Source organism: Rhizobiales bacterium NRL2, from assembly GCA_001664005.1.
Lineage (GTDB): Bacteria > Pseudomonadota > Alphaproteobacteria > Minwuiales > Minwuiaceae > Minwuia.
Window position 1 is genome coordinate 2,001,315 of record CP016093.1, and the last position, 56,098, is coordinate 2,057,412.

58 protein-coding genes (2 of these 58 only partly in view) are annotated in these 56,098 nt (G+C 67.1%); 23 read left to right on the forward strand and 35 right to left on the reverse strand.

Translation table 11 applies throughout. The features are described from left to right. Positions 1-297, reverse strand: the 5' portion of a protein-coding gene (locus TEF_09255; GenBank protein ANK80960.1) for a hypothetical protein. The gene continues 204 nt to the left of window position 1, outside the view; the window shows 297 of its 501 coding nt (coding positions 1-297); its start codon is at positions 295-297; its stop codon lies beyond the left edge, outside the window. A 532-nt stretch (positions 298-829) separates the two neighbouring features. Here TEF_09255 and TEF_09260 point away from each other — a divergent pair. Genes TEF_09260 through TEF_09285 form a run of 6 tightly spaced genes read left to right on the forward strand, consistent with a single transcriptional unit; the run spans position 830 to position 7,097 of the window. Then, the gene (locus TEF_09260; GenBank protein ANK80961.1) at positions 830-2,140 is read left to right on the forward strand and encodes an O-acetylhomoserine aminocarboxypropyltransferase; all 1,311 of its coding nucleotides are present in this window, start codon (positions 830-832) and stop codon (positions 2,138-2,140) included. Between the two features lie 5 nt (positions 2,141-2,145). Next, complete coding sequence (locus TEF_09265; GenBank protein ID ANK80962.1) at positions 2,146-2,940, forward strand: hypothetical protein; 795 nt, start codon at positions 2,146-2,148, stop codon at positions 2,938-2,940. Next, positions 2,937-4,208, forward strand: coding sequence for a hypothetical protein (locus TEF_09270; protein ID ANK80963.1), 1,272 nt, complete (start codon positions 2,937-2,939; stop codon positions 4,206-4,208). Before TEF_09265 ends, TEF_09270 begins: the two co-directional genes overlap by 4 nt. Before the next feature lie 30 nt (positions 4,209-4,238). Next, the gene (locus TEF_09275; protein ID ANK80964.1) at positions 4,239-5,408 is read left to right on the forward strand and encodes an acyl-CoA dehydrogenase; all 1,170 of its coding nucleotides are present in this window, start codon (positions 4,239-4,241) and stop codon (positions 5,406-5,408) included. Positions 5,409-5,412: 4 nt separating this feature from the next. Continuing rightward, positions 5,413-6,633, forward strand: coding sequence for a hypothetical protein (locus TEF_09280; GenBank protein ID ANK80965.1), 1,221 nt, complete (start codon positions 5,413-5,415; stop codon positions 6,631-6,633). Then, positions 6,633-7,097 (forward strand): acyl dehydratase, encoded by a 465-nt coding sequence (locus TEF_09285; protein ANK80966.1) that lies wholly within the window; start codon positions 6,633-6,635, stop codon positions 7,095-7,097. Before TEF_09280 ends, TEF_09285 begins: the two co-directional genes overlap by 1 nt. Before the next feature lie 287 nt (positions 7,098-7,384). Here the strand turns inward: TEF_09285 and TEF_09290 are convergent, their stop codons facing one another. Next, entirely contained in the window at positions 7,385-8,146 is a 762-nt protein-coding gene (locus TEF_09290; protein ID ANK80967.1) for a hypothetical protein, read from the reverse strand. A 152-nt stretch (positions 8,147-8,298) separates the two neighbouring features. On the opposite strand from TEF_09290, the gene TEF_09295 reads away from it, so the two are divergent. Together TEF_09295 and TEF_09300 are read left to right on the forward strand one after the other, a co-directional pair. Next, positions 8,299-9,192: a 2,4-dienoyl-CoA reductase gene (locus TEF_09295; GenBank protein ANK80968.1), complete on the forward strand. Its 894-nt coding sequence runs from the start codon at positions 8,299-8,301 to the stop codon at positions 9,190-9,192. A gap of 3 nt (positions 9,193-9,195) precedes the next feature. After that, positions 9,196-10,431: a LuxA gene (locus tag TEF_09300; protein ID ANK80969.1), complete on the forward strand. Its 1,236-nt coding sequence runs from the start codon at positions 9,196-9,198 to the stop codon at positions 10,429-10,431. Positions 10,432-10,445: 14 nt separating this feature from the next. Here the strand turns inward: TEF_09300 and TEF_09305 are convergent, their stop codons facing one another. Together TEF_09305 and TEF_09310 are read right to left on the reverse strand one after the other, a co-directional pair. Next, complete coding sequence (locus TEF_09305; GenBank protein ANK80970.1) at positions 10,446-11,600, reverse strand: hypothetical protein; 1,155 nt, start codon at positions 11,598-11,600, stop codon at positions 10,446-10,448. Between the two features lie 67 nt (positions 11,601-11,667). Further along, positions 11,668-12,012, reverse strand: a complete 345-nt coding sequence (locus TEF_09310; protein ID ANK80971.1) for a hypothetical protein — start codon at positions 12,010-12,012, stop codon at positions 11,668-11,670. Positions 12,013-12,062: 50 nt separating this feature from the next. Here TEF_09310 and TEF_09315 point away from each other — a divergent pair, with 50 nt between their 5' ends. After that, a complete protein-coding gene (locus tag TEF_09315) occupies positions 12,063-12,902 on the forward strand; it encodes an enoyl-CoA hydratase (protein ANK80972.1) in 840 nt (279 codons plus the stop codon). Positions 12,903-13,101: 199 nt separating this feature from the next. Beyond that, positions 13,102-17,325 (forward strand): hypothetical protein, encoded by a 4,224-nt coding sequence (locus TEF_09320; protein ANK80973.1) that lies wholly within the window; start codon positions 13,102-13,104, stop codon positions 17,323-17,325. Positions 17,326-17,410: 85 nt separating this feature from the next. Here TEF_09320 and TEF_09325 read toward each other — a convergent pair whose 3' ends face one another. From TEF_09325 to TEF_09365, 9 genes are all read right to left on the reverse strand, one after another. Next, positions 17,411-18,205 (reverse strand): enoyl-CoA hydratase, encoded by a 795-nt coding sequence (locus TEF_09325; GenBank protein ID ANK80974.1) that lies wholly within the window; start codon positions 18,203-18,205, stop codon positions 17,411-17,413. A 28-nt stretch (positions 18,206-18,233) separates the two neighbouring features. After that, entirely contained in the window at positions 18,234-19,028 is a 795-nt protein-coding gene (locus tag TEF_09330) for a hypothetical protein (protein ANK80975.1), read from the reverse strand. Positions 19,029-19,192: 164 nt separating this feature from the next. After that, positions 19,193-20,287: an alkane 1-monooxygenase gene (locus TEF_09335; protein ANK80976.1), complete on the reverse strand. Its 1,095-nt coding sequence runs from the start codon at positions 20,285-20,287 to the stop codon at positions 19,193-19,195. Positions 20,288-20,428: 141 nt separating this feature from the next. Further along, positions 20,429-20,806: a hypothetical protein gene (locus tag TEF_09340; GenBank protein ID ANK80977.1), complete on the reverse strand. Its 378-nt coding sequence runs from the start codon at positions 20,804-20,806 to the stop codon at positions 20,429-20,431. A gap of 125 nt (positions 20,807-20,931) precedes the next feature. Further along, entirely contained in the window at positions 20,932-21,939 is a 1,008-nt protein-coding gene (locus TEF_09345; GenBank protein ID ANK83387.1) for a hypothetical protein, read from the reverse strand. A gap of 8 nt (positions 21,940-21,947) precedes the next feature. Beyond that, positions 21,948-22,859 carry a 4-hydroxybenzoate polyprenyltransferase gene (locus tag TEF_09350; protein ANK80978.1) on the reverse strand — a complete coding sequence of 304 codons (912 nt, stop codon included), beginning with the start codon at positions 22,857-22,859 and terminating at the stop codon, positions 21,948-21,950. Further along, positions 22,856-23,515 carry a nicotinamide N-methyase gene (locus TEF_09355; GenBank protein ID ANK80979.1) on the reverse strand — a complete coding sequence of 220 codons (660 nt, stop codon included), beginning with the start codon at positions 23,513-23,515 and terminating at the stop codon, positions 22,856-22,858. The genes TEF_09350 and TEF_09355 overlap by 4 nt, the downstream gene beginning before the upstream one ends. Before the next feature lie 26 nt (positions 23,516-23,541). Further along, positions 23,542-24,297 (reverse strand): hypothetical protein, encoded by a 756-nt coding sequence (locus TEF_09360; protein ID ANK80980.1) that lies wholly within the window; start codon positions 24,295-24,297, stop codon positions 23,542-23,544. Further along, positions 24,287-25,021 carry a hypothetical protein gene (locus TEF_09365; GenBank protein ID ANK83388.1) on the reverse strand — a complete coding sequence of 245 codons (735 nt, stop codon included), beginning with the start codon at positions 25,019-25,021 and terminating at the stop codon, positions 24,287-24,289. The genes TEF_09360 and TEF_09365 overlap by 11 nt, the downstream gene beginning before the upstream one ends. 197 nt (positions 25,022-25,218) lie before the next feature. Here TEF_09365 and TEF_09370 point away from each other — a divergent pair, with 197 nt between their 5' ends. Next, positions 25,219-25,437: a hypothetical protein gene (locus TEF_09370; protein ID ANK80981.1), complete on the forward strand. Its 219-nt coding sequence runs from the start codon at positions 25,219-25,221 to the stop codon at positions 25,435-25,437. 1 nt (position 25,438) lies between these two features. Here TEF_09370 and TEF_09375 read toward each other — a convergent pair whose 3' ends face one another. The 8 genes from TEF_09375 to TEF_09410 form a co-directional block, all read right to left on the reverse strand. Then, a complete protein-coding gene (locus TEF_09375; protein ANK80982.1) occupies positions 25,439-26,509 on the reverse strand; it encodes a dehydrogenase in 1,071 nt (356 codons plus the stop codon). A gap of 49 nt (positions 26,510-26,558) precedes the next feature. After that, positions 26,559-26,999 carry an ArsC family transcriptional regulator gene (locus TEF_09380; protein ANK80983.1) on the reverse strand — a complete coding sequence of 147 codons (441 nt, stop codon included), beginning with the start codon at positions 26,997-26,999 and terminating at the stop codon, positions 26,559-26,561. A gap of 9 nt (positions 27,000-27,008) precedes the next feature. Beyond that, positions 27,009-27,485 carry a hypothetical protein gene (locus tag TEF_09385; GenBank protein ID ANK80984.1) on the reverse strand — a complete coding sequence of 159 codons (477 nt, stop codon included), beginning with the start codon at positions 27,483-27,485 and terminating at the stop codon, positions 27,009-27,011. Positions 27,486-27,492: 7 nt separating this feature from the next. Continuing rightward, a complete protein-coding gene (locus TEF_09390; protein ID ANK80985.1) occupies positions 27,493-28,785 on the reverse strand; it encodes a histidinol dehydrogenase in 1,293 nt (430 codons plus the stop codon). Then, positions 28,769-29,449 carry an ATP phosphoribosyltransferase gene (locus tag TEF_09395; GenBank protein ANK80986.1) on the reverse strand — a complete coding sequence of 227 codons (681 nt, stop codon included), beginning with the start codon at positions 29,447-29,449 and terminating at the stop codon, positions 28,769-28,771. Before TEF_09395 ends, TEF_09390 begins: the two co-directional genes overlap by 17 nt. A gap of 13 nt (positions 29,450-29,462) precedes the next feature. Beyond that, the gene (locus TEF_09400; protein ANK80987.1) at positions 29,463-29,945 is read right to left on the reverse strand and encodes a hypothetical protein; all 483 of its coding nucleotides are present in this window, start codon (positions 29,943-29,945) and stop codon (positions 29,463-29,465) included. 19 nt (positions 29,946-29,964) lie between these two features. Beyond that, positions 29,965-31,230 carry a UDP-N-acetylglucosamine 1-carboxyvinyltransferase gene (locus TEF_09405; GenBank protein ID ANK80988.1) on the reverse strand — a complete coding sequence of 422 codons (1,266 nt, stop codon included), beginning with the start codon at positions 31,228-31,230 and terminating at the stop codon, positions 29,965-29,967. A 271-nt stretch (positions 31,231-31,501) separates the two neighbouring features. Further along, positions 31,502-32,020, reverse strand: a complete 519-nt coding sequence (locus TEF_09410; GenBank protein ID ANK80989.1) for a hypothetical protein — start codon at positions 32,018-32,020, stop codon at positions 31,502-31,504. A 219-nt stretch (positions 32,021-32,239) separates the two neighbouring features. On the opposite strand from TEF_09410, the gene TEF_09415 reads away from it, so the two are divergent. From TEF_09415 to TEF_09430, 4 genes are all read left to right on the forward strand, one after another. Beyond that, positions 32,240-33,163: a 4-hydroxy-3-methylbut-2-enyl diphosphate reductase gene (locus TEF_09415; protein ANK83389.1), complete on the forward strand. Its 924-nt coding sequence runs from the start codon at positions 32,240-32,242 to the stop codon at positions 33,161-33,163. Between the two features lie 11 nt (positions 33,164-33,174). Beyond that, positions 33,175-34,140 (forward strand): homoserine kinase, encoded by a 966-nt coding sequence (locus TEF_09420; GenBank protein ANK80990.1) that lies wholly within the window; start codon positions 33,175-33,177, stop codon positions 34,138-34,140. Position 34,141: 1 nt separating this feature from the next. After that, positions 34,142-34,570 carry a ribonuclease HI gene (locus TEF_09425; protein ANK80991.1) on the forward strand — a complete coding sequence of 143 codons (429 nt, stop codon included), beginning with the start codon at positions 34,142-34,144 and terminating at the stop codon, positions 34,568-34,570. A gap of 214 nt (positions 34,571-34,784) precedes the next feature. After that, on the forward strand, positions 34,785-35,936 hold the full coding sequence (locus TEF_09430) for a hypothetical protein (protein ID ANK80992.1): 1,152 nt from the start codon (positions 34,785-34,787) through the stop codon (positions 35,934-35,936). A gap of 80 nt (positions 35,937-36,016) precedes the next feature. On the opposite strand, the gene TEF_09435 is transcribed toward TEF_09430, so the two are convergent. Both TEF_09435 and TEF_09440 read right to left on the reverse strand, forming a co-directional pair. Then, entirely contained in the window at positions 36,017-36,502 is a 486-nt protein-coding gene (locus tag TEF_09435) for a hypothetical protein (protein ID ANK80993.1), read from the reverse strand. 101 nt (positions 36,503-36,603) lie between these two features. Then, on the reverse strand, positions 36,604-37,422 hold the full coding sequence (locus tag TEF_09440; GenBank protein ANK80994.1) for a hypothetical protein: 819 nt from the start codon (positions 37,420-37,422) through the stop codon (positions 36,604-36,606). A 129-nt stretch (positions 37,423-37,551) separates the two neighbouring features. Here TEF_09440 and TEF_09445 point away from each other — a divergent pair, with 129 nt between their 5' ends. From TEF_09445 to TEF_09465, 5 genes are read left to right on the forward strand one after another with little or no spacing between them, the layout of a single operon-like run. Beyond that, positions 37,552-38,136 carry a hypothetical protein gene (locus tag TEF_09445; GenBank protein ANK80995.1) on the forward strand — a complete coding sequence of 195 codons (585 nt, stop codon included), beginning with the start codon at positions 37,552-37,554 and terminating at the stop codon, positions 38,134-38,136. Between the two features lie 45 nt (positions 38,137-38,181). After that, positions 38,182-39,348, forward strand: a complete 1,167-nt coding sequence (locus TEF_09450; GenBank protein ID ANK83390.1) for a hypothetical protein — start codon at positions 38,182-38,184, stop codon at positions 39,346-39,348. Further along, the gene (locus TEF_09455; GenBank protein ANK80996.1) at positions 39,345-39,827 is read left to right on the forward strand and encodes a hypothetical protein; all 483 of its coding nucleotides are present in this window, start codon (positions 39,345-39,347) and stop codon (positions 39,825-39,827) included. The genes TEF_09450 and TEF_09455 overlap by 4 nt, the downstream gene beginning before the upstream one ends. Further along, positions 39,824-40,957, forward strand: a complete 1,134-nt coding sequence (locus tag TEF_09460; protein ANK80997.1) for an aminotransferase — start codon at positions 39,824-39,826, stop codon at positions 40,955-40,957. Before TEF_09455 ends, TEF_09460 begins: the two co-directional genes overlap by 4 nt. A 17-nt stretch (positions 40,958-40,974) precedes the next feature. Further along, the gene (locus TEF_09465) at positions 40,975-41,961 is read left to right on the forward strand and encodes a hypothetical protein (protein ANK80998.1); all 987 of its coding nucleotides are present in this window, start codon (positions 40,975-40,977) and stop codon (positions 41,959-41,961) included. A 21-nt stretch (positions 41,962-41,982) separates the two neighbouring features. Here the strand turns inward: TEF_09465 and TEF_09470 are convergent, their stop codons facing one another. The 3 genes from TEF_09470 to TEF_09480 are packed head-to-tail and all read right to left on the reverse strand — an operon-like array spanning position 41,983 to position 44,771. After that, positions 41,983-43,263: a hypothetical protein gene (locus TEF_09470; protein ID ANK80999.1), complete on the reverse strand. Its 1,281-nt coding sequence runs from the start codon at positions 43,261-43,263 to the stop codon at positions 41,983-41,985. Between the two features lie 9 nt (positions 43,264-43,272). Continuing rightward, a complete protein-coding gene (locus tag TEF_09475) occupies positions 43,273-43,572 on the reverse strand; it encodes a hypothetical protein (GenBank protein ANK81000.1) in 300 nt (99 codons plus the stop codon). Then, on the reverse strand, positions 43,569-44,771 hold the full coding sequence (locus TEF_09480; protein ANK81001.1) for a hypothetical protein: 1,203 nt from the start codon (positions 44,769-44,771) through the stop codon (positions 43,569-43,571). The genes TEF_09475 and TEF_09480 overlap by 4 nt, the downstream gene beginning before the upstream one ends. Positions 44,772-44,802: 31 nt before the next feature. On the opposite strand from TEF_09480, the gene TEF_09485 reads away from it, so the two are divergent. Next, positions 44,803-45,738, forward strand: coding sequence for a hypothetical protein (locus tag TEF_09485; GenBank protein ID ANK81002.1), 936 nt, complete (start codon positions 44,803-44,805; stop codon positions 45,736-45,738). 90 nt (positions 45,739-45,828) lie between these two features. Here the strand turns inward: TEF_09485 and TEF_09490 are convergent, their stop codons facing one another. The 6 genes from TEF_09490 to TEF_09515 form a co-directional block, all read right to left on the reverse strand. Beyond that, positions 45,829-46,665 (reverse strand): hypothetical protein, encoded by an 837-nt coding sequence (locus TEF_09490; protein ANK83391.1) that lies wholly within the window; start codon positions 46,663-46,665, stop codon positions 45,829-45,831. A 41-nt stretch (positions 46,666-46,706) separates the two neighbouring features. Continuing rightward, positions 46,707-47,354, reverse strand: coding sequence for a septation protein A (locus TEF_09495; GenBank protein ANK81003.1), 648 nt, complete (start codon positions 47,352-47,354; stop codon positions 46,707-46,709). Positions 47,355-47,357: 3 nt separating this feature from the next. Continuing rightward, complete coding sequence (locus tag TEF_09500; GenBank protein ID ANK81004.1) at positions 47,358-48,296, reverse strand: signal recognition particle-docking protein FtsY; 939 nt, start codon at positions 48,294-48,296, stop codon at positions 47,358-47,360. Further along, positions 48,296-49,540, reverse strand: a complete 1,245-nt coding sequence (locus TEF_09505; GenBank protein ANK81005.1) for a tRNA (N(6)-L-threonylcarbamoyladenosine(37)-C(2))-methylthiotransferase MtaB — start codon at positions 49,538-49,540, stop codon at positions 48,296-48,298. Before TEF_09505 ends, TEF_09500 begins: the two co-directional genes overlap by 1 nt. Further along, positions 49,537-50,391: a diaminopimelate epimerase gene (locus TEF_09510; GenBank protein ANK83392.1), complete on the reverse strand. Its 855-nt coding sequence runs from the start codon at positions 50,389-50,391 to the stop codon at positions 49,537-49,539. The genes TEF_09505 and TEF_09510 overlap by 4 nt, the downstream gene beginning before the upstream one ends. Before the next feature lie 334 nt (positions 50,392-50,725). Continuing rightward, the gene (locus TEF_09515; protein ANK81006.1) at positions 50,726-52,675 is read right to left on the reverse strand and encodes an AMP-dependent synthetase; all 1,950 of its coding nucleotides are present in this window, start codon (positions 52,673-52,675) and stop codon (positions 50,726-50,728) included. Between the two features lie 141 nt (positions 52,676-52,816). Between TEF_09515 and TEF_09520 the strand changes: the two genes are divergently transcribed. After that, positions 52,817-53,197: a hypothetical protein gene (locus TEF_09520; protein ANK81007.1), complete on the forward strand. Its 381-nt coding sequence runs from the start codon at positions 52,817-52,819 to the stop codon at positions 53,195-53,197. A 183-nt stretch (positions 53,198-53,380) separates the two neighbouring features. Here the strand turns inward: TEF_09520 and TEF_09525 are convergent, their stop codons facing one another. Next, the gene (locus TEF_09525; protein ID ANK81008.1) at positions 53,381-54,151 is read right to left on the reverse strand and encodes a hypothetical protein; all 771 of its coding nucleotides are present in this window, start codon (positions 54,149-54,151) and stop codon (positions 53,381-53,383) included. An 86-nt stretch (positions 54,152-54,237) separates the two neighbouring features. On the opposite strand from TEF_09525, the gene TEF_09530 reads away from it, so the two are divergent. Next, complete coding sequence (locus tag TEF_09530) at positions 54,238-55,377, forward strand: oxidoreductase (GenBank protein ANK81009.1); 1,140 nt, start codon at positions 54,238-54,240, stop codon at positions 55,375-55,377. A gap of 137 nt (positions 55,378-55,514) precedes the next feature. Here the strand turns inward: TEF_09530 and TEF_09535 are convergent, their stop codons facing one another. Beyond that, positions 55,515-56,039, reverse strand: a complete 525-nt coding sequence (locus tag TEF_09535) for a hypothetical protein (protein ID ANK81010.1) — start codon at positions 56,037-56,039, stop codon at positions 55,515-55,517. A 10-nt stretch (positions 56,040-56,049) separates the two neighbouring features. Beyond that, positions 56,050-56,098 carry the 3' end of a monooxygenase gene (locus TEF_09540; protein ANK81011.1) on the reverse strand. The gene runs 1,889 nt beyond the window's last position, so 49 of the gene's 1,938 nt are visible here — the last part of the coding sequence; the start codon falls outside the window, past its right edge — the gene reads right to left on this strand; its stop codon occupies positions 56,050-56,052.

Sequence of the window (56,098 nt, forward strand, 5' to 3'; positions counted from 1 at the left end):
GAACCGGAAGCGGCTTTCCCCGCAGACCGGATCGTCCAGATACCTGCCCGTGGCGTCGCCGCCCGACCATTCCGCCACTCGTGTGCCGATCAGGCGGTAGCGGTATCGGCCTGCCTCCGGCGCATCGATCAGGAACAGGTGCCCCAGTATGTCGGTCAGATCTTCGGGCCTGAGATCCTGCCGACCGGGCAGCAGGCCGTCCGTCACGCCCGCCGCCCAGTAGTCATGGACGCGGCGCAGGGGGCCGGCCGGAAGCCGCGCGGTGAGATTCGTCTGCTGGTCGGCGTGATCGTTCATGATCCTGCGTCGCCTCCAATGCCGACGGCTCGTGGCGCGCCGGCGTCCGGGATCCCGATCCTGACCCGTTTCATGCGGTTCAGACAACGGACGCGTCCCGAATAGTGCAACTGGCGGTCGTTTTCGAGGAAAAATGCAAGCGTGATTCAGCTTTGGTTAACTTCCCGCCCTCATGATGGGTATCGAGGACAAGACAGCTTCCTCACCCTCCCTGTCGAACTCGGCCGCTCCCAGCTCCCTCCCCAAAGGGAGCGGCCGAACCCGACTCGCTCCTTACTGACAAGTACTTGATAGTACTGTGGCGTGTTGAAATACGTCGAGCGGTATGCTTGACGGTCCATTTTCGAGCCGCCTTAATTCACCCGCGGAGCCGAGTTTGACAGGGAATGGCTAACCACAAAGGGCGGAAAAGAAGCCCGAGGGAGATCTCCGTGAAAGGCCGCGACCCGGGCACCGGGCGCGGTTTTTCTTTTTCGTCTTCCCCAAGACTGGTATCGATCTTCCCGCCGCCACGACGGCATGGGGAGATGCGATGAAACCGAAATATCCGAAGCTGGCGACGCTGGGCCTGCACGCGGGCCAGCACCCGGACCCGGCCACCGGCGCCCGCGCCGTGCCGATCTACCAGACCACCTCCTACGTCTTCGACGACACCGACCACGCGGCGGCGCTCTTCAATATGGAGACGCCGGGCCATCTCTATTCCCGGATATCCAACCCCACCGTCGCGGTCCTCGAGGAGCGTCTGGCGGCGCTGGAAGGCGGCGTCGGCGCGGTCTGCACGGCGTCGGGACAGGCGGCGCTGTTCCTGGCGGTCTCGACGCTGATGGGCCAGGGCGGGCACATCGTCAGTTCCGCCTCGATCTATGGCGGCAGCCACAACATCTTCCATCACACCCTGCCGCGCTTCGGCATCACCGCCACCTTCGTGGACCCCCGCGACACCGAGGGCTTCGCGAAGGCCATCCGGCCGGAGACGCGTCTGGTGTTCGGCGAGACGCTGGGCAATCTGGGCCTCGAGATCATGGACATTCCGGCGGTGGCGTGCATCGCGCACGACCACGGCCTGCCGCTGATGATCGACAACACATTCGCCACGCCGCATCTCTTCCGGCCTGTCGAGCACGGCGCCGACATCGTCATGCACTCGGTGACGAAGTTCCTGGGCGGACATGGCATCGCCATCGGCGGGGCCATGGTCGACGGCGGAACCTTCGACTGGGCGGCGTCGGGCAAGTTTCCAACGCTCACCGAACCTTATGAGGGCTATCAGGGCCTGAACTTCTGGGAGGAGTACGGGCCGGCGGCGCTGTGCATGCGGGCCCGCGCCGAGGGCCTGCGCGACTTCGGCGCCTGTATGTCGCCGCAGAACGCCTTCTACCTGCTGCAGGGTGTCGAAACCCTTCACGTGCGCATGCCGCGCCATGTCGAGAACGCCCGCCGGCTGGCCGCCTTCCTGGAAGATCACGAAGCGGTCGGCTGGGTCGCCTATCCAGACCTGGAGAGCCATCCCGATCACGAACGCGCGAAAGCGTTGCTGCCCGAAGGTTCGGGCGCGATCTTCAGCTTCGGCGTCAATGGCGGCCGCGAGGCCGGCCGTGCGTTCATCGAGAACCTGAAGGTCTTCTCCCATCTCGCCAATGTCGGCGACGCCAAGTCGCTGGTGATTCACCCGGCATCGACGACCCACCAGCAGATGGACGCCGAGGCGCTGAAGGCGGCCGGCGTCGGCGAGGATCTGGTGCGTCTCTCGGTCGGGCTGGAAGATGCGGACGACCTGATCGACGATCTGAAATCGGCCCTGCGCGCCAGCCAGCGCGTGCTCAAGGCGGCGGCGGAGTAGGGGCGATGGAATTCACGATCGACGGCAACAAGGTCTTCGCCCACACCGGCGGCAGGGACTTCGACCCGAAAGGCGACGTCGTGGTGCTGATCCACGGCGCGGCCATGAACCATCTGGCGTGGGCGCTACAGACGCGCTGGCTCGCCCATCACGGCCATTCGGTGCTGGCCCTGGACCTGCCGGGCTGCGGCCGATCCGAGGGCGAACTGCCCGACAGCGTCGAGGAATGCGGACGCTGGCTGCATCGGGTTCTGGACGAACTCGGCGTGGGGAAGGCCAGGCTGATCGGCCACTCCATGGGGGCGCTGATCGCCATGGAGGCCGCGGGCCAGAGGCCGGAGCGGGTCACCGGGCTGGGTCTGCTCGGCTTCTGCTATCCGCTCGCGGTCAACGAGGCCTTTCTCGACGCAGCGAAGAACGACCTGCCGCTCGCCATCGGCCTGATGAACGACTGGGCGCACGGCCCCCGCGCCCATTTCGGCGGTTTCCAGGTGCCCGGCCTGTGGATGGTGGGCGCCGACACGCGCGTCATCGAACAGGCCCGGCCCGGCGTCCTGCACAAGTGCCTGGCCATCTGCTCCGCCTACAAGGGCGGCGAGAAGGCGGCGGAGGCGGTGGCCTGTCCGGCGACCGTCGTCCTCGGCCGGCAGGATCTGATGACGCCGCTCAAGGCCGGCCGCAAGACGGCGGCGATGATCGGCGGCGCCGCCGTTACCGAACTGGACGACTGCGGTCACATGATGATGTTCGAACAGCCGAAGGCGCTGCTGCGGGCGCTCGCGCCCGTTCTCGCCGCGTGAGCGCGGATTCCCTGCCGAAGGGCGGCGCCGGTTCCCTGAGCGCGCGCGGCGCCCGCTGGAACGCCGCCGGGGTGCTGTTCTTCTGCTTCGTCATCGGCATGACAGGGCGGGGACTGTTCGACAGCTTCGTCGTCATGCTGAGGCCGCTCGACCTCTCCCATTCGTGGAGCCGGGACGAACTCACGGCGATCTACGCCATCGCCATGACCTGCTGGGGACTCGGCGCGCCGCTGGCGGGAATCATCTTCGACCGGGCCGGCGCGCGGCCGGTCTATCTGCTCGGCATCGCCTGTTCCGCCGGGGGCCTGATGCTGGCGAGCACCGACTGGGGCCTCTGGAGCTTCTATCTCGGCCACGGGGTCGCCGTCGGCACGGCGACGGCGCTACTCGGCACGGTCGTCCAAGCGGCGCTGGTCAGCCGCTGGTTCGACCGCAGCCGTTCGACCGCGCTCGGCCTGGTGCATTCCTCCATGGGCATCGGCGTGCTGCTGTTCTCGCCCATCACCCAGCTGCTGATCGACAGCTTCGGCTGGCAGGGCGCCTATCGGGGTCTGACCCTGATAGGCCTCGCCGTCATCGTCCCGATCGCGCTTTTCGCGCCATGGGGACGGTTCCGGGCGGGTCATCCCGAGATTGCCGCAGCCGCGGCCGCGCCGCGCGAGGGGCCGCAGCGTCCGAACTACCGCAGTCTCCGCGAGGCGCTGAGGGGCTGGCCGTTCTGGGCGCTGTCGTGGATCTACGGGATCACCGGCATGGGCATCTACGTGGCCGTCACACAGCTCGTGGACTATTTCCAGGTGCTGGGCGTGCCGGCGCTGGAGGCCGCGTCGATCTATGGCGTCGCCGGCGCGCTGGCGCCTGTCGGCATGGTGGCGTTCGGCGTCATCGCCGACCGGCTGGGCATGCTGCGCGCGGCGACGTTCTCCTACGGCCTCACCCTGGTTTCTTATGCCGGCTTCCTGGCCCTGCCGGAGATGTTCAGCGAATTCGTGCTCTATGGCTCGGCCGTCTGTCTCGGCCTGACGCTGGGCAGTCGCGGGCCCATGGTCTCCTCCATCGTCAGCCGCACCTTCCAGGGTCCGGCCTTCGGCCGCATCTATGGCGCGATCCTGGCTTTCGGCGGCGCCGGCGGCGGTCTCGGCGCCTGGCTGGGCGGCTTCATTCACGACGCGGCGGGCGGTCACGCGGCGCTGTTCTATGTCGGCGCCGTGGTCCTCGTGGCCGCAGGATCGCCCTTCGTCTTTCTCTCTCGCGCCGCGGCGCGCTAGACTCACACTTCGAACCTGGGGAGGCACCGAATGGATTTCCGACTGACCGACGAGCAGGAAGCGATCCGCGACGCCGTCGCGAAGATCTGCGAACGCTTCGACGACGCCTACTGGCTGGACCGCGACGACACCGGCGAGTTCCCGCACGACTTTCACAAGGCCATGGCCGACGGCGGCTGGCTGGGCATCGCCATGCCAGAGGAATATGGCGGCGCGGGCCTGGGCGTCACCGAGGCGGCGATCATGATGCATGCGGTGGCGAAGTCGTCGGGCGCGCAGAGCGCGGCGTCCGCCATCCATATCAACATCTTCGGCCCGCATCCGCTGGTCGTCGCCGGCAACGAGGACCAGAAGCGCGCGCATCTGCCGTCGCTGATCAAGGGCGAGCAGAAGACCTGCTTCGGCGTCACCGAGCCCGACGCCGGCCTCGACACGACCTCGATCAAGACCCGGGCGGAGAAGGACGGCAACGGCAACTACGTGGTCCACGGCCGCAAGATGTGGACCTCGACGGCGCAGGAGGCCGACAAGATCCTGCTGCTGGCCCGGACCACGCCGAAGGAGAACAGCAAGAAGTCGACCGACGGCATCTCGCTGTTCTACACCGACTTCAACCGCGACTACATTGAGGCGCGGGTGATCCCGAAGATGGGCCGGAAATCGGTGGATTCGAACGCGGTCTTCATCGACGGCCTGCCGGTTCCGAAGGAGGATCTGATCGGCGAGGAGGGCAAGGGCTTCTACTACCTGCTCCACGGCCTCAATCCCGAGCGCGTGCTGGTCGGCATCGAGGCCGTCGGCATCGGCCAGAACGCGCTGGCGCGGGCCACCGAATACGCCAAGGACCGCGTCGTCTTCGGCCGGCCGATCGGCATGAACCAGTCGATCCAGCATCCGCTGGCAGTCAACTGGGCCGAGTTGGAAGCCGCCTACATGATGTGCATGCTGGCCGCCGACCGCTACGACCGCGGCGAGGACTGCGGCGGCGAGGCGAACGCGGCCAAGTACCTGGGCGCCGAGGCCGGCTTCAAGGCTGCGACCCAGGCGGTGATGACCCATGGCGGCATGGGCTACGCCAAGGAGTATCACGTCGAACGGCTGATGCGCGAAAGCATGATCGCGCGTATCGCGCCCGTCTCGATGCAGATGATCCTGAACTACATCGCCGAGCGGAAGCTCGGCCTGCCGAGAAGCTACTGACGCCATGGAGACGGAGAACAAGGGTCCGCTGGCGGGCTACCGCGTCGTCGACCTCACCCGCATCGTGCTGGGCCCGCTGGCCGGGCAGATGCTGGGCGACCTCGGCGCGGACGTGATCAAGGTGGAGGAGCCGGCCGGCGACCTGGCCCGCGCCATCGGCACCACGCGGCGCGACGGCATGGCCTCGTGCTTCCTCAACTGCAACCGCAACAAGCGTTCGCTCTGTCTGGACCTCAAGAAGCCCGAGGGGCTGGAAGCCTTCATGCGGCTGATCGAAACGGCGGACGTCTTCATGCACGCGCTCCGGCCCCAGGCGGTGCGCAAGCTGGGCATCGCCTACGAGGATCTGAAGGCGGTCAATCCGAACCTGATCTATGTCGGCGCCTACGGCTTTTCGGAGAAGGGCCCCTACGGCCACAAGACGGCCTTCGACGACATCATCCAGTCGGCCTCGGGCGGCGCGGCGATCCAGGGCTGGCTGCTGGACCAGCCGCGCTATGTCGGCTTCGTCCAGGCCGACAAGACCACCGGCCTGATGGCGGCCAACGCCGTGGTGACGGCGCTGCTGCACCGGGAGCGGACGGGCGAGGCGCAGTTCGTCGAGGTGCCCATGTTCGAGACCATGGTGCACATCAACCTGATCGAACATCTGGACGGCGCCACCTACGCCGACGCCACCGGCCCGACGGGCTACAGCCGCCTGCGCACCCCCTGGCGCAAGCCCTATCCGTCGAAGGACGGCTGGGTGGCGATCCTGCCCTATGACGACCGGCAATGGCGGGTTGTGCTGGAGGCGGCGGGCCGTTCGGACCTGGCCGAGGATCCGATGTTCAACTCCTTCGCCGCGCGCCAGAAGAACGTCGACACCGTCTATTCGACGCTGGCGGAGCTCAGCAAGGCGCTGACCACCGATGAATGGCTGGCCGCCCTGGAGCCGCACGGCGTGCCGTGCTCCCGGGTCAACACGCCGGAAGACCTGCTGACCGACCGGCACCTGACGGATGTCGGATTCTGGGAGACCTACGACCATCCGACCGAAGGGCTGCTGCGGACGATGAAGTACCCGGTCAATTTCGAGAAGAGTCCCGCCAGCGTCCGCCGTCACACCCCGCATCTGGGCGAACAGACGCGCGAGGTGCTGGGCGAACTCGGCTACGACGAGGCGACCGTGGAAGCGATGCTGGCCGCCGGTGCGGCCATCGAGAAGAAGGAAAAGGCGATCTGATGCAACTCCTGGGACATGGATTCTACTATCAGGACTGGTCCGTCGGCTGGAAGTTCAGGACGCTCACGCGCTCCATCACCGAAACCGACATCATGAACTTCGTCGGCGTCTCCGGCCTCACCGAGGAGCTGTTCACCAGCTACTGGTATCTTGAGGAGCATACCGATTTCGCCGGTCGTCTTTCGCCCGGCGCGCTGGTCTTCTCGCTTGCCGAGGGGCTGGTGATCCCGTCGACCATCGCGCGGACCGGTCTGGCCTTTCTCAACTGCGAGATCGACATCAAGGGGCCGTCCTTCGCCGGCGACACGATCCACGTCGAAGGCGAGGTCACCGAGATCAAACCGGCGAAGAAGGGCAACCGCGCCCTGGTTCGTACCGACAACAAGGTGATCAATCAGAAGGGCGACGTGGTGCTGACCTACAATCCGCTCAGGATGATGCGGGGCCGGCCCGAGGAGGACTGATCGTCCCCCGGAGCCTGGCGGCGAAAAGACGCCTTTACCGAAATTCTGAGATTGACAATCATTCTCAATAAGGCGATGTTGATCGGGCCTTGGCATGGCACTGACCGTCGTCCTGCGATCCCCAACACCCCAAGGGGCGGCGGTCCTCCCAAGCGGCCGGCATGAAGGTTCTCGCGAACCGGCGTGCCGGCCGCTCCTTCTTCCGCAGGGGCCGCCACACAACGAAAAAGGGCCCGCCTTTCGGACGGGCCCTTTCGCGTCGGGCCCAGGCCCGATAGCTGTTGGGATCAGTTGTTCTGGGCGCGGGGAAAGCTGACTTCGACGCTCTTCTCCAGCTCCAGATCCCGGTAGAGATCGTCCAGCGGCGGCGGTGCGCCGTTGCGGATCGCGTTCTCGCGGTTCTGGTAGTAGAGCGTGCGCACGGAGGCGTAGAGGTCGATCGCCGTATCCTCCAGCACCTCGAACTCCTCGATCACCTCGGAGCGCTTGTCGACCATGGCGGTGCCGGTGCGCGCGGCCGTGGGCACGAAGCCGAAGACGAGATTGAAGGGATCGGTCACCGAATCGACGACGAATCCCACCGTGTCGCGGCCCGTCGAGGGGCCGAAGACGGGCAGCATGATGTAGGCGCCGCTTTCGTAGCCCCAGACCGCCAGCGTCTGGCCGAAGTCTTCCTTGCGGCGGTGGAAATTGCCGGCCGTGGTGACGTCGAACAGGCCGCCGATGCCGACGGTGGAGTTGATCATGAAACGCATGAAGGTGTTCCACGCCGCTTCGCCGTCACCCTGGAGGATGTTGTTGATCAGCGTGCGCGGTTCCGTGAGGTTTTCCAAGGCGTTGGAGACGCCCAGGCGCAGCGGCTCCGGCGCCACGGTGCGATAGCCGCGGGCGACGGGCCGCATCACGGCACGGTCGAGGCCCATGTTGAAGTCGAAGATTTCGCGGTTGGTCTGCTCGTAGGGATCGGCGGGTGCATCGGCTGCTGCTGCAGCCGACGTCAACATCATCCCGCCCAAGGCCAGGGCGGCCAGGTTCCTGCTGATCCCCATCTCAGAACTCCTTGCCCGAATGCCGATCGAAATTGCCGCGTATTCGCGATCTTTACAACAGAAGCCTTGCCAAAGTGTGATCGCGGCCTGTTCGCGGCTGCGATTGTGACTTATGCATTGTGGCGGGATGGAGAACGCGGGGAGGCATCATCATGTCCTACAGGTCGATATATCGGCCTGGCCTGTTCGAGGGCCGGGCCGTCATCGTGACCGGAGGCGGGTCCGGTATCGGGCGCTGCACCGCCCATGAGCTCGCGTCGCTGGGTGCGGCGGTGGCGCTGGTTGGCCGGCGCCTCGAGCGCCTCGAGGCCGTGGCTCAGGAGATCGAGGAGGATGGCGGCCGGGCCATCTGCCACGCTTGCGATCTGCGCGACGAGGAAGCGGTCCGGGCGATGGTGGCCGACGTCATCGAGCGGCTGGGTCGGGTCGACGGGCTGGTGAACAATGCCGGCGGGCAGTTCACGTCGCCAGCCGAGAACATGAGCCAGAAGGGCTTCGAGACGGTGATTCGCAACAATCTCGTCTCGGGATTCGTGGTCGCTCGGGAGTGCTTCACCCAGTGGATGAAGGCGAACGGCGGTTCCGTCGTGAACATCGTCGCCGATCCGATCGGCGGCATGCCGGCCATGGTGCACTCGGCCGGCGCGCGGGCCGGCATGATGTCGGTGACCGAGACCCTGGCGGTCGAATGGGCCAATCACGGCGTCCGCGTGAACTCGGTCGCGCCGGGCTATATCGCGTCCTCGGGGATGAACGCCTACACGCCCGAGATGCAGGCGAAGTTCACCGAAGGGCTCAAGAAGATGCCCTTCAAGCGCATGGGCACGGAATCCGAGGTCTCCTCGGTGATCACATTCCTGCTGTCGGAGGGGGCGTCCTACGTCTCCGGCGCCTGCTACTACGTGCACGGGGCCAGCCAGTCGATCCGGCAGGACTGGGACATACCCGACCATACCAGGGCGAAACCCTATCAGGGCTTTCATCGCTATAATGGCCCGGTCGCGTTCTGGGGCGACTATGGCGGCAATGGACAGGGGGAGGACTGAGGCATGAAGTTCGGCATCTTCTACGAGCACCAGATCCCGCGGCCCTGGGACCAGCGGAGCGAGCACCGCATCCTCAACGAATCGCTGGAGCAGATCGAACTGGCCGACCGGCTGGGCTTCGATGCCGCCTGGGTGGTCGAGCATCACTTCCTGGAGGAGTACTCGCACTCTTCGGCGCCCGAGGTCTTCCTCGGTGCGGCCAGCCAGCGCACCAAGAACATCCGCCTGGGCCACGGCATCGTCCAGATCACCACCAATCAGCCGCATCGCGTGGCCGAGAAGGTGGGCACGCTGGACCTGCTGTCGAACGGCCGTGTCGAGCTGGGCTTCGGCGAGGGCGCAGGCCCGGCGGAACTGCACCCCTTCGGCGTCAAGGTCCGCACCAAGCGGGAGCGCTGGGAAGAGGCGGTCCAGGCCATCGTGCCCATGTTCACGAAGACGGACTGGGAATTCCACGGCGAGCATTTCGATTTCCCCGCCCGCAACGTGGTGCCGAAGCCGCTGCAGAAACCGCATCCGCCGCTCTGGGTCGCCTGCTCCAACATCAAGACCATCGCCAAGGCCGGCGAGTGGGGCATGGGCGCGCTGGGCTTCAGCTTCATCTCGGCGGAGGCCGCGCGGGCCTGGGTGCATCGCTACTACAACTGTCTGCTGCGCCGCCGCCAGCCGCTGACCGACTATCCGCTCAACCCGAACATCGCCATCGCCAACGGCTTCTTCTGCGCCGAGACCGACGAGGAGGCCATCGAGAAGGCGTCGGGCTGGACCTTCTTCATCTTCGCGCTGTCCTATTACGGCCGGAAGGGCGTCGACGCGCCGGGCAAGAGCGACCTCTGGGCCGCCTACCAGGACTGGCGCCATTCCGAGAAGGCGCAGAAGGCCGTCGAAACGGCGCTGATCGGCAGCCCGGAAACGCTCCGGAAGAAGCTGCGCATGTTCGCCGACGCCCATGTCGACCAGTGCATTCTGGTGGCCCAGGCCGGCCGCACCAGCCACGAGGATATCTGCAAGAGCTACCGCCTGTTCGCGGAGGAAGTCATGCCGGAGTTCCATGGCGAGGAAGCCGCGCATCAGGCCTGGAAGCGGAGCGTCCTCGACGGCGAGACGGTGCTCGAGGAGCTGGATACCGAGGATTTCGACCTCTACAGCCACCAGAACGAGGACATCGTCCGCCTGACGCCTGAAGAGCTCAAGGCGATGATGGCGGAGAAGGAAAAGCAGGCCGCCCCGGGGGACTGACACTCCGCAGGTGACTAGCCGTCCGCCTCCACCAGCCGGCGGAAGGCGCGGATGTCGTCGACGAACAGCGCCGGCTCCTCCATGGCGGCGAAATGGCCGCCGGCCGGCATGTCGGTCCAGTGCACGACGTTGGCGACCCGCTCGACCCACTGGCGCGGCGGGGTGGCGAAGATGTCGCCCGGGAAGTGCGCGACGCCGGTCGGCACCTCGATCCGCCGTCCCTCCGGCGCGATGAAATTGTCGCTTTCGATGATCGAGCGGTACATCCAGGCCGACGTGTTGATCGTCGCCGTGAACCAGTAGAGGGCGATGTTGGCCAGCAGGCGGTCCTTGGAGAATCGGCTCTCGATGTCGCCGCCCGTATCGCCCCAGCGGTGGAACTTCTCGGCGATCCAGGCCGCCAGACCCGCCGGCGAGTCGGTCAGCCCGTAGGCCAGGGTCTGGGACTTCGTCGACTGGATCGCCTGATAGGCGGTTTCGGTCGCCATCAGTTGCTTGCGCCGCCCCGCCCAGGCTTTCTCCTCGGCGTCATAGGGGCGGCTGTCGTCCCGCGCCGGGCGCAGGATCCACATGTTCTGATGGATGGCCTTGCAGACATCGGCGTGGTTCAGGCCGAGCCAGGAGGTCACCAGGCAGCCCCAGTCGCCGCCCTGCGCGATGAAGCCCTGATAGCCCAGGACGTCGACCATCAGCCCGCGCCAGAGCCGCGCCGTCTCGCGGCAGTCGATCGCCTTCGGCGGCGCGCCCGAGAAGCCGTAACCCGGCAGGCTGGGGACGATCACATCGAAGCCGTCCTCCGCATCGCCGCCGAAGCGTTCGGGATGGGCCAGCGGCTCGATCACTTCCAGGAACTCGACGATCGAGCCCGGCCAGCCATGGGTCAGGATCAGCGGCGTCGGACTGGCGCCCGAGCCCTTCTCCAGGATGAAATGGATGTCGAGGCCATCGACATCTGCGGTGAAGTTGTCGAAGCCGTTGATCCGGGTCTCGACCGCGCGCCAGTCGAAGGCGTCGCGCCAGTGGGCGCAGAGCTCCCGGACATAGGCCATGTTCGCGCCGTAATCCCAGCGCGCGTCCGCCGGTTCCTCCCTGGGCCAGCGTGTCGCGTCCAGCCGTGCGTTCAGATCGGCGATCTCCGCATCGCCGACATGGACTTCGAAGGCTTTCATTCTGCTTCTCCCCACAGTCGTACAATGCAGTTCGCTATCCGGGCCCGCCTGCATGCGCCGGTATCCTTCAGTGTCCGGCCCGAAACCGCCTGATGGCCCGAAGCATCACGAAGATCAAGAGCACCGCGAAACAGACGATGGGCCAGACCGTGCCCAGTCCGATCAGGACCTGCTTCCCGTCGCCACAGAGGATCGCGCTCGACCGGACCGCACAGGTTTCCGACAAATCCAGCATCTCCAGGCCCGGCGCCGCGAGGACGGCGGCCAGTGTTACGGTTGCGAAGACGATGAACCTGCCGCCATACAGAAGGGCGACCTGGATCAGGGCCAGCACGTTGTAGCTGATGAAGAAGGCGCCGAGGAGCATGAGGTCGAAGGCCCCGAACTTCAGACTGCTCTGTGCTTCTTCCATCCGCCGGGGCTCTCCGCCATCATGGGCCGAACGACCACAGGGAGGATGATATGGCGTTCGCGGAAATTCTCTACCAAAAGGACGGCCCGGTCCTGACCGTCACGCTCAACCGGCCGGATGCGCTGAACGCCTGGACCCGGCAGATGGAAGCCGAGGTCCGCGAGGCCATGATGGAGGCGTCGAAGGACGACGGCGTGCGCGCCATCGTGCTGACCGGCGCCGGACGCGGTTTCTGCGCCGGGGCGGACATGAACCTGCTGGGCGACATCCAGGACGAGAGTTCGGCAATGCGGGGACGGCTGCAGAGCGTTTCGGCGGTCGACAACGCCATTCCCGGCGGCCTGAACCCGGGGCGCGACTATTCCATGCGCTACGCCTATTTCCCGACCGTGCCGAAGCCGATCCTGGCGGCGGTCAACGGGCCCTGCGCGGGACTGGGCATGATCATGGCCCTCTACTGCGACATGCGCTTCGCCGCCCGGTCGGCCGTCTTCACCACCGCCTTTTCCCGCCGCGGCCTGATTGCCGAGCATGGGATCTCCTGGATGCTGCCGGCGCTTGTCGGCCATGCCAATGCGCTCGACCTGCTGCTGTCGGCGCGCAAGGTGACGTCGGAGGAGGCACGGCAGATGGGGCTGGTGAACCGGGTCATCGACGACGAGCGTTTCGTCGACGAGACCCGCGCCTACGCCGAGGAACTGGCGACCATGGTCTCGCCGCGTTCCATCCGCGTGATGAAACAGCAGGTCTACCAGGCCCTGCATCAGTCGCTGGAGAGCGCGATCCTGACGGCGAATTCCGAAATGCCGGCGAGTTTCGATTCGGCCGACTTCAAGGAAGGCGTCGCGCACTTCGTGGAGAAGCGCGCGCCCAATTTTCCCGGGCGCTAGGGCCGGCTGAAATCGCGCCGGAAACCCGCGAAAATGTGATGCGTGCTGCTGCGTCGGGGTGATGTTATAGTGAAGTTCGCACGTTGGATGAGCCGGCGTGTCATCTATCCTCGGGTGTGCGTATGAGGGGGATGGACTCGGTTGCGGACCTCAGGGGCCGGCCGCCGGGTCATCCGTTGCGCAGAGGCGGAGCGGTGTCATGACGAGACAATTCCACAGGACGACCTTCGGCGAGGAAGCCCCCCAGGGACAGTTCGCCGAGGTGCTCAACGCGGCGGGCCAGAATGCGCTGGTGATCGATCACGGCGCGCTGCTGCTCACCGCCGACTTCGTGCGCGCCGGTTCCGACCTGATCCTTCAGGGCAAGGACGGCACGAAGATCCTGATTGTCGACTTTTTCGGCACAGAGACGCCGCCCGACCTCTACACGCTCAACGGCGCGCAGATCGCCGGCCACCTGGCCGAGCTGCTTGCCGGGCCCAGGGCGGGCGGTCTGGCGCAGCTCGGCGCCGGTCTCGGCAATCCCATCGGCGTGGTGGAAGCGGTCGATGGCGTGGTCGTCGCCACCCGCACCGATGGCAGCCGCGTCGAGCTGTCCGCAGGCGATCCGGTCTATCAGGACGACGTGATCGAGACTGCCGCGGGCGGCGCCTGTGGCCTGCGTTTCAATGACGACACCACCTTCTCGATCGGCCAGGACGCCCGCATGGTCATCGACGACTTCGTCTATGACCCCAGCGCCGGAACCGGCAGCGCGGTGATGAACGTGCTGCAGGGCTCCTTCTCGTTCGTCTCCGGCCAGGTTGCCCAGAGCGGCGACGATGCCCTGCAGGTCAAGACGCCGGTGCTGACCATCGGTATCCGCGGCACCTACGTGACTGGCCAGGGCGCGCAGGAGGGCGAGGAATCGGAAGTCGTCAATCTGCCCGACGACAACGGTCAGACGGGCTCCGTCTTCGTCTCCAACCAGGCCAGCAGCGTGCTGCTCACCCAGGCCTATGAAGGAACCTCGACCAGCAGCCAGTTCCAGTCGCTCAGCGTTCCGCGCATCTACAGTCCGCAGGAAGTCAATCAGAAGTACGGCAACGCGCTCGACTTCCTGCCCCCGACATCGGGTGTGCAGCGCGGCCAGCAGGATGACGACGGCGGCGACGACGACCGCGAAGACGGCGGCGCGCCGGATGGCGGCGGCGGCGGCGACGCCAAGCTCAACGTCAGCGGCGCCGACGAGGCCGCGGGCGACGAGGAGAGCGGCGACGGCGAGGAATTCGAGAACCTGGTCCAGAACGCCAACAAGGCCACGACAGGCAGTGGTAGCGGCACCAAGGCCAGCACGGCGCCTCCGCCGCCGCCTCCGGACGACAATGACGACGAGGAGGTCGTCGCCGGGAACAACAACAATGTTGGCACCGCCGGCAACGACACGCTGACCGGCACCCCGGGCAACGACAACATCGACGCGCTCGACGGCAACGACACGGTCGATTCCCAAGCCGGCAATGACACCGTGCAGGGCGGCAACGGCAATGACAACCTGACGGGCGGCGACGGCAACGATCAGATCGAGGGCAGCGCCGGCAATGACACCATCTTTGGCGGCTCAGGCAATGACGTGATCAACGCCGGCGACGGCGACGACACCTTCGACGGCGGACCCGGCGACGACACCATCGACGGCGGCGCCGGCAGCGATACGGCGTCCTTCACCTATGGTGGCGGCACCGGCGCGGTCGTCAATCTGGCCGACGGGACGGCGACCGACGAGTTCGGCGACAGCGACTCGCTGACCGGTGTGGAGAATGTCGAGGGTTCCGCCTTCAACGATTCCATCACCGGCAGCGCTGTTGGCAACGTCCTCGCCGGCGGCGGCGGCAACGACGTGATCAACGGCGCCGGCGGTGACGACACGCTCCGGGGCGGGGCGGGCGTCGATACACTGAACGGCGGCATTGGCACGGACATCGCCGACTATTCCCAGGCCGCGGGCGCAGCCATTGTCGACCTCGGCGCCGGGACTGCCAGCAATGACGGCGATGGCGGCTCCGACTCGCTGGTCGATGTCGAGAACGTCGTCGGTTCCGGCTTCGACGATGCGATCACCGGTGACGGGGGCGCCAACGTGCTGAACGGCGGCGCGGGCGACGACACGCTTGTCGGCGGCGCGGGCGCGGATTCCATGGATGGCGGCGACGGCACCGACCTCGTGGAATATTCCGGCGAGGCCCAGGGCGTCGCGGTCGACCTGACCGCCGGGACGGCGACCGACGGCGGCGGCGCGACCGACGCGCTGACCGGCATCGAGAATGCCACCGGCACGGCCTTCGGCGACAGCCTGCGCGGCGATGCCGAGGCCAACGTACTCAGCGGCGGGGCCGGCAACGACACCCTCAATGGCGAGGGTGGTGCCGACACGCTGATCGGCGGCGACGGCGACGACCTCTATCAGATCGGCGATGTCAGCGGCGCCGGTGAGCGCGGCGGCGTCGAAGGCGGCGAGAGTCTCGACTTCGGCACGCTCGCGGTGCAGAGCGCAACGGTCGACGACGATATCTTTCTGGAAGGCACCTTCCTTTCGGTGGGTATTTCCGGCGGCGGCTCCTTCGGCACCGCGAGTTCTGCGCCGGCCGGCTTCCATCCGGTCTTCAATGGCAACGGCATCGGCATGAACGTCGACGACGACGGCTTCGACATCGGCAACGATCCGCTGACGGGCGACTTCTTCCTGCCGGGCACGCCGGAGGAAAGCTTCACCATCGGCATCGATATCGGCGGGAACGAGTCAAACTTTTCGAATGCTGAGCGGGTCGGCACGTTCCAGGTCAACCAGAATGTCTCTGTCGCCGACCTGAGTTCCGGCACCACCCTTTCGGCACGCTGGACCGGCACGACCTCGGACGGCCAGGTCGAGGTGCAGCAGGTCGTCTCGTTCACCGAGAACGACAAGTTCTTCCGCAACACGGTGACGCTGACCAATGTCGGCAACACGGTGATCGACAACGTCCGCTACATGCGCAGCTTCGATCCCGATCAGGACGCTGATCTCAACAGCAGCTTCACCACGGTGAACGATATCGTCAATCAGCCGGGCGATGGCGGGAACGACAACCTGGCCATCGTCAGCGCCACCGGTCAGATCAGCGACGTGCCGATCTTTTTCCTGGCCGACGATGCGCGTGCCCGGGTCAGCACCTTCGGCTTCTCCAATCGTGACGCCTTTGCGGATGTGGCGTTCGATATTCCTCAGGCCGAAGGCTTCACCCAGACGGCCGATCAGGCGATTGCGATCACTTTCGAGGGCGGGACGCTGACCATCGGCGGTAGCGTCACCTTCACCTACTTCACCAGCCTCGACTCCGATCTGCAGGGTTCCATCGACGCCATCACGTCCCAGTTCGACGACACCATCGTCGAACAGGCCAATGGCGGCACCGACACGATCCAGAGTTCCATCGGCGTTTCGATGGACGACAATATCGAGGTGCTGGAACTGGTCGGGACCGACAATATCGACGGCGTCGGCAATGCGTCCGACAACACCATGTCGGGCAATACCGGCAACAACGTGCTCCAGGGCGCGGGCGGCAACGACACGATCTTCGGCGACGAGGGCAGCGACAATCTGCAAGGCGGCGATGGCGATGACAGCCTCTCCGGCGGCGGCGGCAACGATACGCTGCAGGGCGGCGCCGGCGGCGATGCCCTCTCCGGCGGCGCCAACATCGACCGCGCCGTCTATACCGGCAGCGAGGACAACTTTGACGTCCTCTTCGCCAATGACGGCAGCAACTCGGTCCTGACCGACACCGTCGGCGGCGAAGGCGCTGATACCCTCTCCAACGACATCGAGGAGATCCAGTTTGTCGATGCGATCTTCGCGATCCAGATCGGCACCTCGGGCAATGACGCCTTGACCGGCGGCGCATCGGCGGACGTGCTGGCAGGTGTGGACGGCGACGACACGCTGACGGGCAATGCCGGCGACGACTTCCTGGTCGGCGGCAACGGCAATGACTCGATCGTCGGTGGCGACGGTGCGGACGACCTGATCGGCGGCGCGGGTGTGGACACCATGACCGGCGGCGCGGGCGGCGACTTCTTCCAGTACGAGGCGGCCGCCGATGGTGTGGCCGTCGGGGCGGACGTCACTGTCGGACAGGCGGAGGTGTCGGTGGACCTGGTGACCGACTTCCAGACGGGCGTCGACCGCTTCGAGTTTTCGGGCGCCGACTTCACGACGAACAACCTGGCCTTCAGCGACGGCGCCTATGACGGCACGAACTCGGGTCTGGAGTCGGGCGAGACCTTCGTCTTCGACGGCACCCACCTGATCCACGACGCGGACGTGAACGTGGCAGGCTACACGGTGATCGCGGAGGTCCAGGGCGATGCCGTGGCCGCCGCCGACATCAATCTCGCGGCCTGACTGCGGCCTCGAGACGAACGGCAAAGGGGAGGGCCCTTGATGGGGCCATCCCCTTGTTTTTTCCGTGGACTCGTGTGGCCGGGACTCAGCGCCCCTTGAAGACCGGCGTCCGCTTTTCGACGAAAGCCTGTGCTGCCGCCTTGTGGTCCTCGGTCTGGCCGGCGAGGGTGTGGTGCAGCGCCTCCATGTCGAAGCAGCGCGCCAGCGGTTCGTTCTCCGCGGCGTTCATGTTGCGCTTCATGTAGGCGAAGGCGACCGAGGGGCCGGAGGCCAGACGCTGCGCCAGCTCCATCGTCGCCTTTTCCAGTTCGCCGTCGGGCACGACCCAGTTGACGATGCCGAGGGCCATCGCCTGTCCGGCGTCCAGCTTCTCGGCAGTGAAATAGAGCTCGCGCGCCCTCGCCGTGCCGACAAGGTGGCTCAGGAAATAGCTGCCGCCGAAGTCGCCCGAATAGCCGACATTGGCGAAGGCCGTGGTGAACTTCAGCGTGTCCGAGGCAATGCGCAGATCGCAGGCGAGCGCGATCGACATGCCGGCGCCGGCAAGGGGGCCGCGCACCATGGCGATGGTCGGCTTGGGCATCTCGTGCAGCAGCCTCGAGATCTCCATCTTCTCGCGCAGCGCATTGGCCTTGCCCTGGATCGAGTCGTCGGCGAACTCCTTGCCCTCGGCCATGGACTTGACGTCACCGCCGGCGCAGAAGCCGCGGCCCGCGCCGGTGATCACCACGCAGCGAACCTCCGGGTCCGCCGCGAAGGCGCGGGCGTTGGCGACCAGCGCGTCCAGCATCTCGCCCGACAGCGCGTTCAGGCGATCCGGCCGGTTCATGGTCATGACGGCGACGCCGCCCTTCCTCTCGATCAGCAGATGATCGGTCATCCCAGATTCCCTCTGTTCCTCGTTGCGTTCAGCCGGCGTGCTTCAGATTGAAGCGTACCTGCATCAGGTCGAACCAGCCGATGCCGTCTCCGGCGGAGCCGCGCGGCAGGCCCCGCGCGCCGGCGCGTTTCAGCGCCTCGCCGCCGTCGGTCATCTCGAAATCGAGCGCGCGAATGCCGGGTTGCTCATTGTCGTCGGTCCGGCGGAAGCGGAGCTGGTCGCCGTCGCCGGTTTCGATGTCGAATCCGCCTTCGTCGACCGCACGGGCCGGCAGCTCCAGCAGCGCCGACCAGGTGGAGGCCTGGCGCGCCGGATCGGGGTGAGCCATCTCCAGACCCGTCATGCGGCGGGTCAGGGACGTGTCGACATGGTCCTTCCATGCCGGCCCGGCCCATTTCCAGTAAGCGTATTCCTCGTTCACGTCCGGCGCGTCGTCGAAGCTGTCGACCGAGACGATGGCGCCGCCCATGTCGACGGGATGGAAGTGCGTGGCGCAGGTGCCCGTCTCGTCATGGCGCCAGACGGCGCGGATACCCAGCTTGTCGGCGCGCGCGCGGGCGCCGGACGCGTCAGGGCACTGGAAGATGGCCATGTAGCCGCAGTCGCCGCCGCGGCGGTCCATGTAACGCCCGGCGGCGGTATCGTCCCTGGTCGGCGCGACGATCTCCAGGAAGTTGCCGCCGACGGGAATGACCGCATTGTGCAGCCCGAACTCGCCGACGCCGGGATCGCGGTAGCCGGTTTCCAGGCCCAGCACATCCAGAAGGGCGTCTTCCGTGGGCGCCAGATCCCGCGCCGCGAAGGCGATCTGTCTCAGTCTCATGTCCGGTCCTCCCCATTGTTCTCGCCGGGCCGGACGCATCTTGCGCCATTTCGCCCGCCGTCAAAAGAGAACGCGGCCGGAGATTGCTCTCCGGCCGCGCGTCCTCCCCGGACAAGGCCTCCTCCCCAGTCGGCCCAGCGGAAGCTGTGTGGGTCCCGGCGCCCTCAGGCGGCGTTCTTGAGCCGCTCTGCGGCGGGACCGATCTTCTTGAGTTCCGGCATGACCTTTTCCGCGAACAGCGTCGCGTTCCGCACCGATTCCTCGTGCGGCATGCCGGCGTAGGAAAAGACGCCGTTGAACCCGTCAGCGCCGATCATGTCGGCGGTCTTGACGATCTTTTCGTAGCACATCTCTGGCGTGCCCCAGACCTGCAGGTTCATGAAGAACTCCGTGGCCCCGTCGGGGCCGGCCTTGAGCAGGTTCTCGCGGAACTTGGCGTAGTACTCGTAGCCCTTCATGTTCTGCATGTGCTCGCCGTCGAACTGGTAATGGTCCATGACCGTCTTCCAGTAGCCGCCGATGTACTGCAGCGCCTGCTCGTAGGCGCGGTCGGGGTTTTCGTCGCAGAACACCCAGCCACCGGCGATGGGGGCGGGGGCGTCCTCGCCGTTCACCTCGCGGAAGATCGTCCGGTACTCGTCCAGTTCGGTCTTCACGTGGGCCCAGGGCTTCTGCGGGATGATCAGGATACCGACGCCGAGCCGGGCCATGATGCGCGCCGATTCCGGGCTGACCGCGGCGGCGTAGGTGCGGCCCTTGAAGCTCTTGAACGGGTTGGGCCGGATCTCGACTTCGGGCTGCTTGTAGTGCTTGCCGTCATAGCTGGCCTTGCCGGTCTCGAGCGCGTCCAGCACCATCTCGGCAGCTTCGACGAAGCGTTCGCGGCTCTCGCCCATGTCCAGGCGGAAGCCGTCGAACTCCACCTTGCCGGCGCCGCGGCCGATCCCGAGGATCATGCGGCCGCCCGACATGTTGTCGAGCATCGAGATCTGTTCGGCGGCGCGCAGCGGATCGTGCCAGGGCAGCACGACGACCATGGAGCCGATGCCGATCGTTTTGGAGTGGCCGGCCATGTAGCTCAGGAACATGGTCGGGTCGGGACACATGGTGTAGTCGGTGAAATGGTGCTCGACCGTCCAGACGGAATCGAAACCCAGGGGCTCCGCCATCTCCGCCAGCGCCATGTCGGCGCGATAGACGTCGTTGTCGCTGCGCTCCTTTCCGGGATTCTGGAAAATCACGCCCATGCCGACCTGCATGCGTCTCTACTCCCTGGTTTTTGATCGTTACTGTTGAGTAGAGCATGCTTGATCATGGGAAGATCGTCAAGCCGCCGGAAGCCGGATGGCGTTGCATGGGTCGGCTGTGGAAAATGCGCTGGCCGCGGCGGGGCCGCTGCGTCAGATGCGGATGGTGCGGGTCTCGGACCAGAGAAAACCGCGCCGGCGCGGCAGGGCGTTGCGGTCCAGAGAGTCCCGGTAGGCGAGGGTGGCGTCGGTCGCCGCATCGGCCCGCGCCGGAACGCCGGCCTCGCCCTGGGCGATGCGCTGAACCTCGAAAAGCAGTGCCGTCTGGTGGATCGAACGGGGGGCGACCGTGACGTTCATCAGCGCCTCGGCGAAGCCGACGGGATCCTCCTGGGCGGCCGGACCGCGCGGCGGGGGCGGCAACTGCCAGCCGCGCGCCTCGAATACGCCATCGACCGCCTGCGGCTCTTCACGGGCCGGTGCGCGCGGGCCCCGGAGGGCGAGGGGATATGAGCCACCTTCGATGCGCATGGTGGTAAGAAGATAAGCCAAATATTATGGTAAATAAAGTGTAAAAGATAAAATTGTCGGCAATTTTGGCCGATTTCTTCTGTTAACCATAAATATTAAACAAGATGAACGCCGCGTCGGCGACGTCATTCACCACGCAGCAGACGTGCGCCGGCGACCAGGACGGACGCCTTCTGGCGTGCGATATAGCGGGGCAGGGCGGAGAATCCGCAGTCGGAGGTCGCGCTGAGGCGTGCCATCGGCACGTGACGCAGCACCGTCTCCAGCCGCCGGGCGACATCCTCCGGCCTCTCCAGGTGGAAATTCTTCACGTCCACGACGCCGGCGGCGATCTCGAAGCGGTCCTGCAGGTCGGCCAGCAATTCGACTTCCGCCATTTCCCGGTTGGCGAACTCGAGCACGAGCTGGTCGGCGTCCAGCGCGGTCATCGCGTCCATCAGCCGCCCGAAGCGCCGGTCCGCGAACGGCCGGCCGGCGTTGTTGCCGAAACAGACATGCACCGCCCTGTAGCCGTCGAAGGCCGCGAGCACGCGGTTGATCGCCTCCGCACCCTCCTGATGCGTGAGCCCGAGCGGCGGATGCGGCAGTGCCGGTTCGTCGAGTTGGAAGATGTCCGCTCCGGCGGCCGACAAAGCTCCGATCTCGGCGGTCAGGATCGCCACGATCTCGTCCAGCACCGCCGCGGCATCGCGGGGCCCCGGATCGATGCGCATGGCGAAGGTCAGCGGGCCGGGCAGGGCCATCTTCACCGGCCGCCCGCCCGCAATGTCCTTCAGGAAGGCGAGTTCGGCGCCGAGGCCGAGCCCGTCGGGCGCGGCGATCCGCTCGCCCGCGACGAACCCCGGCGCCTGATCGTAGCCGGCGATGCCGAGCCGCCGCGTCGCCGGTACGCGGGTCAGGCCCTCCATGTGCTGGAACATCTCGTAGACGAAACGCTGGCGGCGGACTTCACCGTCGGAGATCACGTCGAAGCCGGCCTCGATCTGGTCCTGCACCACCACGCGCACGGCGTCGTTGGTGGCTTCTTCCATGTCGTGGGGCCCGAGCACGCCTTCGCGGGCCTGACGCTGGGCGACGATGAACCAGCCCGGCACGGCGTAGGAGCCGACGCCGATCGCGGGCAGTTCGGGCACACCGGGGATCACGCCGCCAGTCCCCCGACGATCAGCGCGGCCATCATCACCGCACCCAGCAGGATGTTCGACTTGAACTTCCGGAGACAGTCGTCGCGGTCGTCGAGGAGCACCCGGGTCACCTGCCAGGCGAACTGGCCGATCACCAGCGCGAAGGGGAGCAGGAACCAGTGGGAAAAGCCGGCCTCCCGCGCCGCCAGCCCCCAGAACACGACGGCGCCGACATAGAACACGGCCAGCGCCGGCCGCGTCCTGCTGCCGAGCTTCAGGGCCGAGGACTTGACCCCGATCAGGGCATCGTCCTCCTTGTCCTGGTGCGCGTAGATGGTGTCATAGCCGAGCGTCCAGAAGATGCCGCCCACATAGAGGAACACCGGCGCGAGGCCGAGTTCGCCGCTGGCCGCCGCCCAGCCCATCAGCGCGCCCCAGTTGAAGGTGAGGCCCAGCCAGATCTGCGGCCAGTAGGTGACGCGCTTCATGAACGGATAAATTGCGACCAGCCCCAGCGAGCCGACGCCCAGCCAGATCGCCAGGGGGGAGAGCTGCAGCAGGATCGCGAGGCCGACGAGGCAGAGCGCGCCCATCCAGATGGCCGCACCTGTCACGCTGATCTGGCCCGACGGAATGGGACGGTGCCGGGTGCGCTCCACACGTCCGTCGAAGTTCCGGTCGGCGATGTCGTTGATGGTGCAGCCCGCACCGCGCATCACCACGGCGCCGACGCCGAAGAGGACGAACAGCCGGAGCGTTTCCAGGTCGAGCACCGGCCGCGCCAGCCAGATCGACCACCAGCAGGGCCAGAGCAGCAGCCAGGTACCGACCGGCCGGTCGAAGCGCGCCAGTTTCAGATAGGGCTTGGCCCAGTCCGGCGCGTGCCGGTCGACCCAGTTGTCGGCGCGTGCGTCGGCAATGACACTCATTGAACAAACCGCCAGACATCCGTGGAACGGACATCATTGTCTTCCAGTTCGCGCGTCGTTGGAACCGCGTAGTGGGCCAGTTTCTCCAGGCCGGATTTCGGCCGGAAGCTGCGCCCGGGGTCGCCCATCAGGACCGGCATGCCGCCGGCGCTGAGCTGGCGGAACCAAGCCTCGACGCGCCCGCTCGTCGGCTGTTCGTAACAGATGTCGGCGGCGAGCACGAGATCGAAGCCGGCGAGCGGGTCGCCGACGATGTCGGCCTCCATGACGTCGATGGCGACGCCGTTCGCCTCGGCGTTGAGCCGCATGGCGGCATGGCTGAAGGGGTCGATATCGTTGGCGGCGACAGTGGAGGCGCCGGCCATGGCGGCGGCGATGGCGACCAGGCCCGATCCGGCGGCGAAGTCGATCACCCGCCTGCCGGCGACGGCCTCCGGATTGTCCAGAACATAGCGCGCCAGCGCCTGACCCCCGGCCCAGGCGAAGGCCCAGTAGGGCGGCGGCAGTCCGGCTTCGGCCATGGCCTCCTCGGTCATCTGCCAGAGTGGCAGGGCCTCGGTTGCGAGGTGCAGTTCTATTTCCGGCACCAGGGGCGTGGGCAGAAGCGCGGTGTTGGCCCGCACGAAGCGGTCCCGGTCGGCGATATCGAGGCTCATGGCGTCCGCAGCGTCGTCGCCATGTTTCAGACTTCCATCGGTTCGCCGCCAAGCTCGACGATCATCGATTTCAGCGCGTCGGTGGCCCGGTCGAGCAGTGCCGCGTCGGTCGAGCGCAGCACCAGCGAGGAGCCGAAACGACCGTCGCGCTGGAACGGGTAGGAACCCGCCTCGATGCCGGGATGGGCCTTTTCGATCTCCGCTAGGGGGGCGGCGATCACGCCCTCGGGCAGATAGGCGCTGACGGCGCGGCTGAGCAGCGGGTCGCCGCCCACCAGTTCGTGGGCGATGCTTTCGAACATCGCCTGCATGACCACCGGGATACCGGCGAAGACATAGACGTTCTCGACGCGGAAGCCCGGGGCGGTGCTGACCGGGTTTTCGACCAGCACCCCGCCATGGGGCACGCGGGTCATGCGCCGCCGCGCCGCCGTGAAGTCGGCCGGGTTCTTGTAGCGCGCGCTGAGGAGGGCGACCGCATCGGGGTGTTCGGAGATGCCCACGCCGAAGGCTCTCGCGATGGCGTCGGCGGTGATGTCGTCATGGGTCGGGCCGATGCCGCCGGTCGTGAAGACGTAGTCGTAGCGCGCGCGCAGCGAATTCACGGCCTCCACGATTTCGGCCTCGATGTCGGCGACCACCCGCGCCTCCATCATCCGCACGCCGAGCTCGGTCAGCCGCTCGGCGATGAAGCCCATGTTCTTGTCCTTGGTCCGGCCGGACAGGATCTCGTTGCCGATGATGATCAGCGCCGCCGTGACGATCTTCGGCTCAGCCGCCATGGGCCGTTCTCCCCGATTGCATGATCTCGCGCTCCTCCAGGAAGCCGATGACTGCATCGGTAAATACATCATTCCGGTCGCCGGCCACCATATGTCCCGCGCCGGCGACATCGACGAAGCCGGCGTCGGGCCGGATGGCGCGCAGATGATCGATCGCCTCCGGGCTGATGACGTCGGAGAACCGCCCCCGGATCAGGAGGATCGGACACTCCATCCGGCGCACCGCCTCCGACAGCACGCCCTCCATCCGCTTGTTGTCGGCGCTCGACCGGTCGCGGATGGTCTGCGGATCCCAGTGCCAGTACCAGCGGCCCTGGCGCTCGCGCAGGTTCTTGCGGATCGAGTTGAGATCGACGGCGCGCTTGCGCTCGGGCGTATAACCGGCGACCGCTTCGGCGGCCTCCTCCAGGCTGGCGAAGCCCTCCTCCATGTTGGCGCGCATGAAGGCAAGGATGCGGTCTGCGCCGCGGGCCTCCATCTTCGGCGCGATGTCGACCAGGACCAGGGCGCGGGCATCGACGCGGGGCTCGAAGCCCAGACCGACCATCGCGCCCAGGCCGCCCAGCGAGGCGCCGATGACCACGGGCGGCGCATCGAACAGACCGCTCCAGGCGCGCACGTCCGATCCGATGTCGTCATAGCTGTAGTTCCCGTCCGGCGACCAGTCGCTGTCGCCGTGGCCCCTGTGGTCGGCGGTGACGGCCAGCCAGCCATGCGCGGCCATGGTCTCGGCAGTGCCGCCCCAGCTGTGACGGGTCTGTCCGCCGCCGTGCAGGAACAGGACCGGCGGGCCGTCTTCGGGTCCGTAGGCGTCGCCCACGAGAGTCAGCCCATCATGGGAGCGGCAGGTCACCCGCCGTGGGGCAATGTTGTCATTCATTTCACTCGACCTCAGTTGTCCGAAATCCTAAAACCGGGTCCATGATCAGGACCGCCGTCATTCGAATCGGCCTCGCCGCCCTCGCGGGTGCGGGCCTCGCCGCCTGCGAGATCGTGGACACGGGCGCCGAGCGCATCGGCGGCGCAAAGTGCGATCTTTCCAGGGCCACGCCAGGCACCCCGGAATACGAACGGTGCCGCACCAGGAGCTCGCACGATCCCAGGCCGTCGGAGCGCACGCCCGGCGGCGGAATCTTCTGATTCAGGCCTCATAGGTACGCGCCTGCGCCTCGCTCATGCCGAGCTGGACCGCGGCGGCAATCATCTCTTCCCAGGTCGTCTCGTCGACCGGGATGCCGGCGGCGCGGCGTTGCGCTTCCGACTTGCGTTCCGGATCGCCCGGCACCATCACCTCGTCCGCCCAGGCGGCGGCCGGCGAAGCCTTCACGTAGCGGATGAAGGCGTCGATCTCGGCAACGAAGGCGCCGCGCTCGCCCAGCCGCGCCGGGTCGACGACGATGGTCAGCATGTTGTTGATGATCGAGTGTCCGTCAGAGCGGTCCGGAAGGAAGGCGCCGCCGCCGGAGAGCGCGCCGGCCAGAACCTCGCAGATCAGCGCCAGGCCGTAGCCCTTGTGCTGACCTACCGACATCAGTGCGCCGGTCGGCTCCTCGAACATCACGCCCGGATCGGTGGTCATCTCGCCACGGCGGTCGATCAGGCAGTCGGGCGGCATCTGCTCGCCCTTGTTGTGGGCGACGCGGACCTTGCCCATGGCCACCTTGGTCGTCGCCATGTCGAAGACGATGCGCGGGTGATCGGGCGTCTCGGGGATCGCGGTGCAATAGGGATTGGTGGTGTAGCGGGCGTCGGAGCCGCCCCAGGGCGCGACCAGCGGCATCCGCGTGATGCCGTTGACCCAGTGAATGGAGATCAGGCCGGCGTCTGCGGCCAGTTCGCCCCAGGCGCCGATCCGGCCCAGATGGTGGGTGTTGCGCAGGCTCATCAGACACAGGCCGGTGTCACGCGCCCGGGCGATGGCCATCGCCATGGCCTCGCCGCCGATGACCTGGCCATAGCCGGCATTGCCGTCCAGCAGCAGAATCGCGCCGTCGTCGCGCACCACCGAGACGTGCTGGTTCGCGGTCAGCTTTCCGAACTGCAGCGCGTTGGCGTAGGTCGGCATCATGCCGATGCCGTGGCTGTCGTGACCCTTCAGATTGGCCTCGACAAGATTGGTGGCGATCAGCCCCGCTTCGCGTTCGTCGGACCCGCCTGCGCGGGCCATGGCGGCCACGAACGCGGTCAGCCGATCCGCATCGATCGTCGGCATTCCGGTTTCCTCCCCTGGTGCGGCGAGCTTAACCGCAAATGCCGCGGGCTCAAACCTGCGGAGCGGGGCCGGGGCTGAAGCGCTCGATGATCCGCTTGCGAAGCTGGTCGCGGACCTGACGCCAGGCAGCGAGACGCGCTTCGCGGCTGCCTTCGATCAGGCTCGGGTCCAGCGTCGGCCAGTATTCGACGTCGCAGGCCATCGTGCGGGTCAGCTCGATCGCCTTGTGCTGCGCTTCGGGCGAGAGCGAGATGATGACATCGAAGAAGGTATCCTCCAGATCGTCGAAGCTCTTGGCGCGGTGGCCGGAGATGTCGATGCCCAGTTCGTCCATCACCGCGATCGAGAAGCCGTCCACCTCCTTCGCGCGCACGCCGCAGGAATCGACGTAGATCTGATGGCCCATGAGCTGTTTCAGAAGGCCCTCGGCCATGGGAGAGCGCACGCTGTTCTCGGTACAGGCGAAGAGGACGGCCCCGGGTACCTCCAACGGCCCGCCCTATGTCCGGATGTGCAGCACGCAGATCAGCGTGAACAGCCGGCGCGCCGTGTCGAAGTCGATCTCGATCTTGTCCTTCAGCCGCTCCTGCAGCAGTTCCGATCCTTCGTTGTGGACGCCGCGGCGGCCCATGTCGATCGACTCGATACGCGAGGGCGTGGCCGTCTTGATGGCCGCGAAATAGCTCTCGCAGATCTTGAAATAGTCGCGGACGATCCGCCGGAAGGGCGACAGCGCCAGCACCACCCGGCCCTGGGCCGTGCCGTCCTCGCCCGCGATCTCGATGGCGAGGCGGTTGTCCTCGATCTTCAGATGCACCGCGAAGGGGCCGTGAAACTCCTCGCCCAAGGGCGCGAAGCTGTTCTCCTCGATCAGGTCGAAGATCGCCACCTTGCGTTCATGGTCGACGTCCGGACCCCAGCTCTTGATCGACTTGTCGTCGAGCGTGATGGCCGCGATCCCGTCTGGGCTCGCCATGTCTCCGTCACCGGTTCATGCGGATGCGGACGGAGAGCGCGTGCGCCGGCAGCCCCTCGGCGTCGGCCAGGGTCGCCGCCGCCGGTCCGATTTCGCCCAGGCTGGCGGCGTCGCAGCGCACGAAGGTGGTCCGCTTCATGAAGTCCAGCACGTTGAGACCGGAGGAAAAGCGGGCGCTGCGCGCGGTCGGCAACACGTGATTTGGCCCGGCCACGTAGTCGCCGATGGCTTCTGGCGTGTGCCGGCCCAGGAAGATGGCGCCGGCGTTCCGCACGCGCGCCATCATCGCGTCCGGGTCGTTCACCGCCAGTTCCAGGTGTTCCGGCGCGATCCGGTCGACCAGCGCCGGCGCGTCGTCGAGGGTATCCAGAACGATGATGGCGCCATGTGCCTCCCAGCTCGAACGCGCGATCGCGGCGCGGGGCAGGGTCGCGAGATGGTGTTCCACCGCCGCGGCGACGTCGTCGGCGAAGGCCCTGTCGTCAGTTATCAGGATGGCCTGTGCGGATTCGTCGTGCTCGGATTGCGACAGCAGGTCGGCCGCGATCCAGGCCGGATCATTCTCGCCGTCGGCGACCACCAGGATCTCGGAGGGACCGGCGATCATGTCGATGCCGACGGCGCCGAAGACCTGGCGCTTGGCCGCGGCCACATAGGCATTGCCGGGGCCGACGATCTTGTCCACGGCGGGGACGGCTTCCGTGCCATAGGCCAGCGCCGCGATCGCCTGCGCGCCGCCCAGGCGGTAGATCTCGGTCACGCCGGCATGCTCGGCTGCCGCAATCACCAGCGGATTGATGACGCCGTCCGGCGTCGGTACGGTCATGGCGATGCGCTCCACGCCCGCTACCTTCGCGGGGACCGCGTTCATCAGCACCGACGAGGGGTAGGCCGCGAGGCCGCCCGGCACGTAGAGGCCCACTGCGCCGATGGCGGTCCAGCGCGCGCCGAGTTCCACCCCGGCGGCATCGACCACACGGTCGTCGGCGGGCAGCTGGCGCTCGTGGAAGGCGGCGATACGCGTTGCCGCGAGTTTCATCGCCGCCAGCGTATCCGGTTCGCAATCGGCCTTGGCGGCCTCGATCTCGTCCGCGCCGATCCGGAACCGGGATGGGGTGAACTGCACCCGGTCGAAACGCGCCGTGTAGTCGATCAGCGCCAGGTCACCGCGCGTGCGCACGTCGGCGATGATCGCCTGTACCGTCTCGTCGACATCGGCGGCGGTTTCCCGCTTGTCGTCGAGCAACGCTCGGAAATCCGCCTCGAAGGACGCCGCGCTGCCGTCAAGCCGCCTTGGCATCGACCGCGCTCCTGAAGCTGTTGATCCAGCCGTGGATCTCCGCCGGCCGCGTCTTCAGCGCGGTGCGATTGACGATCAGCCGCGACGTGATGTCGGCGATCTGCTCCACCTCGACCAGGCCGTTGGCCTTCAGCGTCGAGCCGGTCGAGACCAGATCGACGATGCGGCGGCACAGACCCAGCGAGGGCGCCAGCTCCATGGCGCCGTTCAGCTTGATGCACTCGGCCTGGACGCCGCGGCGGGCGAAATGGCGCTGGGTGATGTTCGGGTACTTGGTCGCGACACGGACGTGCGACCAGCGCGAGGGGTCGTCGGTCTTCGATAGCTCCGCCGGCTCGGCGACCGCCATCCGGCAATAGCCGATGCCGAGGTCGAGCGGCGCGTATATGTCCGAATAGTCGAACTCCATCAGCACGTCGTTGCCGGCGACGCCGAGATGGGCGGCGCCGAAGGCGACGAAGGTCGCCACGTCGAAGGAGCGGACGCGAATGATGGAGATGTGCTCGTGATTGGTGCGGAAGGTGAGTTGGCGGCTGTCGGGATCGTCGAAGGCCGCTTCCGGCTCGATGCCGGCGGCGCGCACCAGCGGCATCGCCTCCTTCAGGATGCGGCCCTTCGGCAGGGCCAGAACGATCGGTTCTGCTTGGCTCGCGGCGGCGTTCATGGCGTTCTCTTGATCAGTCGCCGTCGCCGTTCTCCGTCTCGTGGCTCGGGCGGTTGGGCGTATACCAAGCACGGCCCATATCGTCCACCAGCACGTCGATGCACCCGGCGTCCAGCTTCAGCGCTGCGCCGCCCGCGAACTGGAGTTCCAGCACCGCGGCCGGCGGATCGGTGACCTCGGCCTCGATATTGAGCAATTCCAGCACGGTCTCTGGATCCGCGTCGGCGAGGCCGAGCGCGCTGACATTCTCGACATCGTTGAACTGCACGCCGGCGCGGATGCGGCTGCCGCCGCGGTCGCCCGGAAATTCGGTGTCTTCCCAGCGGAAGCGGTTGCACACGAAGGCGAAGCGCCGCGCCTTGCGGTCTAGCCCGATATCGCCGCGCTTGACCGTGGCGCTGGCCAGCGCCGCCGCGACGACGCGCAGGTCGTCCGGATCCACCGCGTGCAGTTTCAGCCGGGGCGGTTGCTCCGCCTTTGTTCTCCTGATTCTCATTGTCCGCTACCCGTGTCCCTCATTGCCCCTTCACGCGCTCGATATCGGCGCCGCAGGCCTCCAGCTTCTGTTCGAGCCGTTCGTAGCCCCGATCCAGATGGTATACGCGATTGACCTGTGTCTCGCCATCCGCCGCCAGACCCGCCAGCACCAGCGAGACCGATGCGCGCAGGTCCGTCGCCATGACCGGCGCGCCGCGAAGACGGCGCACGCCCCGCACCAGCGCCGAGGCGCCGTGCACGGTGATGTCCGCGCCCATCCGTCCCAGTTCGGGGACATGCATGAAGCGGTTCTCGAAGATCGTCTCGGTGATCATCGCCGCGCCGTGACTGATCGACATCAGCGCCATGATCTGCGCCTGCATGTCGGTCGGAAAGCCCGGATAGGGCTGGGTCATGACGTCAACGCCCAGTATGCCCTGGCCGTCGCGGCGGACGCGGATGCCGTCTTCCAGGAAGTCGACGGTCGCGCCGGACTTGCGAAGCGGCTTCATGATCGCCTCGACGATCTCGTGATTGGCGCCTTTCAGCATCAGGTCGCCGCCGGTGATTGCGCCGGCGACGGCGTAGGTGCCGGTCTCGATCCGGTCGGGCAGGACCGCGTGGTCGGCGCCGTGGAGCGCGTCGACGCCGTACACGGTCAGGCGGTCGGTGCCGCGGCCCTCGATCCGCGCGCCCATCGCCGTCAGCAGATCGATCAGGTCGGCGATCTCGGGTTCGCGCGCGGCGTTCTCCAGCACGGTCGTGCCGCTGGCCAGCACCGCCGCCATCAGCAGGTTCTCGGTGGCGCCGACGGAGATCTGGGGCATCGTGTAGACGGCGCCCGTCAGGCCCTTCGGCGCCTTCGCCCGGATGTAGCCGCCGTCGATCTCGATCTCCGCGCCCAGAGCCACGAGCCCGTCGATATGGATGTTCACCGGCCGCGTGCCGATGGCGCAGCCGCCGGGCAGGGAGACATCCGCCTTGCCGGTCCGGGCCAGCAGCGGACCGAGAACCAGCACGCTGGCGCGCATCTTCCGCACGATGTCGTATGGCGCGGTGGTGTCGGCGATGTCCGCCGCGCGCAGGGTCCACGCGCCGCCGCCCTGGTCGTCGGCCTCGACGCCGAGACAGCGCAGCAGTTCGGCCATGGTCCCGATGTCCATCAATGCAGGGACGTTCGACAGGCGCAGCGGCTTGTCTGTCAGCAGGCATGCGGCCATCAGCGGCAACGCGGCGTTCTTGGCGCCGCTGATCTCGATCGTGCCCCGCAGCGGCAGGCCCCCGCGGATCAGAATGCTGTCCATGAGTTCGCGACACCTCGAATCGGGTCCCGGCGCGCCCGGAACCGCTGGTTAGTTAGAAATCCGAGCGTGACGCGTCAACGTGGCGGCGATGTGGCCACGCCTGCCGGGTCAGTGCTTCTCGTCGTTCTTGATCGCCCGGCGCTTGCCGCCCGCGTCGGGCCGGCGGCGGCGCTTCAGATTCTCGCGCAGCTTCCGCGCCAGCCGTGCCGCCTTTTCTTCCTTCGCGTCGGGCTTCCGCTCCGTCATCGTGCGCATTCTCCGGCCTTCCGGCTCAGCGGCCCAGCCGGCTGCGGTTAAACTGTACGGTCCGCTCGTCCAGCCGGAACGCTGCAAGCACGCGGTGGTCGGACGCGAAACCGTTGCCGGCATAGGGAATGCGGATCTGCAGGCGCTGCGTCTTCTCGCCGGTGCGGCCATCGATCTCGACATTCATCTCGTAGTCGTCGCGGGCGGTCAGTACGCCGTCGCCGGACACGGTCGCGACCACAACCGGCACGTCGATATCGTCGACCAGCGAACCCTCCGCGCGCACCGCGGTGACGGTCAGCTCGATGGAGAAGTCGACGCGGGAAAAGCCCGTCGAAGACGCCTGACTCTTGTCATAGATGCAGGCTGAATTGCTGACGCTGAGGCGCGCCAGGGCCAGCAGCTTGCCGCTGGCGTCCTGTACCGGATAATCGGCCGCATCGGGCAGGACGCCGATCTTCGGGCAGGGCCCGGCTGCGGCGCTGCCCCCTCCGCAGCCGGAGAGCGCGAAGGCGCCGGCGCCAAGCATGGCGGCCACAATCAATGCGTTTCTTGCTTTCATCTGCTCTGAACTTGTTTCTGGACGTCGTCGGGATGGCTTCCGGACGAAGCGTATTCTTCCAGTCGGTTGACCATCGATTCGGGGGCGCGACCTTGTCGTCTGAGAGGCGGCAATGTAGATGAGGTGCCGGTGGTTCACAAGCCGCAAGCCCTGTCCGCGAAGGAGTAGCCGGTGACAGCGACGGAGCGAGCATTCAAGGAGATCCTGCTGGCCAATCCCCGCGGCTTCTGCGCCGGGGTCGAACGCGCCATCCAGGTGGTCGACAAGGCCCTCGACAAGTACGGGGCGCCTGTCTACGTGCGCCACGAGATCGTCCACAACCGTTTCGTGGTCGAAGGCCTCGAGAAGCGCGGCGCCGTGTTCGTCGAGGAACTGGACGAGGTGCCATCGGACGCCGTCGTGGTGTTCTCCGCCCATGGCGTGCCGAAATGGGTGCCCGAGGAGGCGCAGCGGCGCGAACAGTTCTATCTGGACGCGACCTGCCCGCTTGTCTCCAAAGTTCATGTCGAAGCGGAGCGCCATTACCGCAACGGCCGCCAGATCGTCATGATCGGCCATGCCGGCCACCCGGAAGTCATCGGCACGATGGGCCAGCTTCCCGACGGCGCCATTACCCTGATCGAGAACACCGAACAGGCCGATGCGCTGGAGGTGCCGGATCCGGAGAACCTGGCCTTCATCACCCAGACGACCCTGTCGGTCGACGACACGGCGGAGATCGTGGACACGCTGGTGCGGCGTTTTCCCACAATCCACCGGCCGCACAAGGAAGACATCTGCTACGCCACCACCAACCGGCAGGCGGCCGTGAAGGAGATCGCCAGCCGGTGCGACGTGGTTCTGGTGGTGGGCGCGCAGAACTCCTCGAACTCCAAGCGCCTGGTCGAGGTGGCCGAGAAGGCGGGCTGCCCGAAGGCCATTCTGGTGCCGCGCGCCGCCGAGCTCGACTGGAGCCTGGTCGATGGCGCGGGCATGATCGGATTGACGGCCGGTGCGTCGGCGCCCGACGTACTGGTGGAGGAGGTTCTGGAGGCCTTCCGCAGCCGCTATGACGTACAGGTGCGGGAGGTCGACGGCGTTCGCGAGGAGGTTGTCTTCCGGCTGCCCCGGGCCCTGCTCGACTGATCGGCAGGGACTTGGCGGTCTACACCGAGATCGGCGACGGGGAACTCGACGCCCTCCTCGCCGACTACGAGATCGGCGCGGCCATCGCCTGCACCGGAATCGCGGAAGGCGTGGAGAACTCCAACTTCCTGCTGCAGACCGATGCCGGCATGTTCATCCTCACGATCTACGAGAAGCGGGTGAAGCCCGACGATCTGCCCTGGTTTCTCGCGCTGCTTTCCCACCTGTCGGATCGTGGCGTTCCCTGTCCGGTGCCGGTCCCGCGCCGCGATGGCGGCGTGCTGAGCGATATCCGCGCCAAGCCGGCTGCGATCGTCTCCTTCCTGAAGGGCCGATGGCCGCGCAAGCCATTGCCGCGCCATGCCTGGGCCGTGGGCGACGCGCTGGCGTCGCTGCATCTGGCCGCGGCCGACTTCGGGCCGGAGCGGCCCAACAACCTGTCCGTCGGCGACTGGCGGCCGCTGGCCGAGCGTTGTGCGCCCGGCGCCGACGACGTGCGGTCCGGGCTGGCCGATGAGATCGCCAGCGAACTGGATGTGCTGGAGACGGCCTGGCCCCGCGATCTGCCCCGCGGCGTCATTCACGCCGACCTGTTTCCCGACAACGTCTTCTTCCTGGACGAGCGCCTGAGCGGGGTGATCGACTTCTACTTCGCCTGCAATGACATACTGGTCTACGACCTCGCCATCTGTCTGAACGCCTGGTGCTTCGAGCCCGATGGCGCGTTCAACACCACCAAGGCGCGGCAGATGCTGGGGGCGTACCGGGCCCGCCGGCCGCTCTCGAGGCCGGAATTCGACGCCTTGCCCATCCTGGCGCGGGGCGCGGCCATGCGGTTCCTGCTGACCCGGCTCTACGACTGGCTGAACCACCCGGAGGGTGCGTTCGTGACCCCGAAGAATCCGCTCGAGTACTGGCGCAAGCTGGATTTTCACCGTGGGGTCGGCGGGGCCGCCGCCTATGGGCTGGATTTCTGAGATGCGGCAGGTGGAGATCTGGACCGACGGCGCCTGCTCGGGCAATCCCGGGCCCGGCGGGTGGGGCGCGGTTCTGCGTTATGGCGAGCGCGAGAAGGAACTGAGCGGCGGCGAGGCTCAGACCACCAACAACCGCATGGAGATGACCGCCGCCATCGAGGCGCTGTCGCAGTTGAAACGGCCGTGCCGCGTCATACTGCATACGGACAGCCGCTACCTGATGGACGGAATCACCCGCTGGCTCCCGGGCTGGAAGGCCAGGGGATGGAAGACCGCAGCGAAGAAGCCTGTTCTGAACGAGGAACTCTGGCGCCAGCTCGACGACCTCAACCGTCGCCACGACATCGACTGGCGCTGGGTCAAGGGCCATTCAGGCCATGTCGAGAACGAACGCGCCGACCGCCTCGCGCGGGAAGCCATACCACGCTGATCGCGGCCTGAACTGCCGCGTGATCGTTGTCACGCTTTTCAGGGTTAACAGTCGCTTGACCATTCCCGGGCCGGGGTTGCGATTGATCCGACGCACCGCTCCCCTCAGAATTCAGCGGATGTTGCCCGGGCAACGGTAACGATCCTGGAAGGCAAGGGTGAAGGAACCTCGCAACATTCTCGCATTCCGTCCCAGGGAGCTGACGCCACAGCGCGTGCTGCGCGTGGTGATGGTGGATGACGACTACGAGGACTTCGTGGTGGTCAAGCGGATGCTGCGGTCCGCCGGAACATACAACCTCTTTCACATCGATAATGCCGAAGACGCGCAACGCATGCTGGCGAGCGGCGAGTTCGACGTCGCCCTGGTGGACCAGAACATCTCCGGCGGATCGGGGGCGGCTCTGATCGAGGCCCTGTCGCGCCCTTATCCGATCCTGCCGGTCATCCTGCTGGCCGAGGAGGGCGACGAGCAGTCGGAAGCCCTGGCGCTGGCCGCCGGGGCGGCCGATTATCTGGAGAAGCCCGATCTGTCCGCGCGCCTGATCGCGCGCTCCCTCCGCTATGCGCACGCGCAGTTCTCGACCGAGAAACGTCTGCGGGAGAGCGAGCACAAGATGCGCCTGGCCAAGGAACAGGCCGAGCGCGCCAACGCGGCCAAGAGCCAGTTCCTGGCGCACATGAGTCATGAATTGCGGACGCCGCTCAACGCTATCATCGGATTCTCCGAACTGATGCTGCACGGCGTGATGGGCCCGATCGGCAATGCCCGTTATCGCGGCTACGTCGCCGACATCGGGCAGAGCGGGCAGCATCTGCTGAACCTGATCAACGACATTCTGGACCTTTCGAAGATCGAGGCCGGGCGGATGAATTTCCATCCCGAGCCGGTCGACCTGAACGATCTGATCGAGCAGACGGCGCGGCTGATGCGCCAGCGTTTCGATGAGGCGCGCATCGACCTGCAGGTGGATCGGGGCAACGTCTCGGCGCTGATCGTCGACGTACGGGCGGTCCGGCAGATGATCCTCAACCTGCTGTCGAACGCGCTGAAGTTCACCCCGGCGGGCGGGCGCGTCACGCTGGCCTTCGAGGCGGAGGGCCCGCGGCCGGGTTTCAGCGTCACCGACACCGGTATCGGCATTCCCGAAGACAAGATGGAAACGGTGCTGGAGCCTTTCGGCCAGGTGGAGGAAGAGCTCTATCTGAACGAGGAGGGCACCGGCCTCGGCCTGCCCATCGTCAAGGCGCTCGTCGAAGCCCATGGCGGGCGGCTGGAGATCGAGAGCGCCCTGGGCAGCGGCACGCGGGCCGCCATCATTCTGCCGCCGGAACGGGTCGAACGCGCCGCCGGACGGAGCGCCTGAGCCTGCGCGCCACGAAAAAGGGGGCCGGAACCGGCCCCCTTTCCGCTGCAAGGGACCGTAGGGTCCCCTGATCGACCGGTTCAGAGCTTCTCGAGAATCGCGTCCGCGCCGGAGACCGTCAGTTCGCCGGGATTGCTCTCGACTCCCAGGTGCTCGACCTTGCCGTCGTTGACGATCATGGCGAAGCGGGTGGCGCGCTTGCCCATGCCGCGCGGCGTCAGGTCCAGTTCCAAGCCCAGCCGGGAGACATAGTCGCCGGAACCGTCGGCAAGCATCATCACCTTGCTGCCCACGGACTGGTCCTTGCCCCATGCGTTCATGACGAACACGTCGTTGACCGACAGGCAGGCGATGGTGTCGACGCCCTTCGCCTTCAGTTCGTCCGCGCGGGATACGAAGCCCGGCACATGCTTGGCCGAGCAGGTCGGCGTGAAGGCGCCGGGCACTGCAAACAGTACCACCTTCTTGCCGTCGAACAGGTCGCTGCTGGTGATCGGCGCCGGGCCGTCATCGGTCATCTGCATGAAGCCGCCTTCGGGCATCTTGTCGCCAACTTGGATAGTCATTTTTCTGCACCCCCTTCATGGATTTCGCGCCGCCCCGTTCTCGGGCAGCCAAAGCGCACTTAGTGTGATCATAGCCCAGTTTCCAGTTGCGGCGGCGATTGTCACCGTTTTCCGACCACCGCCGGGATCTCGGCGGCGTAGTCCCGGCCACTCAGCGTCAGGATCAGGCGCTTTCCTTCCAGAGCAATGTCGTCTCTGGCGCCGCCGATCGCCATGCGGCAGCGCGTGACCAGGTCAACGGCTTCGCAGCGTGGGTTGTGGAAATAGAGGTCGCGCGGGCCCTCGACAATCAGGTCGGGCTCCGACAGCGGCCGCGCGGTGCGGAAGCTGGCTTCGAGTTCGCCGCCTTCCGCCGAAAGCGTCTCGACCGTCAGACCGGACGGGGATTGTTCGGGCGCCCGGGCCAGAGCCGACGCAATGGCCGCGCCGTGACGGTTCTCGGGCAGCGGCCCGGCAGGCAGGTCAAGCGCCAGTTCGGCCTCGATCGGTACGCAGACCTCTGCGCAGGCGGCATAGGAGAGCGTCAGACGGATGCGCGTGGTTTCCCCCGGGGCGCGCTCGATGCGCACCGGCAGTACCGCTTCGCCGTGGTAGCCATAGGTCGTCAGGCCGTACAGGTCGAACCGCTCCGGCAGCGGCCAGGCGAGGTCGGCGCGGCCCAGACCGCTGCTCGCCGTCCAGTCGGGCACCGGGGGCAGTCCGGCGTCGCCGGGGCTCCGCCAGTAGGTCTTCCATTCGTCGGCCAGCACGAAATGCAGACCCAGCATGTCGCCTTCGCCGGGGACGTGGCCGGCGATCAGGCGCACTTCTGCCTCGGGGATGCCCGCCCAAGCGGAGACGGGATCCTGTTGCGCGTGCGCCGTGCCGTTGCCGGCGACGGTGGCGATGAACAGGACAAGAGCGAACGCGGTGGGGCGCATGTCGGTTCTATAATCACGCCCCGGCGCGGGCGCCAGTCGCATCCGCTCACGATGCCGTGGGGGAGAGTCCGGGGCGGCAGGACGCTTTGTCCGCTTGAAAGGCAGGGCCCGGCGTTTCATCCTCTGTGCATGAGTAGTGACAAGCAGAGCCGCGCGGCAGACAGCCTGGAAGGGCATCTGCTGATCGCCATGCCCTCGATGCCCGATCAACGCTTCGAGCATTCGGTCATATTCATGTGCGCCCACAGCGCCGAGGGCGGCGCCATGGGTCTGATCGTCAACAAGGCGCTGCCCAACCTCAGCTTCGGGGATCTCGCCAGCCAGCTCGATATCGGCGATGCCGAGGAGATGCCGCCGATCTCGATCCACTATGGCGGCCCGGTCGAGACTGGCCGCGGCTTCGTGCTTCACTCGCCCGACTACACGCGCGACGCCACGGTGGGCATGGGCGAGGGCGTGTCGCTGACGGCGACCGTCGACATATTGCGCGCGCTGGCCACCGGCGAGGGACCGCGCCAGGCCGTGCTGGCGCTTGGCTATGCCGGCTGGGCGCCGGGGCAGCTCGAGAGCGAGATGCAACGCAATGACTGGCTCCACTGTCCGGCGGATTCCGAGCTTGTCTTCGATCTGGCGCTGGACGACAAGTGGGCGGCGGCGGTACGGCGGATCGGCATCGATCCGGCGCTGCTTTCGACCGAGGCGGGGCGCGCCTGACCCCTGGGGTCGCCGCAATGAACCGGGGGAGGGGCCGAGGTGCAGATCAACGCGCAGGCGTTCACCATCAATGTCGACCAGGCGGTGCTCGACGATCTCGCGGCCCGGCTGGCGCGTACGCGTTTTCCTAACGAACCGGAAGGCGGCGGCTGGCACTACGGCACCGACCTCGCCTACATGCGCAGGCTCGTGGACCACTGGCGCAATGGCTATGACTGGCGCCGTTGGGAGACCGAGCTCAACCGCTGGCCGAACTACATCGCCCAGGTCGACGGCTTCGATATCCATTTCGTCTGCGAACCCGGTTCGGGGGCAAATCCGGAGCCGCTGCTGATCACCCACGGCTGGCCGGGTTCGACCTTCGAATTTCACCGCATCATCGAGCCGCTGGCCCATCCCGAGCGCTTCGGCGGCGATGCCGAGGACGGCTTCACGGTCATCTGTCCGTCACTGCCCGGCTATGGCTGGTCCAGCGCGCCGGCGGCGCCGATGCACCCGAAGAAGGTCGCCGATCTCTGGGCGGGGTTCATGACCGAGGTCTTCGGCGTGGAGCGCTTTTCGGCCCAGGGCGGCGACTGGGGCTCCATCGTCACCTCCTGGCTGGCACACCGCCACCCGGATCGGCTGAACGGCATCCACCTCAACATGGTGCCGCTGAAGCCGTATCTCGGCGAGGGCGCGCCCGCGCTGACCGAAGACGAGCGGGCCTGGATCGGCCGGTTCAGGAAGCGCACCGCTCATGCCATGGGCTATTTCCAGATCCAGGGCACCAAGCCGCAGACCCTGAACTACGGCCTGTCCGATTCGCCGGCCGGGCTGGCGGCCTGGATCATCGAGAAGTTCCAGCACCGCATGAAGGAGGGGCCGGGCGAACTCAGCCTGTTCCCGATGGACGAACTGCTGACCAACGTCATGATCTACTGGGTGAACAACGCCCACAACTCCGCGAGCTGGCTCTACACGGCCGTCATCCGAGAAGGCGGCATGGAGCTGAAACGGCGCGAGGACGGCGCCCCTGACCGCATCGAGGTGCCGACCGGCTTCTGCCTGTTTCCCTACGACCTGGTGCCGATCCCGCCCGAGAGCTGGCTGAAGCGCGCCTACGACGTGAAACGTTTCACTGCCCATGACGACGGCGGTCATTTCGCCGCTTTCGAGAAACCCGAGGAACTGGTGGCCGACATCCGCGCCTTCTTCCGGGGGCTGCGATGAGCGTGACAGAGACGCCGGAGGACCGCGCCCGGCACTATGAGAGCTATGAGGTCGGGCAGGTCTTTCACGGACCGGGCGTGACCCTGACAGAATCCGACATCATCGATTTCGCCTTCCGCTACGATCCGCAGCCGCATCACATCGACAAGGTGGCGGCGGACAAGTCCATGTATGGCGGGCTGATCGCCAGCGGCTGGCAGGTCGGCATCGTCGCCTTCCGCATGATGATCCAGGGCGGTTTCATCGGCAGCGCCTCCATGGGCGCGGGCGGACTCGAAAACCTGAAATGGCACGCGCCGGTCCGGCCCGGCGACACGATCTACGGCGAGGTCGAGGTGACGGACAAGCGCGAGAGCCGGTCGCGTCCGGGCCTGGGGCTTGTCTCGATGGATTGCCGCGTCTTCAACCAGCAGCGCGAACTGGTGTGTTCGTGGAACGCCGTGCAGTTCGTCATGAAACAGCCGGAGGAAGCGGCGTGATTCCCTGTCAGCGTCACCTGTTCGATATCCCGGAGGACCGGGCCTATCTCAATTGCGCCTATATGGGCCCGCTGATGCACGGTGTCGTCGAAGCGATGGCGAAGGGTACGACCCGCAAGGCCCGGCCATGGACCGTCTCGTCCGATGATTTCTTCACCGAGACCGAACACGCCCGTGGTCTGCTCGCACGCATGATCGACGCCACTGCGGATGACGTCGCCGTGGTGCCCTCGGCGAGCTACGGTCTGGCGGTGGCGGCCCGCAATATTCCTGTCGCGACAGGGCAGCGCATCATCGTGCTGAAGGACCAGTTTCCCTCCAACGTCTATGGCTGGCGGGAGCTGGCCAGGGCCCGGGGCGCCGAAGTCGTCACGCTTGAGCGCGGGCAGGACGGCGACTGGACCCGGGTCATCCTGGACGCGATCGATGAGCGCACCGCCCTGGCGGCGCTGGCGCAGAACCACTGGACCGACGGCAGTCTGATCGACCTGGAACAGGTGGGTGCGCGGCTGCGCGAAGTCGGCGCGGCGCTGGCGCTCGATCTGACCCAGTCCCTCGGCGCGATGCCGTTCTCCGTGCGCAAGGTACGGCCCGATTTCATGGTCGCCGCCTGCTACAAGTGGCTACTCGGCCCCTACAGCGTCGGTTTCCTCTACGCGGATCCGAAGTGGCATGGCGGCGAACCGATCGAGCAGAGCTGGATGACCCGCTCCAACGCCGAGGATTTCGCCGGTCTGGTGAAATATGTCGACGGCTTCCGTCCCGGCGCGCGCCGCTTCGACATGGGCGAGTTTTCCAATTTCGCCCTGATGCCGGGCGCCATCGCGGCGATGGAGCAGATCCTCGACTGGACGCCCGAGGCCATCTCGGAGACGCTGGGCGCCCGTACAGCCGACATCGCCGCGCGCGCCGCGCGGCTCGGCCTGTCGTCGCCGCCGGATGCCTCCCGCGCCCCGCATTTCCTGGGCCTCGGCTTCCCGGAGGCCCTGCCGCCCGGTCTTGTCGAGGCGCTGGCGGCGCGCAATGTCCATGTCAGCGTGCGTGGTCAGTCCATGCGGGTGACGCCGCATCTCTACAACAACAACGACGATGTCGCCCGGCTGATGGATGCGCTGGGCGCCGTGCTCTGAAGGGGGGATCATCGAACATGGAATATGTCCGTCTCGGCCGGACCGGCCTGAAGGTCAGCCGGCTCTGTCTCGGCTGCATGACCTATGGCGACCCTTCGCAGGGGCACCACAGCTGGGTGCTGCGCGAGGATGAATCGAAGCCGTTCTTCCGCGAAGCCTGGGAAGCGGGGATCAACTTCTTCGACACCGCCGACATGTACTCGATCGGCGCGTCCGAGGAAGTCACAGGGCGCGCGCTGAAGGAACTCGCGCCGCGCGATCAGGTCGTCATCGCCACCAAGGTCTTCAATCCGATGTCCGACGCGCCCAATGACCGGGGCCTGTCGCGCAAGCACATCATGGCCGGCATCGACGACAGCCTGCGCCGGCTCGACACCGATTATGTCGATCTCTACCAGATCCACCGCTTCGACTACGACACGCCCGTCGAGGAGACGATGGAGGCCCTGCACGACTGCGTGAAGGCCGGAAAGGTCCGCTATATCGGCGCGTCGTCCATGTGGGTCAGGCAGTTCATCGAGATGCAGCACGTGGCGCAGATGAACGGGTGGACCGAGTTCGTCTCCATGCAGAACTACTACAATGCCGCCTATCGCGAGGAGGAGCGGGAAGTCCTTCCCTGGTGCGAGGATACCGGCGTGGGCGTCATTCCGTGGAGCCCCATGGCCCGCGGGTTTCTGACCCGGCGGCCGGAAGGGAAGTCCATCGGCGGCACCGATCGCGCGAAGTCCGATCCGGTGGCCCAGCGCATCTTCGGCCGCGACGAGGACTTCGCGGTCGCCAATGCCGTCTGTGACGTGGCCGAGGCCAGGGGGCTGCCGCCGGCGCAGGTGGCGCTGGCCTGGGTGCTGAAGAACCCGGTCGTCACCGCACCGATCATCGGCGCCTCGAAGTCGGGCCATATCGCCGACGCGGTGGCTGCGCTCTCGGTCGAACTGAGTGCCGAGGAGTGCGAGAAGATCGAGAAGCCGTACCGTCCGCAATGGCCCAAGGGCCACAAGTAGGCGGAGAGAACTCCCGCCGCTCTAGGTGAACATGTCGGCGGTGACGGCCTCGTACCAGCCCTGGGCGTAATGGGCCTCGGCCGCGCGGAAGCCGGCGTCGGCGTCCATCGGACTGAGGCCGCCCGACCCCTCGACGCCGACGATGCCGTCATCGGCGGAGCTGCGATAGACCTTGGCGACCGAGATGCCATAGTCCGGCGCCAGGATGCTGTAGCAGGTATTGGCGAAGGATCCGGCGACCGGATCGCGCCCGGTCAGCGACGCGGCGACGTTCAGTGCGGCGATCTTGCCCTGGCTGTTGGCGGAGAAGCCGGACTTCGGCATGGCGCCGGCGATGGCCGCGTCACCGATGATATGGATGTCGCGGGCCATCCGGCTCTCGAAAGTCACCGGGTTGACGGGGCACCAGCCGTCCTCGTTCGCCAGTCCGGCATTGCCGGCGATGACGCCCGCGAACTGCGGCGGGATGATGTTGACCACCGCGCCGGTGTATCGCGCGCCGAAGGCGGTTTCGACTTCCCGCCGTTCCGGATCGACGCGGACGACGCGGCCGTCGTCGGCGGCGTTCAGATACTCGATCATGCCCGGATAGAGGCGCTCCCAGGCCTGCTTGAACAGGGCTTCCTTGGAGAACGTCGTCTTCGGATCGAGAATCAGGATCTTCGAGCGCGGCTTACGGGTCTTCAGGTAGTGCGCGATCATGGAGGCGCGCTCATAGGGACCCGGCGGGCAGCGGAACGGGTCCATCGGCGGGGCAATGATGACCAGGCCGCCATCCTCCATCTCGCGCAGCTGGTCGCGGAGTTCGCGGGTCTGCGGTCCTGCCTTCCAGGCGTGGGGCATGGTACGCATCGCCGCCCGGTCATAGCCTTCGATGGCCCGGAAGTCGAAATCGACGCCCGGCGAGACGATGGCCTTGTCGAAGCCGATCTCCGGCCCGTCGGCCAGCCGCACGGTGCGCGCGCTGGGGTTCAGGCGTCCGGCCCGCTGGTGAATGACATCGATGCCCCAGCGCTTCGACAGCGCCAGATAATTGTGCGCGATCGAATTGAGCGGCCTGAGCCCGCCGATCACCAGGTTGCTGAACGGACAGGTGTGGAAGACCCGGTTCTGCTCGATCAGCGCGACCGACAGTTTCGGCTCGAACTTTCGGACGTATTTCGCGGCGGTCGCGCCGCCGAAGCCGCCACCGATGACGACGACGTCATAGCGGCGCTGCGCCGCCGCCTTGCCAGAGACCATGATGGTGACGCCGGTGGCCAGCGCCGCCTTGCCGAAGCCGCGGCGGGAGAGTTTCTTCATAGCGCTGCCCTATCTCAACCGGTCGAAGTGCGCCGCCATCAGCGCGATTTCCTCGTCGGAGTAGCCCGTGGCGATACGGCCCATGACGGTCGAAGGCCGCTCGCCGGAGCGGAACTCCCGCATTGCCCGGGCGATGTAGTCCCGGTCATGGCCGTCCAGCGCCGGCATCGCGCCGGGGCTCCTGCCGTCAGTGCCGTGGCAGCCGGCGCAGGACAGCGCCAGCACTGCGCCGCGGCTGCGTTCCTGGGCTTGCGAATGGTCGGTAAGGGTCAGGATCGAGAGAACGAAACCAAGCAATAACAGTCTCATCGGGCCAGACCCTCATAGACGGCTTCACGGAACGGGCGGCGCAGACGATAGGCTTTCGAGGGCATGTACTGGGTCAGCAGGACCGCCGTGGCCCTGTGCTCCGGCGCGTTGAAGAAGAAGGTGCCGGCCGCGCCCGACCAGCCATATTCGCCGGCCGGTCCGCCGGTCGACGCTTTCACCGGGTCGGCGACCACACTCATGGTCAGGCCGAAACCGAAGCCCTCCCAGCGGTCGCCGCTGAATTCCTCGACGCCCATCCCGGCCATGTCGCAGCCGCCGGGAAGGTGATTGCGCGTCATCTCGGCGACGGTTTCCGCCGCCAGCAGGCCGCGTCCGCCGTCCATCAGCATCCGGGCGAAAGCCAGGTAATCGTCCAGGGTGGAGACGAGGCCGCCGCCGCCCGAGGGAAAGGATGGCGGCGCCAGGAAGCGGCTGTCGTCCCAGCGGTCGATCGGCGCGTTGGCTCCGTCGTCCGGCGCGGGATAGACCGAACAGAAGCGGTCCTTCCTGGCGGCCGGAAGCAGGAAGCCGGTGTCCGCCATGCCGAGGGGACGGAAGATCCGCTCTTCCAGGAACCGGTCGAAGGGCTGTCCGCCCGCCACTTCGACGATCCGGCCCAGCAGATCCTGGGCCATGGAATACTGCCAGCGGGTCCCGGGTTCGAAATCCACCGGCAGGGAGGCGAGACGGTCGGTGATATCGGTCAGGCTGCCGCTGCTGCGCATGCCTTCAAGGCCCGCGTCCCTGTACATCCCGGCGAGCGGGCCGTCGTAAGACAGCGGCAGGGTGAGGCCGGCGGTATGGGTCAGCAGGTGGCGGATGGTCATCGGCGTCTGCGCCGGCCGCGTCGCGCCGTCGGGCTGCAGCACCTTCAGGTCGCGGAACGCCGGCAGGAAGTCGGAGACCGCGGTGTCGAGCTCGAAACGGCCCTCGTCGCGCAGCATCATCACCGCGACGCCGGTCACGGGTTTGGTCATCGAATAGATGCGGAAGATCGTGTCCCGGGTCATCGGCCGGCCGCTCTCCCGGTCCTTCACGCCGTCCATGAACAGGTGCCGCACGCCGCCGTCGTCAGCCACGCAACCGATCACGCCGGCCAGTTTCCCGTCCCGTACATGGCCGGCCAGCAGCCGGTCGAAGCTCTGAAATCCCGGTTCCGTCAATTCCGCCTCCCGTAGCGCGGCCCAATCATGTGACAATCGGCGCCGTCATGAAAGGCAGGGGGACGAAATGACGGTAACGGCGACCGATCACAGTGTGGCGAGCGGACGCGAGGGGCTGAACGTCCTGGTCCGCAACAAGCGCGGCGGTTCGGGCCCGCCGGTGCTGTTCGTCCATGGCGCAACCTATCCCTCCACGATCATGTTCGACTATCCCGTCGACGGCGTTTCCTGGCTGGACTGGATGGCGGATCAGGGTTTCGACGCCTGGTGCGTCGACCTTCTGGGCTATGGCGGCGCGGACCGTCCGCCGGAAATGCAACAGGCTGCCGAGGCCAACGGCCCCATCGTCGACACGGCCGAGGCCGTCGGCGACGTGAAACGCGTGATCGACTTCATCCTGGCCGAGCGCGGCGTCGGGCAACTCGACCTGCTCGGCTATTCCTGGGGCACCGCGATCGGCGGTCAGGTCGCCGGCGACATGCCGGAGAAGATCCGGCGGCTGGTGCTGGCCGGCGCGCTCTGGCTGCGGTCGGGCAATGTCCAGATCGCGGTCCCGGGCCAGCTCGGGGCCTACCGCACGGTCGATGCCGATGCCATTGTCAATCGCTGGACCGTGGACCTGGACGACGCCCAGCGGAAAGCGATCGCACCCGCCGAGCGGCTGCGCGACTGGGCGGAGGCGGCAGTGGCCACGGATCCGGAATCGGTCCGCCACGATCCGCCGCGTCTGCGCGCCCCGACCGGCGTGGTCAAGGACGTGCAGCAGCACTGGCTGAAGGGCGATCCGACCTACGATCCCGGCCGGATCCGCTGCCCGACAATGGTTGTCGTCGGCGAATGGGACCGGGAGACGACGCCGGAGCAGGGGCTGGAAGTCTTTTCCCGACTGACGGGCACGGCGGAGCGGCGCTTCACCATGATCGGCGGCGGTACGCATTCGCTGCTTCTGGAGAACCAGCGCCACCAGCTCCGCGACGTGGTGGCCGGTTGGCTGTCGGGGTAAACCCGATCGCCCGTTCCGGGGATTGACCCCGGAACCCAGCCCAGCGCGAGATCGCTGCCGGGCCCCGGGATCAAGTCCCGGGGCGCACACTCAACTGTCAGCTACCCCCGCCAGCCAGGCCTTGAGCGGCGCCTCGAATCCGGGAATGGACTTGTAGCGGCGCATCCCCTCAGACATGCCATCTATGGCCGCGGCGAGGTCGCGGGCGCGTTCCGGCGTCGTCACCACGTCCCGCAGGCGCGCCTGGTGAATGCGGACGGTGAACACTGTCGTCTCCGTCTTCGGCAGCAGCCGAAGCGTCTGACGTTCCACACGGAACCAGAGTTCGTCGCCGATATTGTCGGCGTTGAGCCCGCGGCCGGCGTTCGGATCGTTATGGCCGCCCGGCTGATGCAGGGCCGGGTCGTCCAGCAGGGAGAAGTTCAGCCGCCAGAGCAGCCGGTCGGGCGTGAGTCCGGCGAACAGCCGGTCCATCTGCCGCGACAGCCGGTCGGCATAGCCGGGCACGGGCTCGTGAATGCCGGCCAGCGCCTTGCCCATCTTGTCGGCGAGCCGCCAGCGCGTCGGGAAGCCGAGCAGGCCGGCGACCAGGCGATGACCTTCCGGCGACGGCTGGAGCAGCAGGACGTCTTCCTGGACCAGGCTCGCGGCCGCCGTCAGCGGCCTGGCGGGGTCCGGCTGCACCGTCTCGCCGGTGGCAGCCACGCGCAGGCCCTCCGACGTGGGGCTGTAGCGGTCTGCATGATGCGCGAGGAGGTGGGCCGAGAGCGTCTCGATCAATTCGGCCTGGCCGGCCTCGGAATCGGGAAGGGCGAGGAAGACTCCGTTCCGATTCACGTCCAGAAGGTGTTTCTTTTCAGCAATTTCCGCAGCGAAGTTCGAGTCGATTTCGATCCAGTCGGCCGGCTGCAGAACCTTCAGTCCCAGCGACGGGCGGTATTGTCCGCCTTCGGCCGGGAAATAGGGAATCACGACCCGCTCCTGGACCCTTCGACGGACTTCTCCCCGGTCTCCGGTTCCTTCTGATAGCGGTAGACCACCCGCATCTGCCACAGCGCGAAGGCGATGGTGATCGGCATGATGCCGAAGACCTTGAAGCTGACCCAGAAATCGGTCGAGAAACTGCGCCAGACGATCTCGTTGACGATCGCGAGGAAGACGAAGAAGCCGGCCCAGCGCCAGGTCAGGACGCGCCAGCCCTTGTCGGAGAGTGAGAAGGCGGCGCCGAAGATGTACTTCAGAAACAGTTGTCCGAAGGCGAGCCCGGCCAGAAGCGCCGCGGCGAACATCGAGTTCACGATGGTCGGCTTCAGCTTGATGAACAACTCGTCATGCAGGTAGAGCGTCAGCCCGCCCATGATCAGCACCAGCACGCCGGAGACCAGCGGCATCACCGGCGGCCGGCGTTCGATCGAGATGGCCACGGCCAGCGAGATCGCGATGGCGATCATGAAGGCGCCGGTGGCCCAGAAGATGTTCTGCGGCTCGGCATTGCCGAAGATGTTGTGCGACTGGCTGTTGACCAGGAAAAAGACGCCGAGAGGGCCGACCTCGGTCGCGACCTTCAGGCCCTGGCCCATATGGCGGCGGCGCGGCTTCACGGCGGTCTCGCTCATCGTTCAGTCGTCTCCCAGGCCGCAGAGCGCGCGGGCGAAGTCGCGCGCGTCGAAGGGTTTCAGGTCCTCGGCCTGTTCGCCGACGCCGATGAAGTGGACCGGCAGGCCGAACTTCTCGGCCACGGCCACCAGGACGCCGCCGCGGGCGGTCCCGTCCAGCTTGGTCATGACAAGTCCGGTCACGTTGCAGACCTGCTGGAAGACCTCCACCTGATTGACCGCGTTCTGGCCGGTCGTCGCGTCGAGCACCAGCAGCACCGAATGTGGCGCGGTTTCGTCCTGCTTTTTCAGCACGCGGACGATCTTCTCCAGTTCGGCCATCAGGTTGGCCTTGTTCTGCAGCCGCCCGGCCGTATCGATCAGCAGCAGGTCCGCGGCCTGTTCCCGCGCTGTCTTCAGCGCGTCGAAGGCGAGGCCGGCAGCGTCCGCGCCCTGGTCGCGGGCGACGACTTCTGCGCCCGTGCGCTCGCCCCAGATCTTCAGCTGTTCGATGGCGGCAGCCCGGAAGGTATCGCCGGCGCAGAGCACCACCTTGCGGCCATTGCCACGCTCGTGATGGGCGATCTTGCCGATCGTCGTCGTCTTGCCGGTACCGTTCACGCCGACGACGAGGACCACGTGCGGCTTCGCCGCGGGGTCGATCTCCAGCGGCCGCGCTACCGGTTCCAGCGTCTTCGCGACTTCGGTGGCCAAGGCTTCGCGGATCTCGCCTTCGTCGACGTCCTTGTCGTAGCGGGTCCGCGCGATCTCCCGGGTAATGCGGCCCGCCGCCTGAACGCCCAGATCCGCGCGAATCAGCACGTCCTCAAGGTCCTCGAGGGCCTCGTCGTCCAGTTTGCGCTTCGTGAACAGCGCCGAGAGGTTGCCGGTAAGCTGGCTCGCCGACCTGGCGAGGCCGGAGCGGAGCCGGCCGAACCAGCCCTTGCGTTCGCCGTCCGCCATCAGGCCGCCTCCGCCAGCAGGGTCTCGCCGCTCACCGAGGCGCCGCGGGCGCGGACGATCTGGCCCGGCTCGGCGTCGCGGTCCAGTTCGACGGCGGCGAAGTGTGCGGAATGCCCGCGCCGGTCGCGCTCGACCAGCACCTCGACCGGCCGGCCCACCTGTTCGGCGAGGTGCGCCGCAGCGGCGGCAGCGCCCTTCTCGCGCAATCGCGCCGCGCGTTCCTTGCGTTCGGCCTTCGCCACCGCAGGCATCTTCGCCGCCGGCGTGCCGGGGCGTTCCGAATAGGGGAAGACATGCAGCCAGGTCAGGCCACAGTCGTCGACGAGGTTCAGGGTGTTGCGGAACATGGCCTCCGTCTCGGTCGGGAAACCCGCGATCAGGTCGGCGCCGAAGACGATATCGGGACGGAGCGCACGCGCCCGTTCGCAGAAGCGGACGGCGTCGTCGCGGTCGTGCCGGCGCTTCATGCGCTTCAGAATCATGTCGTCGCCCGCCTGGAGCGAGAGGTGCAGATGCGGCATCAGCCGCGGCTCCTCCGCGATCAGCCGCCAGAGATCGTCGTCCACCTCGACCGGGTCGATGGAGGAGAGCCGGAGCCGTTCCAGTTCCGGGATCTGGGCGAGCAGCCGCCGGCAGAGCTGGCCAAGGGTCGGCCGGCCCGGCAGGTCGGGGCCGTAGGAGGTGATGTCGACGCCGGTCAGCACGATCTCGCGTACGCCTCCGGCGATCAGCTTGCGCGCCTCGTCGACCACCTGGCCGACCGGGGCCGAGCGCGAATTGCCGCGGCCGAAGGGAATGATGCAGAAGGTGCAGCGGTGGTCGCAGCCGTTCTGGACCTGCAGGAAGGCGCGGGCGCGGCCGTCGAAACCCTCGATCAGGTGCCCGGCGGTTTCCTCCACCGTCATGATGTCGTCGACCAGGATCGGTTCGTTGCGTCCGTTCAGGAAGGAGCGGGCCTCCAGCTTCTCCCGGTTGCCGACAACGCGGGTGACCTCGGGCATGGCGGCCCAGCTCTCGGGCGCGATCTGCGCCGCGCAGCCGGTGACGACGATCTCCGCCCCCGGGTGTTCCCGGCGCAGCCGGCGGATGGTCTGGCGCGCCTGGCGCTCGGCCTCGGCGGTGACGGCGCAGGTGTTGACCACGACCACGTCGTCGCGTCCGGCCAGGGTCGGGTGCCCGCGCATGACTTCGGATTCGTAGGCGTTGAGCCGGCAGCCGAAGGTGACGATCTCGGGACCGTTCATGCCGCCTCCGCGCCGGCGAGCATTTCCGCGTCGATCTCGCCGCGATAGCTGAGGCTCGCCGGGCCGGTCATCAGGATCTCGCCCTGGTCGTTCATGTCCATCCACAGCGGTCCGCCATCCAGGTCGATACGCGCCGGGCCCCGGACGAGATCGCGCAGGCGCGCGGCGGCGTAGGTCGCACAGGTGCCCGAGCCGCAGGCCTGGGTGATGCCCGCGCCGCGTTCGAAGACCCTGAGCCGGATCGAACCGTCGGCGCGCACGCTCGCCACCGAACAATTGGCGCGGTCGGGAAACAGTTCGTGGCGCTCGACGAGCGGTCCGACGACTTCCAGCGGCACGGCCTCGGCATCGTCGACGAAGAAGACCGCATGCGGGTTGCCCATGGATAGCGCCACCGGGTCGCTCAGCCGGCAGCCGCCGGCCTCGATCGTGAGGTCCACGTGGAGCGTGTCCATCGCCCGCGCCAGCGGCACGTCGCGCCAGCCGGTGCGCGGCGCGCCCATGTTGACGGTCACCAGACCTTCCGGCGCGCGGCAGGCGCGGAGCAGGCCGCCTGGACTGTCGATCCCGACTTCCGCCGCGCCGCTCTCCTCCAGCAGCAGCCGCGCGACGCAGCGTGTGCCGTTGCCGCAGGCGCCGGCGGACGAGCCGTCCGAATTGTCGATCCGCATGTAGCAGGCGGCGGCGTCGCTGGGCAGCAGGGTGAGCAACTGGTCGAACCCCACGCCGCGGCGGCGGTCGCCGAGACGCCGGATCGTCTCCGGCGTCAGCGCGATCGAATGGCGGCGCGCGTCCAGCACGACGAAGTCGTTGCCCAGACCATGCATCTTTATGAAGGGCAGGGGATTCATGGTGCGCCTTATATGGGCCGAGCGGCGGTCCTGTCCATCGCCTCCGGCCTTGCGCCGGTCCCCGAACGAACAGGGACCCGCGGCCGGATACAAGGCCGCGGGTCCCTGATTTTTGGCGCGAGGGAGGGGAGGTTCCCTGCGCCGGTGTTCTCCGGCCGCTGTTTGGGGAGGAGAGGCCCGGAGAAACCCTGTTGCCGGAAACGACCGATGGTCGCGCCGGAATTTCGATTAATGCAAGATTAGCACAGTTTCCCCATCTGCAATGTGCTCAATCCGACTTCGCCCCTGCGCCAAATGACGCAATACATACACTGCCGAATTTCGGTGCACTATTTCAAGCGGCCTTTGCTGCCCGCCGTACCGCCTCGATCGCGTCCGGATTGGCGAGCGCGGTCAGATCGCCCGGATTCTCTTCGAGAACCAGGGCCCGTATGACCCGGCGCATGATCTTGAGTGACCGCGTCTTGGGCAGGTCGTCCACGAAGAGTATGCGCTTGGGCTGGAACGCCTTGCCGAGGCCCTTGACCACGGCGGCCGACAGTTCCGCCGCGATCTCGTCGGAGGCCTGCACCCCCGGCGCCGGGATCGCGGCGATCAGCACGGCCTCGCCCTTGATGGGGTCGGGCAGGGCCACGGCCGCAGCTTCCACGACCTTGCCCGTGGCCATGACCAGCCCCTCGATCTCGGCGGGACCGGCGCGTTTGCCGGCGACCTGGATGGTGTCGTCGGAGCGGCCGTGGACGTACCACAGGCCGTCCGCGTCGCGGCTGGCCCAGTCGCCGTGACGCCACAGGTCGGGGAACATCGACCAGTAGGTCTCGATATAGCGCTCCGGATCGTTCCAGATGCCGCGCGACAGGCCGATGGACGGATTGCGCAGCACCAGCTCGCCCACTTCGCCTGGTCCCACGGGCCGGCCCTGGCCGTCGACGATGTCGGTGCCCATGCCCGGCAGCGGTCCGGCAAAGCAGCAGGCGCGTTGCGGGTTCAGCACGTTGCCGGCAATGAAGCCGCCGCCGATCTCGGTGCCGCCGCAGACATTGATGATGGGGCAGCGGCCATCGTCGCCGGCGTACTTCGCGAACCAGTGCCAGGCTTCTTCCGTCCAGGGCTCGCCGGTGGAAGCCAGGATGCGGACTTTCGAGAGGTCGTGTTTCTGCACCTCCTCCGGCCCGTAGCGCATCAGCCCGCGCACGGCGGTCGGCGCGATGCCGAAGAAGGTCGCGCCGTGCTCGGCGGCGATGCGCCAGATACGCCCCTTGTCGGGCCAGTCCGGCGTACCCTCGGCCAGGATGAAGGTGGCGCCGGTGTAGAGCGTGCCCGCCATGGAGTAGGGGCCGGTGACCCAGCCGAAATCGGCGAGCCACAGCAGCCGGTCCTCCGGCTTCAGGTCGAAGGAGACGTGGAAGTCCAGGGCGCCCTTCACGCCGAGGCCGCAGTGGGTCAGCACCACGCCCTTCGGCCGCCCGGTGGTGCCGGAGGTGTAGGCGATCATCATGGCCTGGTCGGCCGGCACCTGCGTCGGTTCGGCGTCGGCGTCCGCACGGTCGAGATCGCGCCAGTCGTGGTCGCGGCCGCTGGCCATGGGGCAGTCCGCGTCGGTCGTTCGCAGCACGATCATGTGCGCCAGCGTCGGAATGCCGGCGGCGGCCTCGTCCATCACCTGCTTCATCGGCACGTCCTGGCCGCGGCGCTTTGCGCTGTCGACGGTGATGGCGGCGACGGCGCCGGCGTCGTTCATGCGCTTCACGATCGCCTCCGCGCCGAAGCCGGAGAAAAGCGGCGAGATGATCGCGCCGATCCGCGAGACCGCGAGGAAGGCGACCACGGTCTCGGGCAGGATCGGCATATAGACGCCGACGGCGTCGCCGGCCTTCACGCCGAGCGCGGTCAGCCCCGCGGCCAGGTTGCGGACTTCCCCGTCCAGTTCGGCGTAGGTGAGACGGCGGACCGAATCGTCCTCACCGTGCCAGACGACCGCCTCCTTGTCCCAGACGGGGGTGCCGCGGTGCCGGTCGAGCACATTGTCGGTGAAGTTCATCGTGCCGCCGACGCACCACTTCGCCCAGGGCAGGCCCTCGGAGACGTCCATGACCTTCTCGTAGGGCGTGCCGAAACGAATGCCGAGTTCCGCGATCGCCGCGTTCCAGAACCAGTCGGGGTCCTCCGTCGAGCGGCGCACCAGCTCGGCCTCGTCGGCGCAGCCCAGAGCGCGGATGAAGCGGGTCAGGTTGGCGTTGTCGGTGTATTCCGGCGTCGGAACCCAAGTGTAGTCGCTGGCCATTTTGCGGGACCTCCCCTTGCCTCTATGGTCTCCCCGCGGCGAGTATGGCCGCGATATCCGGACGCGTTAAGGGGAGGAAACAACGTGGCAGGCTGGACCGAGACATTCAGGGGCGTGATCTACCCGTGGCACTGCGACCACATGGGCCACATGAACGTGATGTACTACATCAACTTCTTCGATCAGGCCTCGTGCCACGCGCTGTCGGCCTGCGGCTACAAGTGGACCGAGATGGGCGACCAGAACATGGGCTTCGCCGACGTCAAGCACACGGTCGAGTACAAGGGCGAGCAGAAGGTGGGCAGCCCGATCGTGGTCGAGAGCTGCGTCACCAAGCGCGGCCGCACCTCGCTGACCCTGAAACACCGGATGACCAACGCCGAAACCGGCGAGCGGGCGGCGACGATGGAGGTGATCACCATCCATTTCGACCTTGCCGCGCGGAAGCCGGTGCCGCTGCGCGAGGACACGATCGAACTGATCGATTCGCTGCTGGTCGAGGACGCGGAAGCCGCCGACTAGAATGGAATGTGATCTGATTGAAGCACCGCCGCCTGCTTCGGTGTCATGCCCGCCTGGTGCGGGCATCCGGCTGAATCGTTGAGTTGCGGCGAAGCCGCTCCGGACCCCCGCACAGGGCGGGGGTGACAAGCCGAGTGGGCGACGCTTCCGCCAGATGGCGGAACAGTCCAGGTCAGACGAAGGTCATTCGCCGCGAAAGACGGGCTTCCGCTTTTCCTGGAAGGCCCTGAAACCCTCGACGCCGTCGGCGCTGGTGCAGGCTTCCTGCTGGCCCTGGGCCTCCTCGTCCAGCGTCGCCTCGAAGCCGAGATCGCCGTTCAGGATGCGCTTGGAGGTCAGGAACGCCTTCGTCGGGCCGGCGGCGATGTGGCCGGCGAGCTTGGTCACCTCGCCTTCCAGCTCGGCCTGGGGCACGGAGCGGTTGATCAGGCCCATGTCGGCGGCTTCGGCGCCCTTGATCAGTCGGCCGGTGTAGATCAGCTCGAAGGCGCGATGGACGCCGATCCGGGTCTTCAGGTGGTAGTGGCCGCCCGAGTCCAGGATCACGCCGATATTGCGGAAGGGGCTGCCCATGACCGCGTCGTCCGCCGCGATCACCATGTCGCAGGCGAAGGCGAGGCCGAAGCCGACGCCGAGACAGGGGCCCTCGACCATGGCGACGGTCGGCACCTGCAGATCGCGGACCTTTTTCAGCACCGGGTGAATGGTGTCGCGCAGCAGGCCCAGATTGTCGTCGTTCGCCGGGTCGGCGCCGGCGATGTCCCGACCGGCGGAAAAGGCGCCGCCGGCGCCCGAGAGCACCAGACAACGCGCGCCGGACTGCTCGGCCTGCGCTAGGCAATCGGCCAGCAGGGCCAGATCCTCCGGGCGGAGGCTGTTCTTCGCCTTCGGGCGATTCAGGGTGATGTGGGCGATATCCCCCTCGATCCGCAGCAGTACGGTCGCGTCGGTCATTCGGAGCCTCCCCTTGTCCCGGTCTTCGCACTATCTTTGCCCGCGACCGTGACGGGGTCAAAGGCCGAAGGGGAGGGGCCGAAGGCATGAGCGCACTGTTTTCCGAATTCGAGCTGGGCGGGATGACGTTCGACAACCGGGTCGTCGTCTCGCCGATGTGTCAGTACCTGGCCGAAGATGGCTCGGCGACCGACTGGCATCTTATGCACCTCGGCAATCTGGCCATGAGCGGCGCCGGGCTGCTGATCATCGAGGCGACCCATGTCAGCCAGGAGGGGCGGATCACGCACAACTGCCTCGGCCTCTATTCGGACGAGAACGAGGCGGCGCTGACCCGCGCCATCGATTTCTGCCGCCGCCACGGCACGGCAAAACTGGGCATCCAGGTCGGCCATGCCGGCCGCAAGGCTTCGACCGACATTCCGCTTCGCGGCGGCAAGCCGCTGCCGTCGGAGCAGGGCGCCTGGCAGACGATCGCGCCGTCGGCGCTGCCCTATGCTGAGGGCTGGCACACGCCGCGCGCCTTCCAGGCGGAGGATTTCGCCCGGGTCCGCGAAGAGTTCGTACAGACCGCCGTCCGCGCCGCGCGCATCGGCTTCGACCTGTTCGAACTGCACGGCGGCCATGGCTATCTGCTGCACCAGTTCCTCTCACCGATCTCGAACCAGCGCGAGGACGCCTATGGCGGCGACCTGGCGGGACGCATGCGGTTTCCGCTTGAGGTCTTCGACGCCGTGCGCTCGGCCTGGCCGCACGATCGCCCGCTCGGCATCCGCCTTTCGGCGACCGACTGGGTGGAGGGCGGCTGGACGCCCGAGGAGACAGTGGTGCTGGCGCGTGAGCTGAAGAGCCGCGGTTGCGATTTCATCGACGTCACCACGTCGGGCCTCGATCCGCGCCAGCAGATCCCGATCGGCCCCGGCTATCAGGTGCCCTTCGCCGAACAGGTGCGCCGGGAGGCGGAGATCCCGACCATGGCGGTCGGCATGATCACCGAGCCGCAGCAGGCCGAGGCGATCATCGCCGAGGGCCGCGCCGACTTCGTCATGCTGGCCCGGGGCATGATGTACGACCCGCGATGGGCCTGGCACGCTGCGGAGGAGCTGGGTGTCGAAATTCCCTACCCGGCGCAGTACGCCCGCGCCCAGCCGTCGAAGTGGCCGCAGGCCTTCGCCCATCGCCGCCGGACGGCGCCGAAGGCCGTCGGCGACGCCCGGCAGTTGTAGGAACTGCGCGTTCTGGACGGACCGAAGGTCCGATCCGGAACCCATGCCTGAGCCGATCCGGCCTCGTTGTGCCAGGCGGCAAGGCTCAGGCGTGGGTCCCGGGTACCGGCTGCGCCGGCCCCAGGAAGCGTGCGGCCCTAGCCCTTCTTCGGACCGCGGGTGTCGAACTGCACGTTCGGGTCCTGGTAGTAGCGCTTCGCCCAGATGCCCTCGCCGGGCTCGTCCTTGAGCGGCAGGCGCCAGGTGCGCACCTTCGCGTCGGCGAGCTTCACCCGGAACAGGCCGCGGCGCTCGTCGATGGTGTTCCGCACATAGGCCTCGGCGTCCTTCTCCGGCACGTAGCGCGCGGCCATGCGCCGGTAGAGGTCGCGCCATTCGTCATCCTCGCCGACGTCATGGACCAGTTTCGCCCGGCCCTCGACGATCACCTTGCGGTAGGGCAGGGGCTGCTCGTCGATGCACAGCGAGCAGCGCGGGTCGCGGCGCAGGCAGTCGAACCATTCCGAACGCTCGCGGGGCGTGAACCAGACCGCGCCGTCCTCGTGGATGAACCAGAGCGGGGTGACATAGGGGCTGCCGTCGGGGCGGACGACGCCGATCTTCATGACGACCTTGCGTTCGGCCAGGAACGCGTCGCGCTCCGCGTCGGTCAGCTTGGGCATGATTGTCTCCTCAGGCGGCGCTGGCGGCGTCGCCGGCCGGCTCGATACGGTATTTCGAA

What these genes read in the sequence shown, in the direction of transcription:
- TEF_09350 (ANK80978.1), bottom strand. Translation starts at nt 22,859, where the DNA reads ATGAGTGTCATTGCCGACGCACGCGCCGACAACTGGGTCGACCGGCAC.
- TEF_09395 (ANK80986.1), bottom strand. Translation starts at nt 29,449, where the DNA reads ATGAACGCCGCCGCGAGCCAAGCAGAACCGATCGTTCTGGCCCTGCCG.
- TEF_09390 (ANK80985.1), bottom strand. Translation starts at nt 28,785, where the DNA reads ATGCCAAGGCGGCTTGACGGCAGCGCGGCGTCCTTCGAGGCGGATTTC.
- TEF_09435 (ANK80993.1), bottom strand. Translation starts at nt 36,502, where the DNA reads ATGACTATCCAAGTTGGCGACAAGATGCCCGAAGGCGGCTTCATGCAG.
- TEF_09325 (ANK80974.1), bottom strand. Translation starts at nt 18,205, where the DNA reads ATGACCGATCATCTGCTGATCGAGAGGAAGGGCGGCGTCGCCGTCATG.
- TEF_09485 (ANK81002.1), top strand. Translation starts at nt 44,803, where the DNA reads ATGACGGTAACGGCGACCGATCACAGTGTGGCGAGCGGACGCGAGGGG.
- TEF_09330 (ANK80975.1), bottom strand. Translation starts at nt 19,028, where the DNA reads ATGAGACTGAGACAGATCGCCTTCGCGGCGCGGGATCTGGCGCCCACG.
- TEF_09260 (ANK80961.1), top strand. Translation starts at nt 830, where the DNA reads ATGAAACCGAAATATCCGAAGCTGGCGACGCTGGGCCTGCACGCGGGC.
- TEF_09320 (ANK80973.1), top strand. Translation starts at nt 13,102, where the DNA reads ATGACGAGACAATTCCACAGGACGACCTTCGGCGAGGAAGCCCCCCAG.
- TEF_09375 (ANK80982.1), bottom strand. Translation starts at nt 26,509, where the DNA reads ATGCCGACGATCGATGCGGATCGGCTGACCGCGTTCGTGGCCGCCATG.
- TEF_09385 (ANK80984.1), bottom strand. Translation starts at nt 27,485, where the DNA reads ATGGCGAGCCCAGACGGGATCGCGGCCATCACGCTCGACGACAAGTCG.
- TEF_09275 (ANK80964.1), top strand. Translation starts at nt 4,239, where the DNA reads ATGGATTTCCGACTGACCGACGAGCAGGAAGCGATCCGCGACGCCGTC.
- TEF_09285 (ANK80966.1), top strand. Translation starts at nt 6,633, where the DNA reads ATGCAACTCCTGGGACATGGATTCTACTATCAGGACTGGTCCGTCGGC.
- TEF_09310 (ANK80971.1), bottom strand. Translation starts at nt 12,012, where the DNA reads ATGGAAGAAGCACAGAGCAGTCTGAAGTTCGGGGCCTTCGACCTCATG.
- TEF_09500 (ANK81004.1), bottom strand. Translation starts at nt 48,296, where the DNA reads ATGGCGGACGGCGAACGCAAGGGCTGGTTCGGCCGGCTCCGCTCCGGC.
- TEF_09315 (ANK80972.1), top strand. Translation starts at nt 12,063, where the DNA reads ATGGCGTTCGCGGAAATTCTCTACCAAAAGGACGGCCCGGTCCTGACC.
- TEF_09510 (ANK83392.1), bottom strand. Translation starts at nt 50,391, where the DNA reads ATGAATCCCCTGCCCTTCATAAAGATGCATGGTCTGGGCAACGACTTC.
- TEF_09440 (ANK80994.1), bottom strand. Translation starts at nt 37,422, where the DNA reads ATGCGCCCCACCGCGTTCGCTCTTGTCCTGTTCATCGCCACCGTCGCC.
- TEF_09265 (ANK80962.1), top strand. Translation starts at nt 2,146, where the DNA reads ATGGAATTCACGATCGACGGCAACAAGGTCTTCGCCCACACCGGCGGC.
- TEF_09370 (ANK80981.1), top strand. Translation starts at nt 25,219, where the DNA reads ATGATCAGGACCGCCGTCATTCGAATCGGCCTCGCCGCCCTCGCGGGT.
- TEF_09425 (ANK80991.1), top strand. Translation starts at nt 34,142, where the DNA reads ATGCGGCAGGTGGAGATCTGGACCGACGGCGCCTGCTCGGGCAATCCC.
- TEF_09530 (ANK81009.1), top strand. Translation starts at nt 54,238, where the DNA reads ATGAGCGCACTGTTTTCCGAATTCGAGCTGGGCGGGATGACGTTCGAC.
- TEF_09300 (ANK80969.1), top strand. Translation starts at nt 9,196, where the DNA reads ATGAAGTTCGGCATCTTCTACGAGCACCAGATCCCGCGGCCCTGGGAC.
- TEF_09335 (ANK80976.1), bottom strand. Translation starts at nt 20,287, where the DNA reads ATGCAGGTCGGCATGGGCGTGATTTTCCAGAATCCCGGAAAGGAGCGC.
- TEF_09465 (ANK80998.1), top strand. Translation starts at nt 40,975, where the DNA reads ATGGAATATGTCCGTCTCGGCCGGACCGGCCTGAAGGTCAGCCGGCTC.
- TEF_09445 (ANK80995.1), top strand. Translation starts at nt 37,552, where the DNA reads ATGAGTAGTGACAAGCAGAGCCGCGCGGCAGACAGCCTGGAAGGGCAT.
- TEF_09525 (ANK81008.1), bottom strand. Translation starts at nt 54,151, where the DNA reads ATGACCGACGCGACCGTACTGCTGCGGATCGAGGGGGATATCGCCCAC.
- TEF_09305 (ANK80970.1), bottom strand. Translation starts at nt 11,600, where the DNA reads ATGAAAGCCTTCGAAGTCCATGTCGGCGATGCGGAGATCGCCGATCTG.
- TEF_09295 (ANK80968.1), top strand. Translation starts at nt 8,299, where the DNA reads ATGTCCTACAGGTCGATATATCGGCCTGGCCTGTTCGAGGGCCGGGCC.
- TEF_09290 (ANK80967.1), bottom strand. Translation starts at nt 8,146, where the DNA reads ATGGGGATCAGCAGGAACCTGGCCGCCCTGGCCTTGGGCGGGATGATG.
- TEF_09400 (ANK80987.1), bottom strand. Translation starts at nt 29,945, where the DNA reads ATGAGAATCAGGAGAACAAAGGCGGAGCAACCGCCCCGGCTGAAACTG.
- TEF_09365 (ANK83388.1), bottom strand. Translation starts at nt 25,021, where the DNA reads ATGGCCGCGCATGGCTGGCTGGCCGTCACCGCCGACCACAGGGGCCAC.
- TEF_09495 (ANK81003.1), bottom strand. Translation starts at nt 47,354, where the DNA reads ATGAGCGAGACCGCCGTGAAGCCGCGCCGCCGCCATATGGGCCAGGGC.
- TEF_09475 (ANK81000.1), bottom strand. Translation starts at nt 43,572, where the DNA reads ATGAGACTGTTATTGCTTGGTTTCGTTCTCTCGATCCTGACCCTTACC.
- TEF_09405 (ANK80988.1), bottom strand. Translation starts at nt 31,230, where the DNA reads ATGGACAGCATTCTGATCCGCGGGGGCCTGCCGCTGCGGGGCACGATC.
- TEF_09505 (ANK81005.1), bottom strand. Translation starts at nt 49,540, where the DNA reads ATGAACGGTCCCGAGATCGTCACCTTCGGCTGCCGGCTCAACGCCTAC.
- TEF_09470 (ANK80999.1), bottom strand. Translation starts at nt 43,263, where the DNA reads ATGAAGAAACTCTCCCGCCGCGGCTTCGGCAAGGCGGCGCTGGCCACC.
- TEF_09515 (ANK81006.1), bottom strand. Translation starts at nt 52,675, where the DNA reads ATGGCCAGCGACTACACTTGGGTTCCGACGCCGGAATACACCGACAAC.
- TEF_09340 (ANK80977.1), bottom strand. Translation starts at nt 20,806, where the DNA reads ATGCGCATCGAAGGTGGCTCATATCCCCTCGCCCTCCGGGGCCCGCGC.
- TEF_09535 (ANK81010.1), bottom strand. Translation starts at nt 56,039, where the DNA reads ATGCCCAAGCTGACCGACGCGGAGCGCGACGCGTTCCTGGCCGAACGC.
- TEF_09280 (ANK80965.1), top strand. Translation starts at nt 5,413, where the DNA reads ATGGAGACGGAGAACAAGGGTCCGCTGGCGGGCTACCGCGTCGTCGAC.
- TEF_09355 (ANK80979.1), bottom strand. Translation starts at nt 23,515, where the DNA reads ATGAGCCTCGATATCGCCGACCGGGACCGCTTCGTGCGGGCCAACACC.
- TEF_09520 (ANK81007.1), top strand. Translation starts at nt 52,817, where the DNA reads ATGGGCCACATGAACGTGATGTACTACATCAACTTCTTCGATCAGGCC.
- TEF_09455 (ANK80996.1), top strand. Translation starts at nt 39,345, where the DNA reads ATGAGCGTGACAGAGACGCCGGAGGACCGCGCCCGGCACTATGAGAGC.
- TEF_09360 (ANK80980.1), bottom strand. Translation starts at nt 24,297, where the DNA reads ATGGCGGCTGAGCCGAAGATCGTCACGGCGGCGCTGATCATCATCGGC.